Origin of the sequence: Agrobacterium sp. RAC06, from assembly GCF_001713475.1 — a bacterium.
GTDB lineage: Bacteria > Pseudomonadota > Alphaproteobacteria > Rhizobiales > Rhizobiaceae > Allorhizobium.
Genome location: NZ_CP016499.1, coordinates 2,940,172 through 2,997,842 on the forward strand (window position 1 = coordinate 2,940,172; position 57,671 = coordinate 2,997,842).

At 60.0% G+C, this 57,671-nt stretch carries 49 protein-coding genes (2 of these 49 only partly in view); 32 read left to right on the plus strand and 17 right to left on the minus strand.

Annotation, left to right across the window (positions count from 1 at the left end):
• Positions 1-120, minus strand: partial view of a pyruvate, water dikinase regulatory protein gene (locus tag BSY240_RS14180; RefSeq protein ID WP_069042732.1) — the start only. Its footprint begins 702 nt before the window's first position; 120 of the gene's 822 nt are visible here — the first part of the coding sequence; its start codon is at positions 118-120; its stop codon lies beyond the left edge, outside the window.
• Between the two features lie 405 nt (positions 121-525).
• Between BSY240_RS14180 and hemE the strand changes: the two genes are divergently transcribed.
• From hemE to BSY240_RS14220, 8 genes are all read left to right on the plus strand, one after another.
• The gene (gene hemE / locus BSY240_RS14185; protein WP_069042733.1) at positions 526-1,557 is read left to right on the plus strand and encodes a uroporphyrinogen decarboxylase; all 1,032 of its coding nucleotides are present in this window, start codon (positions 526-528) and stop codon (positions 1,555-1,557) included.
• Between the two features lie 2 nt (positions 1,558-1,559).
• Positions 1,560-2,096, plus strand: a complete 537-nt coding sequence (gene hemJ, locus BSY240_RS14190; protein ID WP_069042734.1) for a protoporphyrinogen oxidase HemJ — start codon at positions 1,560-1,562, stop codon at positions 2,094-2,096.
• Between the two features lie 192 nt (positions 2,097-2,288).
• Entirely contained in the window at positions 2,289-3,554 is a 1,266-nt protein-coding gene (gene rho / locus BSY240_RS14195; RefSeq protein WP_085942900.1) for a transcription termination factor Rho, read from the plus strand.
• A 51-nt stretch (positions 3,555-3,605) separates the two neighbouring features.
• Positions 3,606-4,931, plus strand: coding sequence for a tRNA uridine-5-carboxymethylaminomethyl(34) synthesis GTPase MnmE (gene mnmE / locus BSY240_RS14200; RefSeq protein WP_069043985.1), 1,326 nt, complete (start codon positions 3,606-3,608; stop codon positions 4,929-4,931).
• A gap of 28 nt (positions 4,932-4,959) precedes the next feature.
• Positions 4,960-6,831: a tRNA uridine-5-carboxymethylaminomethyl(34) synthesis enzyme MnmG gene (gene mnmG / locus BSY240_RS14205; RefSeq protein WP_069042735.1), complete on the plus strand. Its 1,872-nt coding sequence runs from the start codon at positions 4,960-4,962 to the stop codon at positions 6,829-6,831.
• Position 6,832: 1 nt separating this feature from the next.
• Positions 6,833-7,465: a 16S rRNA (guanine(527)-N(7))-methyltransferase RsmG gene (rsmG, locus tag BSY240_RS14210; RefSeq protein WP_069042736.1), complete on the plus strand. Its 633-nt coding sequence runs from the start codon at positions 6,833-6,835 to the stop codon at positions 7,463-7,465.
• 15 nt (positions 7,466-7,480) lie between these two features.
• Entirely contained in the window at positions 7,481-8,275 is a 795-nt protein-coding gene (locus BSY240_RS14215) for a ParA family protein (RefSeq protein ID WP_054150020.1), read from the plus strand.
• Between the two features lie 21 nt (positions 8,276-8,296).
• Positions 8,297-9,178: a ParB/RepB/Spo0J family partition protein gene (locus BSY240_RS14220; RefSeq protein WP_069042737.1), complete on the plus strand. Its 882-nt coding sequence runs from the start codon at positions 8,297-8,299 to the stop codon at positions 9,176-9,178.
• On the opposite strand, the gene holA is transcribed toward BSY240_RS14220, so the two are convergent.
• From holA to leuS, 3 genes are read right to left on the minus strand one after another with little or no spacing between them, the layout of a single operon-like run.
• On the minus strand, positions 9,179-10,225 hold the full coding sequence (gene holA, locus BSY240_RS14225; RefSeq protein WP_069042738.1) for a DNA polymerase III subunit delta: 1,047 nt from the start codon (positions 10,223-10,225) through the stop codon (positions 9,179-9,181).
• Positions 10,226-10,234: 9 nt separating this feature from the next.
• Positions 10,235-10,750: a hypothetical protein gene (locus BSY240_RS14230; RefSeq protein WP_069042739.1), complete on the minus strand. Its 516-nt coding sequence runs from the start codon at positions 10,748-10,750 to the stop codon at positions 10,235-10,237.
• Positions 10,740-13,361, minus strand: a complete 2,622-nt coding sequence (gene leuS, locus BSY240_RS14235; RefSeq protein WP_069043986.1) for a leucine--tRNA ligase — start codon at positions 13,359-13,361, stop codon at positions 10,740-10,742. The genes BSY240_RS14230 and leuS overlap by 11 nt, the downstream gene beginning before the upstream one ends.
• A 193-nt stretch (positions 13,362-13,554) precedes the next feature.
• Here leuS and BSY240_RS14240 point away from each other — a divergent pair, with 193 nt between their 5' ends.
• Both BSY240_RS14240 and BSY240_RS14245 read left to right on the plus strand, forming a co-directional pair.
• Positions 13,555-14,214 carry a YggS family pyridoxal phosphate-dependent enzyme gene (locus BSY240_RS14240; RefSeq protein WP_069042740.1) on the plus strand — a complete coding sequence of 220 codons (660 nt, stop codon included), beginning with the start codon at positions 13,555-13,557 and terminating at the stop codon, positions 14,212-14,214.
• Positions 14,215-14,325: 111 nt separating this feature from the next.
• A complete protein-coding gene (locus tag BSY240_RS14245) occupies positions 14,326-16,263 on the plus strand; it encodes a propionyl-CoA synthetase (protein ID WP_069042741.1) in 1,938 nt (645 codons plus the stop codon).
• 72 nt (positions 16,264-16,335) lie between these two features.
• On the opposite strand, the gene BSY240_RS14250 is transcribed toward BSY240_RS14245, so the two are convergent.
• Positions 16,336-17,037 carry a DUF1013 domain-containing protein gene (locus tag BSY240_RS14250; protein ID WP_069042742.1) on the minus strand — a complete coding sequence of 234 codons (702 nt, stop codon included), beginning with the start codon at positions 17,035-17,037 and terminating at the stop codon, positions 16,336-16,338.
• 233 nt (positions 17,038-17,270) lie between these two features.
• Between BSY240_RS14250 and acs the strand changes: the two genes are divergently transcribed.
• Positions 17,271-19,223: an acetate--CoA ligase gene (acs, locus tag BSY240_RS14255; RefSeq protein WP_069042743.1), complete on the plus strand. Its 1,953-nt coding sequence runs from the start codon at positions 17,271-17,273 to the stop codon at positions 19,221-19,223.
• 54 nt (positions 19,224-19,277) lie between these two features.
• Here acs and BSY240_RS14260 read toward each other — a convergent pair whose 3' ends face one another.
• Both BSY240_RS14260 and BSY240_RS14265 read right to left on the minus strand, forming a co-directional pair.
• Positions 19,278-19,694 (minus strand): thermonuclease family protein, encoded by a 417-nt coding sequence (locus BSY240_RS14260; RefSeq protein ID WP_236759258.1) that lies wholly within the window; start codon positions 19,692-19,694, stop codon positions 19,278-19,280.
• A gap of 88 nt (positions 19,695-19,782) precedes the next feature.
• Positions 19,783-19,989: a DUF1674 domain-containing protein gene (locus BSY240_RS14265; protein WP_054150029.1), complete on the minus strand. Its 207-nt coding sequence runs from the start codon at positions 19,987-19,989 to the stop codon at positions 19,783-19,785.
• Between the two features lie 125 nt (positions 19,990-20,114).
• Between BSY240_RS14265 and htpX the strand changes: the two genes are divergently transcribed.
• From htpX to purH, 4 genes are all read left to right on the plus strand, one after another.
• Positions 20,115-21,077, plus strand: a complete 963-nt coding sequence (gene htpX / locus BSY240_RS14270) for a zinc metalloprotease HtpX (RefSeq protein ID WP_069042745.1) — start codon at positions 20,115-20,117, stop codon at positions 21,075-21,077.
• Positions 21,068-22,456, plus strand: coding sequence for an RsmB/NOP family class I SAM-dependent RNA methyltransferase (locus BSY240_RS14275; protein WP_069042746.1), 1,389 nt, complete (start codon positions 21,068-21,070; stop codon positions 22,454-22,456). The genes htpX and BSY240_RS14275 overlap by 10 nt, the downstream gene beginning before the upstream one ends.
• A gap of 190 nt (positions 22,457-22,646) precedes the next feature.
• Complete coding sequence (locus tag BSY240_RS14280) at positions 22,647-24,323, plus strand: heparinase II/III family protein (RefSeq protein WP_069042747.1); 1,677 nt, start codon at positions 22,647-22,649, stop codon at positions 24,321-24,323.
• Between the two features lie 100 nt (positions 24,324-24,423).
• Positions 24,424-26,040, plus strand: coding sequence for a bifunctional phosphoribosylaminoimidazolecarboxamide formyltransferase/IMP cyclohydrolase (gene purH / locus BSY240_RS14285; RefSeq protein WP_069042748.1), 1,617 nt, complete (start codon positions 24,424-24,426; stop codon positions 26,038-26,040).
• A gap of 57 nt (positions 26,041-26,097) precedes the next feature.
• On the opposite strand, the gene BSY240_RS14290 is transcribed toward purH, so the two are convergent.
• A complete protein-coding gene (locus tag BSY240_RS14290; protein WP_236759380.1) occupies positions 26,098-27,429 on the minus strand; it encodes an MFS transporter in 1,332 nt (443 codons plus the stop codon).
• Positions 27,430-27,529: 100 nt separating this feature from the next.
• Positions 27,530-32,317, minus strand: coding sequence for an NAD-glutamate dehydrogenase (locus tag BSY240_RS14295; protein ID WP_069042750.1), 4,788 nt, complete (start codon positions 32,315-32,317; stop codon positions 27,530-27,532).
• A gap of 187 nt (positions 32,318-32,504) precedes the next feature.
• On the opposite strand from BSY240_RS14295, the gene pdxY reads away from it, so the two are divergent.
• Positions 32,505-33,389 carry a pyridoxal kinase PdxY gene (gene pdxY, locus BSY240_RS14300; protein WP_069042751.1) on the plus strand — a complete coding sequence of 295 codons (885 nt, stop codon included), beginning with the start codon at positions 32,505-32,507 and terminating at the stop codon, positions 33,387-33,389.
• Positions 33,390-33,454: 65 nt separating this feature from the next.
• Positions 33,455-34,108, plus strand: a complete 654-nt coding sequence (locus BSY240_RS14305) for a carbonic anhydrase (RefSeq protein ID WP_069042752.1) — start codon at positions 33,455-33,457, stop codon at positions 34,106-34,108.
• Between the two features lie 72 nt (positions 34,109-34,180).
• On the opposite strand, the gene BSY240_RS14310 is transcribed toward BSY240_RS14305, so the two are convergent.
• Positions 34,181-35,002, minus strand: a complete 822-nt coding sequence (locus BSY240_RS14310) for a lytic murein transglycosylase (RefSeq protein ID WP_054150038.1) — start codon at positions 35,000-35,002, stop codon at positions 34,181-34,183.
• Between the two features lie 177 nt (positions 35,003-35,179).
• Positions 35,180-36,211 (minus strand): aspartate-semialdehyde dehydrogenase, encoded by a 1,032-nt coding sequence (locus BSY240_RS14315; RefSeq protein WP_054150039.1) that lies wholly within the window; start codon positions 36,209-36,211, stop codon positions 35,180-35,182.
• A gap of 411 nt (positions 36,212-36,622) precedes the next feature.
• Between BSY240_RS14315 and BSY240_RS14320 the strand changes: the two genes are divergently transcribed.
• Positions 36,623-37,174: a GNAT family N-acetyltransferase gene (locus BSY240_RS14320; protein WP_054150040.1), complete on the plus strand. Its 552-nt coding sequence runs from the start codon at positions 36,623-36,625 to the stop codon at positions 37,172-37,174.
• Between the two features lie 3 nt (positions 37,175-37,177).
• On the opposite strand, the gene BSY240_RS14325 is transcribed toward BSY240_RS14320, so the two are convergent.
• Entirely contained in the window at positions 37,178-37,576 is a 399-nt protein-coding gene (locus BSY240_RS14325) for a DUF2794 domain-containing protein (RefSeq protein ID WP_054150041.1), read from the minus strand.
• A 94-nt stretch (positions 37,577-37,670) separates the two neighbouring features.
• The gene (locus tag BSY240_RS14330; RefSeq protein WP_054150042.1) at positions 37,671-38,609 is read right to left on the minus strand and encodes a LysR family transcriptional regulator; all 939 of its coding nucleotides are present in this window, start codon (positions 38,607-38,609) and stop codon (positions 37,671-37,673) included.
• A 171-nt stretch (positions 38,610-38,780) separates the two neighbouring features.
• On the opposite strand from BSY240_RS14330, the gene chvE reads away from it, so the two are divergent.
• The 9 genes from chvE to BSY240_RS14375 all read left to right on the plus strand — a co-directional run bounded on the left by chvE (position 38,781) and on the right by BSY240_RS14375 (position 49,545).
• Positions 38,781-39,851, plus strand: a complete 1,071-nt coding sequence (chvE, locus tag BSY240_RS14335) for a multiple monosaccharide ABC transporter substrate-binding protein (RefSeq protein ID WP_054150043.1) — start codon at positions 38,781-38,783, stop codon at positions 39,849-39,851.
• 121 nt (positions 39,852-39,972) lie between these two features.
• Entirely contained in the window at positions 39,973-41,508 is a 1,536-nt protein-coding gene (mmsA, locus tag BSY240_RS14340) for a multiple monosaccharide ABC transporter ATP-binding protein (protein WP_069042753.1), read from the plus strand.
• On the plus strand, positions 41,508-42,719 hold the full coding sequence (gene mmsB / locus BSY240_RS14345; protein WP_054150045.1) for a multiple monosaccharide ABC transporter permease: 1,212 nt from the start codon (positions 41,508-41,510) through the stop codon (positions 42,717-42,719). Before mmsA ends, mmsB begins: the two co-directional genes overlap by 1 nt.
• Positions 42,720-42,729: 10 nt before the next feature.
• Positions 42,730-43,695: an AraD1 family protein gene (gene araD1 / locus BSY240_RS14350; protein WP_069042754.1), complete on the plus strand. Its 966-nt coding sequence runs from the start codon at positions 42,730-42,732 to the stop codon at positions 43,693-43,695.
• 49 nt (positions 43,696-43,744) lie between these two features.
• Entirely contained in the window at positions 43,745-45,490 is a 1,746-nt protein-coding gene (araD, locus tag BSY240_RS14355; protein WP_069042755.1) for an L-arabinonate dehydratase, read from the plus strand.
• A gap of 11 nt (positions 45,491-45,501) precedes the next feature.
• Positions 45,502-46,431 carry a Gfo/Idh/MocA family protein gene (locus tag BSY240_RS14360; protein WP_069042756.1) on the plus strand — a complete coding sequence of 310 codons (930 nt, stop codon included), beginning with the start codon at positions 45,502-45,504 and terminating at the stop codon, positions 46,429-46,431.
• Positions 46,432-46,452: 21 nt separating this feature from the next.
• On the plus strand, positions 46,453-47,967 hold the full coding sequence (locus BSY240_RS14365) for an aldehyde dehydrogenase (NADP(+)) (protein ID WP_054150049.1): 1,515 nt from the start codon (positions 46,453-46,455) through the stop codon (positions 47,965-47,967).
• Between the two features lie 9 nt (positions 47,968-47,976).
• Positions 47,977-48,909, plus strand: coding sequence for a 2-dehydro-3-deoxygalactonokinase (locus BSY240_RS14370; protein ID WP_069042757.1), 933 nt, complete (start codon positions 47,977-47,979; stop codon positions 48,907-48,909).
• Positions 48,910-48,912: 3 nt separating this feature from the next.
• A complete protein-coding gene (locus tag BSY240_RS14375) occupies positions 48,913-49,545 on the plus strand; it encodes a 2-dehydro-3-deoxy-6-phosphogalactonate aldolase (RefSeq protein WP_069042758.1) in 633 nt (210 codons plus the stop codon).
• 271 nt (positions 49,546-49,816) lie between these two features.
• On the opposite strand, the gene BSY240_RS14380 is transcribed toward BSY240_RS14375, so the two are convergent.
• Together BSY240_RS14380 and acnA are read right to left on the minus strand one after the other, a co-directional pair.
• Positions 49,817-50,605: a DUF1223 domain-containing protein gene (locus BSY240_RS14380; protein WP_054150052.1), complete on the minus strand. Its 789-nt coding sequence runs from the start codon at positions 50,603-50,605 to the stop codon at positions 49,817-49,819.
• A gap of 162 nt (positions 50,606-50,767) precedes the next feature.
• On the minus strand, positions 50,768-53,461 hold the full coding sequence (gene acnA, locus BSY240_RS14385) for an aconitate hydratase AcnA (RefSeq protein ID WP_069042759.1): 2,694 nt from the start codon (positions 53,459-53,461) through the stop codon (positions 50,768-50,770).
• A 273-nt stretch (positions 53,462-53,734) separates the two neighbouring features.
• Between acnA and ccmA the strand changes: the two genes are divergently transcribed.
• The 5 genes from ccmA to BSY240_RS14410 are packed head-to-tail and all read left to right on the plus strand — an operon-like array spanning position 53,735 to position 56,622.
• A complete protein-coding gene (ccmA, locus tag BSY240_RS14390; protein ID WP_150127547.1) occupies positions 53,735-54,382 on the plus strand; it encodes a heme ABC exporter ATP-binding protein CcmA in 648 nt (215 codons plus the stop codon).
• Positions 54,379-55,038, plus strand: a complete 660-nt coding sequence (gene ccmB, locus BSY240_RS14395) for a heme exporter protein CcmB (protein WP_054150054.1) — start codon at positions 54,379-54,381, stop codon at positions 55,036-55,038. The genes ccmA and ccmB overlap by 4 nt, the downstream gene beginning before the upstream one ends.
• Positions 55,039-55,097: 59 nt before the next feature.
• Positions 55,098-55,865 (plus strand): heme ABC transporter permease, encoded by a 768-nt coding sequence (locus BSY240_RS14400; protein ID WP_054150055.1) that lies wholly within the window; start codon positions 55,098-55,100, stop codon positions 55,863-55,865.
• Complete coding sequence (ccmD, locus tag BSY240_RS14405; protein WP_054150056.1) at positions 55,862-56,035, plus strand: heme exporter protein CcmD; 174 nt, start codon at positions 55,862-55,864, stop codon at positions 56,033-56,035. The genes BSY240_RS14400 and ccmD overlap by 4 nt, the downstream gene beginning before the upstream one ends.
• Positions 56,032-56,622 carry a DsbE family thiol:disulfide interchange protein gene (locus tag BSY240_RS14410; RefSeq protein WP_069042760.1) on the plus strand — a complete coding sequence of 197 codons (591 nt, stop codon included), beginning with the start codon at positions 56,032-56,034 and terminating at the stop codon, positions 56,620-56,622. The genes ccmD and BSY240_RS14410 overlap by 4 nt, the downstream gene beginning before the upstream one ends.
• A gap of 10 nt (positions 56,623-56,632) precedes the next feature.
• Here the strand turns inward: BSY240_RS14410 and BSY240_RS14415 are convergent, their stop codons facing one another.
• Positions 56,633-57,223: a DUF2585 domain-containing protein gene (locus BSY240_RS14415; protein WP_083229630.1), complete on the minus strand. Its 591-nt coding sequence runs from the start codon at positions 57,221-57,223 to the stop codon at positions 56,633-56,635.
• Positions 57,220-57,671, minus strand: partial view of a septation protein A gene (locus tag BSY240_RS14420; RefSeq protein WP_069042761.1) — the 3' portion only. It continues 190 nt past the right edge of the window; 452 of the gene's 642 nt are visible here — the last part of the coding sequence; its start codon lies beyond the right edge, outside the window; its stop codon occupies positions 57,220-57,222. The genes BSY240_RS14415 and BSY240_RS14420 overlap by 4 nt, the downstream gene beginning before the upstream one ends.

The window sequence follows — 57,671 nt, forward strand, 5'->3', positions numbered from 1 at the left end:
ATGCTCGATGGCATTGGAACCGCGAAATTGCGCGGCGGCTGCTCGGCCTGCCGAGATCAGAGTCTCGCCCGTTGAGTCAGAAATCAGGTGGAGATGGAAGAAGTTTTTCCGGTTCTCCACGTTCTTCACCGCACCCTGTTGATAGTCTGGGATAAACAGAGGCCACGGCGAGCGGGGCGGACCAGGCGCGGGAAAAGTGTCGATTTATCCACAATTGGACCCCGAGAGGCTCTCGATTCCAGGGGGCTGTGAATTACGGTAATGACAGAAGATCGTTCTTAGCATTTCGACTCCTCCTCCTCCGTTAACCCGGATTCTGTCCGGATCGCAAATCCATGGAATCACGGGTTAATTTGCAGTTATCCCCATTATCCCAGAGCCGGAGCGAACTCGGTGGCCTCGACTATCGACTGAAATCCCGGATTGCGAACAAGCTGTGATCGTCGATTAATCCTTGATAGTCAGAGACTCTTAGAAATAGAAGAAGATTCAATATCTCTTTTCTTTTTTGAAAGGGCTTGAGCCTTGAGCACGCCGAACCGAAAAGTCCTCGACGTTCTGAATGGGAAAACGGTCACGCCACCGCCCATCTGGCTCATGAGACAAGCAGGCCGTTATCTCCCGGAGTATCGGGAAACACGGAAGAAGGCCGGGAGCTTTCTCGATCTCTGTTACTCCCCCGAGTATGCGACGGAGGTGACCCTTCAGCCGATCCGCCGATATGGCTTTGATGCAGCTATCCTGTTTTCGGATATTCTGGTCATCCCGGATGCGCTTCATCGCAACGTGACCTTCACGGAAGGCCATGGTCCGCAGATGGACCCCATCGACACGGACGGCATACTGGCGCTTTCGCAGGAAGGCGTCCTGGATCACCTCAAGCCGGTCATGGAGACGGTTTCACGGCTGCGTGGGGCGCTGCCCAGCGAAACGACCCTGCTTGGCTTCTGTGGGGCTCCCTGGACGGTGGCGACCTACATGATCGCAGGACATGGCACACCCGACCAGGCGCCTGCCCGTCTCTTCGCCTATCGTCATCCGGAGGTCTTTGCCCGTCTCCTCGATTTTCTCGCCGATGTCTCCGCCGACTACCTCGTCGCGCAGATCGATGCGGGTGCGGACGCCGTTCAGATCTTCGATTCCTGGGCAGGTGTTCTGGGCGAGGCAGAATTCGAGGCTTTCGCCGTGCGGCCCGTTCGCCGCATCATCGACTCGGTCAAGTCGCGTCGTCCTCAGGCGAAGGTGATCGCCTTTGCCAAGGGCGCCGGCATCTTGTTGAAGAATTATCGCCAGGACACCCGTGCTGACGCCATTGGTCTCGATTGGTCGGTTCCCTTGAGCTTTGCTGTGGAGCTGCAGAAGGATGGTCCTGTTCAAGGTAACCTCGATCCGATGCGTGTGGTGGCCGGCGGTGTAGCGCTCAAGGACGGGATCGATGCGATCCTCCAGGCACTCGGCCATGGACCGCTGATCTTCAATCTCGGCCACGGGATTACGCCGCAGGCTGATCCGGAGCATGTGACCGAGCTCGTCGCCCAGGTTCGGAGTTTCGGCTGACCATGGAAAAGCAGATCGACGACAAGCCCGGGATGCGCGCAGCGAGAAAGGCTGCGACAGCTCTCGTGTTTTTCGGGATCGTCGGTGCCGGTATCATGCTGGCCGGACCAGATCAGGCTTACCCCTGGATCAAAGCGCTGCATGTCATCGCGATCATCTCGTGGGTGGCAGGCATGCTCTACCTGCCGCGACTGTTCATCTATCATTCGGACTGTGATCCATCGTCACAGCAGGCAAAAACGTTTGCCGTCATGGAAACCAGGCTGATGAAGGTGATCATGACGCCGGCGATGGTCGTTTCCTGGATTCTGGGATTGTATCTGGCCTGGCAGGTTTTTGCGTTCCAGGGTGGTTGGCTGCATGCCAAGATCGCAGCCGTTGTCGCATTGTCCGGCGTTCACGGCTATTTCGCCAAGGCTGTCAAATCGTTCGGGCGTGGCGAGTACGTGGGAACGCCGCGTTACTGGCGCATGATGAACGAGGCGCCTACCCTGCTGATGATCCTGATTGTGGTCCTTGCGGTCGTGAAGCCCTTCTGATCGCGGCGCGATCACGCATTATTTTCGGTAGTGCCGGCTTTTCGCTTGCGGTCGAATCCGCGAGTCGCTATTTTCGCGCTACTTCCTCCCTTGGCTTGCGTACTATTCAGTCATTTGCGGCTCTCGCGATCGTACCGAATTCCACCAGCTCGCCGTTCCCCTTGAAAATTCTATCTGACGTGGTCCCTCTTCATGGCTGAAATGAAGCTACAAGAACTCAAAAGCAAATCGCCGACCGATCTCCTGACCTTTGCTGAATCGCTCGAAGTTGAAAACGCGAGCACGATGCGCAAGCAGGAGCTGATGTTTGCGATCCTGAAGATGCTCGCGAGCCAGGATGTTGAGATCATCGGCGAAGGCGTGGTGGAAGTACTGCAGGATGGCTTCGGTTTCCTGCGTTCGGCCAATGCGAACTATCTCCCAGGCCCTGACGATATCTACATTTCGCCCTCACAGATCCGCCGCTTCTCGTTGAAGACCGGCGATACCGTCGAAGGTCCAATCCGGGGACCGAAGGAAGGCGAGCGCTATTTCGCCTTGCTGAAGGTTAACACGATCAATTTCGAGGATCCCGAAAAGATCCGCCACAAGGTGCATTTCGACAACCTGACGCCGCTCTATCCGAACGAGCGCTTCAAGATGGAACTCGATGTTCCGACGTCGAAGGACCTGTCTGCACGCGTCATCGATCTCGTGGCGCCACTCGGCAAGGGCCAGCGTGGCCTGATCGTCGCACCACCGCGCACCGGTAAGACGGTCATTCTCCAGAATATCGCGCATTCGATCACGGCCAACCATCCGGAATGTTATCTGATCGTCCTTCTGATCGACGAACGTCCGGAAGAAGTGACCGACATGCAGCGTTCGGTCCGCGGTGAAGTCGTGTCTTCGACCTTCGACGAGCCCGCGGTTCGTCACGTTCAGGTGGCGGAAATGGTCATCGAGAAGGCCAAGCGTCTTGTCGAACATGGGCGAGACGTCGTCATTCTGCTCGATTCCATCACGCGCCTCGGCCGCGCCTACAACACCGTTGTGCCGTCGTCCGGCAAAGTCTTGACCGGTGGTGTCGATGCCAATGCATTGCAGCGCCCGAAGCGCTTCTTCGGTGCAGCGCGCAACATCGAAGAAGGCGGTTCGCTGACGATCATCGCAACGGCACTGATCGACACTGGTAGCCGTATGGACGAAGTCATCTTCGAAGAGTTCAAGGGCACTGGTAACTCGGAAATCGTTCTCGATCGCAAGGTCGCGGACAAGCGCATCTTCCCGGCCATGGACATCCTCAAGTCCGGTACGCGTAAGGAAGATCTGTTGGTCCCGCGCCAGGATCTCCAGAAGATTTTCGTTCTCCGCCGTATTCTTGCGCCGATGGGCACGACCGATGCCATCGAATTCCTCATCGACAAGCTCAAGCAGACGAAGAACAACGGCGACTTCTTCGACTCGATGAACACCTGATGTGGTGCCGGTTTCGGCCGGCAGCCTCAGGCTTCGCCTGTGAGTGATCTCGTGACCGCTCGTTCCGATACGATTTGTGCTCTTGCGTCCGGCGGTTTACCCGCCGGCGTTGCTGTTATCAGGGTCAGTGGTCCTAGCAGCTTCGAAGCCGTCAGTCAGATGGTTGGCTCACTGCCCGAACCGCGCCTGGCAGCCCTGCGGACATTGCGGACCACGAGCGGTGAGTTTCTTGATCGGGGTCTTGTTCTCGTTTTCCCAGCACCCAATTCCTTCACCGGTGAGGACTGTGTGGAATTGCATCTGCATGGTGGCCGCGCCGTTGTGAACGCGGCACTTCGATCATTAGCCGGATTCAACGGGATTAGATTGGCCGAAGCCGGAGAGTTCTCGAAACGCGCGTTTGAAAACGGCAAGATGGATCTTGTCGAGGTCGAAGGTCTCGCCGATCTCCTTAGCGCCGAGACCGAGATGCAGAGAAGGCTTGCGGGTGAACAGGCCAATGGTCATCTGTCCGCTGTCTACGACGAATGGCGTGAGAAACTTGTATTCGTACGCGCCATGCTCGAAGCAGAACTGGACTTCAGTGACGAGGGCGACATTCCAGGTTCGGTGTCCGATCGTATCTGGGCCGACGTCGGCGAGCTAAAGTTACAGGTGGACCGGGCAATCGGCAATCTTCGGGCCGGCGAGATCATCCGTGATGGTTTCAAGGTGGCCCTTGCCGGCCTGCCGAATGCCGGGAAATCAAGCCTGATGAATGCGTTGGCGCAGCGCGACGTGGCAATTGTGACACCTGTAGCCGGTACGACGCGCGATGTTGTTCGCTGTGAACTGGACATCGATGGATACAAGTTTGAACTCTCCGATACTGCTGGTCTCAGAGACACAGACGATCTGGTTGAGCAGGAGGGGATCCGTCGTGCCTTCCGGACGATCAATGATGCTGATCTTGTTCTGCATCTGATCGATCTGTCCGAGCAGCCGAAAGCGCAGCCGATAGATTTCGACCGCCCCACACTGTGTATCGGGACGAAAAGCGACCTTGCCAGCGATGTAGTGCCTAATTCTGCTTGCGCTTTCCACGTGTCGTCCGCTTCAGGAGAAGGGCTTGATGTCCTGAGAGATCGGCTGCTCGATGCAGTGCGTAGCCATACTCAGGTCGAGAGCCTTGCAATTCCCAGTCGTTTGAGGCATGCAGAGCGCCTTCGGTTGGCGTCGAGACATCTTGCGTCCGCGCTGGAGGGCATTTTGTTACCTCTCGAGATCCGTGCCGAAGAATTGCGATTGGCGTCCGTCGAATTGGCGCGAGTGACCGGTCGAATCGATACCGAAACGCTTTTGGGTAAAATCTTCTCCGAATTCTGTGTCGGCAAGTGATTCACGTGAAACAGGCTGTATCGCGATCATGTCTGAGAGACATTTCGATGTAATTGTTGTTGGTGGTGGTCATGCCGGTACCGAAGCAGCCGCAGCGGCTGCACGCATGGGTGCAAAAACCGCGCTCGTGACCCACAAGGCTGAAACAATCGGCGTCATGTCCTGCAATCCGGCGATTGGCGGCTTGGGAAAAGGGCATCTTGTCCGTGAGATTGATGCGCTTGACGGCATCATGGGTCGCGCGGCGGACGAGGGCGGCATTCAGTTTCGTATGTTGAACCGGAAGAAGGGCCCGGCTGTTTGGGGGCCGCGCACGCAGGCGGATCGAAAGCTCTATCGACGGGCTGTTCAGCGTTTGCTTGCGGACATTCCTAATCTCGACATCATCGAAGGTGGCGTGGTCGGATTTGTTCGTGACACTACCGAAATAAATGGTGTGATCCTTGGTGACGGGCTGCAACTTCGTGCTGCAGCAGTCGTCTTGACAACCGGTACCTTTCTCAACGGTGTGATCCACATCGGTGACAAAAAGATTGCTGCCGGCCGTGTTGGCGAGGCCCCTGCCCTGGGTGTCAGTGATGACTTGGCAGCGTTGGGCCTGAAGCTTGGTCGCCTCAAGACCGGGACCCCTGCGCGCCTCGATCGCAAAACGATCCGCTGGGACGAGCTTGAAGTTCAGGAAGCGGATGAGAATCCCATCCCATTCTCATTCATGACGGAAACGGTCACTACGCCACAGATCGCTTGCGGCATCACGCGAACGACGACTGAAACCCATCGGATCATCCGGGAGAACATCCACCGCTCGGCCATGTATTCCGGCCAAATCGAAGGTGTCGGTCCGCGGTATTGTCCTTCCATTGAGGACAAGATCAATCGCTTCGGCGATCGCGATGGTCATCAGATCTTTCTGGAGCCGGAAGGATTGGATGACGACACCATCTATCCAAACGGGATCTCGACCTCGCTTCCGGAGGATGTCCAGGAGCTATTCATACGGTCAATCCCTGGCCTGGAGAATGTCCGAATCCTCCAGCCGGGTTATGCGATCGAGTATGACTACGTCGATCCACAGCAGCTCGACCTATCGCTGGCTGTTAAAGGTGTGAAGGGTTTGTACCTCGCTGGTCAGATCAATGGCACCACTGGTTATGAAGAGGCTGGCGCGCAAGGGTTGCTGGCAGGGATCAATGCAGCCCGGCTTGCAGCCGGTCAAAGTGGTTTCTCCTTCAGCCGTACGGATTCTTATATCGGCGTAATGATCGATGACCTGACATCGCGCGGCGTTGCAGAGCCCTATCGTATGTTTACCTCGCGGGCCGAGTATCGGTTGTCGTTGAGGGCTGACAATGCCGACATGCGGCTTACGCCCTATGGCATTGAGCTTGGTTGCGTATCTTCTGAACGGGCCAGAAAATTTGAGACTTATCGCGCTCAACGGGAAGGGCTGTATGAACAGCTTGGAGCGCTTACCGCCTCGCCTAATGAGATGGCTATCGCCGGAGTGGCGATCAACCAGGATGGTCGTCGTCGTTCGGCTCGAGAGATCCTCTCCTATCCTGACATAAACTGGGATCAGGTTGTTCAAGTCTGGCCTGAACTAAATTCTACGGATGCGAAGATCGCAACCGCCGTCGAGATCGATTGCCTCTACCATGTCTATCTTGAAAGGCAGTCGGCGGATATCGAAGGCTTGCGGGCCGAGGAAGAGCGGGTGATCCCCGATGATTTCGACTATTCAGTGCTATCTGGTCTCTCTAATGAGCTGAAGGCTAAGTTGATTGCTAGAAGGCCCCGCAATATTGCCCAGGCAAGTCGGCTCGAAGGGATGACTCCTGCGGCTGTCGCTTTGCTTGTCGCGCACCTGCGCAAAACCCAAGTTAGTAAATTGGCATCCTGATATGCAAAGAACGAAAAGTGCTCCGTATGGAATCGATGTTTCACGTGAAACGCAGGAGCGCCTTGATCGCTTTGCCAACCTCTTTCTGAAATGGGCTGCTAGAATCAATCTCATAGCGCCTTCGACGCTGGAACAACTATGGACGCGGCACATTGCGGACTCGTTGCAACTCCGAAACATTGTGCCGACTCCGGGCCAGTGGATCGATCTCGGAAGCGGCGGGGGATTTCCGGGTATCATCACGTCGATCACCTTGGCGGAAAGCCAAGCTGGATGGGTGGATCTCGTCGAAAGCAACAATAAGAAGTGTGGCTTCCTGCGGACGGCAATTTTGGAGACAGGTGCTCGGGCGTCCGTCCACCCTCTCCGGATCGAGGATGCCTCTTCGAAGCTTCCCGCGCCCGACTTCATATCCGCGCGTGCACTTGCCGAACTTGATTTGCTGTTCGCTTATGCCCATCCCTGGGCACTTGCCAATCCAAATCTCAAGTTGATCTTCCATAAAGGTCGGGATTACCAGTCCGAGATCGATAAAGCGCGTGGTCGCTGGGACTTCGATCTGGTAAAACATCAAAGCGTTGTCGAGGCAGATTCCGTGATCTTGGAGATCACCTCTCTGACGCGCAGGGTTTAACGGTTCGGGTGCCAAATGAGTCTCGAGAAAAACCGCATCATTACCATCGCCAACCAAAAGGGTGGCGTGGGCAAGACCACGACAGCGATCAACCTGGCGACAGCCCTGGCGGCGATCGGAGAGCGTGTGCTCATCGTTGACCTGGACCCGCAGGGAAATGCCAGTACCGGCCTCGGTATCGACCGTCGTGACCGGCGCCTGTCTTCCTACGATGTGCTGATCGGGACCCATTCGGTCAGCGAAGCGGTCCTCGAAACGGCTGTGCCGAACCTCTCGATCGTCCCATCAACGATGGACCTGCTCGGTTTCGAAATGGAAATCTCGCAGCAGGCGGATCGGGTCTTTCGTCTGAGAAGAGCCCTCAATCAGGATGATGCGCGCGCTTACAGCTATGTGCTGCTCGACTGCCCGCCCTCGTTCAACCTTTTGACGATGAATGCCATGGCGGCGGCGCATTCGGTTCTGGTGCCTTTGCAGTGCGAGTTCTTTGCGCTCGAAGGTCTCAGCCAGCTGCTCGACACCATCAACCAAGTGCGTCAGACGGTGAATCCGACCCTCGATATCCAGGGTATCGTGCTGACGATGTTCGATTCCCGCAACAATCTCGCGCAGCAGGTCGTTAGCGATGTGCGCGAGCATCTCGGCGAGAAGGTTTACGCTACGCTTATTCCGCGGAATGTGCGGGTCTCCGAGGCGCCGTCTTATGGTAAGCCGGCTATCCTTTATGATCTCAAATGCGCCGGCAGCCAGGCCTATCTGCAGCTGGCTTCGGAAGTCATTCAGCGCGAACGGCAGCGTAAAGCCGCCTAATCTTCGTACAAGGGTGTGAGTATGAGCGAAGACGTATCGAAACGGCGCCTCGGGCGTGGACTTGCAGCGCTGATCGGCGAGATGGATCAGCCAGTTCCCGTCGGCGAGGCGCGCCCGACCGTTAGCGCGGACCGGACCGTTCCGATCGAGTTCGTGGCCCGTAGCCCCAAGAACCCTCGCCGGTATTTCGACGAGGCCGAACTTCAGGATCTGGCCGGATCCATTCGCCAGCACGGGATCGTTCAACCTGTCGTCGTACGGACCACGAGCAGCGATCGCTACGAAATCATTGCCGGCGAACGTCGCTGGCGCGCGGCACAACTCGCCGGTCTCGTTGAGATCCCCGTCATCGTTCGCGATGTCGATGACCGGACAGCACTTGAGCTGGCGATCGTCGAAAACGTTCAGCGCGCCGATCTCAATCCGCTGGAAGAAGCTCTTGGCTACGAGCAGCTCATCGCCGAACATGGCTATACCCAGAATGATCTGGGTGAGATCATCGGCAAGAGCCGCAGCCATGTTGCCAACAGCCTTCGACTGTTGAAACTCCCTGATCCGGTTCGGGACATGCTGGCGGATGGCAGCCTTTCGGCAGGTCATGCGCGCGCGCTTGTATCTACTCCGGATCCCGTCGTTCTTGCCAAGACGATCGCCCAGAAGGGTCTTTCCGTTCGCGATGCTGAGAAGCTGGCGCAGAACCATATCAAGGCACAGCAGTCCCCTGCCCCCGTGGATGTGCGTGAATCCAAGGATTCCGATACCATCGCCCTGGAGCGCAGCCTCTCAGATCGCCTCGGATTGTCAGTGTCGATCAACCACAAGGGCGGCGGCGGTCAGTTGAAGATCAATTACAAGACGCTCGATCAGCTCGAAGAGATCTGCCGCTTGCTAGAAGCACGCTGATCAGGCGCGGCGATTCCTTCGAGCTGACTGCAGCGTTGTCGCAAGAAGCGTCTGGATTGCCAGATTGTCTTCAAGCTGCGCGTTCTGGCGGCTTTGGAGGATCGCGGCGTTCAGTCTTGCGCTTTCCCGGGCCAGCTCAGAACTGTTCCAGTTCCGTAACGCTTTCTCGATTATCGGTTTGCGCTTGAAGTGAATTCCCCGCCCATGCGTCTGCATGACCTGCGAAGCCTGCTGCTGGCGCTCTTCCATCTCCAGGCGCATGGTTTCCAGCAGCTGCATCTGTTTCATCGTGCCCTGCAGGACGAGGAAGACAGCGGTCTTGGAGGCAATGACCTTCTGGACGGCATGGAGAAATCCATCGGGATCGCCTGACAAAACGGCATCGACCACCTCGTCAGTCGATACTGCACTCGCATCGCCAACGATCTCGAGCACATGGTTCTCGTCGATCAACTCGTCCTTCATGCAGTAGAGGACCAGCTTCTGTATTTCATTGCGGGACGCAATCCGATCGCCACCAATCGATTCCAGCAGAAATTCGCGTGCTGCCGGCGTAATGCGCAAATTGGCAGCCGCCAGTTCCGCGTCGATCAGGCTATTCAGCGCTCGTGCATCATCCTGGTAGCAGGCGATGCAGGCGATGCTGCGCTCTCCCTCGGCGACCTTGCGAAGTGCTGACCCCTTCTTGAGGTCACCGGCTTCGATCAGAAGATAGCTGCCCTCGGGTGGATGTGCCGCGAGATGCGCCAAACCGTCGACCAACTGTTTCTCGTTGGCGGCGCCTCGAACCCAAATCAGCTTCTCACCGCCGAAAAGCCCGAAGGCGTTGACCTCGTCGATGAGGCGACCCGGATCAGATTGGATGTCGGAGGCATCCAGACGGATCAGTGCAAAGCCGTCGTTGAGATCGACACCGGTTGTCTTGGCAACCTGGGAGGCGCGCTCTGCAACGAGTCCACGATCAGGCCCGTAAATAACGAACATCCGATAGTGCCTGGCCGATTTGGCCAGGAACCCTTCGAATTCATGCGATTTGACCTCAACCATGGTCGCAGATCAGCGACCGAGAGCCATGGCAAGATCGGCATAGATGATTTCAGCAAGCTCGCGGGCGGCCCGTGTCTCCGCGTCACGCACGGCACGGAGCTTTGCGAACTCCTGGCGCGGATAATCGAAGAGAGCCACACCCGAACGACGGCCTGTCTTCAGCACCGTGTCGTCCGATATCCGCTTCAGCGTATAAGTGCCTATGACGACGGCTCGACCCGAGTTTGCCGTATCGGAGGTTTCATCGAGAAGAATACCCTCGACACCACCGCTGACAGTCAGGTCGACCCGATATTCCGGGGTCTTCGTTTCGTCACCGCCGCTGGTCAAGAAGATCAATCGGTTGCGCGTCTCGAGGCCGATGCGGCTGGTCGCTTCGGAATAGGCGATCGCAGCCAATGCGCCGCGGGTTTCGCCATTGGTATCCTGATAGAGCGGACGAGCCTGGCAGCCCGCCATCAGCAGAGCCGCGCCGATCAGAACCGAGCGCCGAAGCAGCTTGGAAGGCTTGAATTCAGAGGACAATGTTCACGATCCTTAGCGGGACAACGATGATCTTCTTCGGGGCCTGGCCATTGAGAACGGCCTTGACGGCGTCGAGCGCCAGAACGGCTTCCTGGACGGCATTCTGGTCTGCGTCGCGCGCGATTGTCAATTCGGCACGCTTCTTACCATTGATCTGCACCGGCAGAACGATCTCGTTTTCGGCGACCAGCGCCTCGTCGAACTGAGGCCAGTCTGTCTTGGCGATCAGGCCGTCATTTCCGAGAACTGACCAGCATTCCTCGGCGAGATGCGGCGTCATTGGCGCGATCAGATGTACCAGGATCTCTGCTGCATTGCGGGCAGCTGCAACGTAAGCTGCATCTCCCTGCCCTGCCGCAACATTCGTCAGCGGTGCAGCCAGCGCATTGACCAGCTCGTAGATGCGCGCAATCGCCTTGTTGAAGGCCAGCTTGTCGAGGTCACCCTGGACAGCCTTCAAGGTCTTGTGCGCCGCCTGCGAGATTACCAGTCCGTCGCCGTCCTTAGCCGGATTCGAAGGTACGGACTTCAACCGCTCGGCAGCTTCCGACACGAGACGCCAGACGCGTTGAACGAAGCGGTGTGCGCCCTCGACGCCGGATTCCGACCAGATTACGTCACGATCCGGCGGCGAGTCTGAGAGAACGAAGAAGCGAGCGGTATCGGCACCGTAGGAGCCGATGATGTCATCGGGATCGACGACATTCTTCTTCGACTTCGACATCTTTTCGATCGAGCCGATCCTGGCTTCCTGACCATTGCTGAGCAGGAACGCGCGACGTGCACCATCCGTCTCTTCGATACGCAGATCTGCCGGGGCGACCCACTCGCGCTGCAGACCTTCGCCGATGCTGTAGGTTTCGTGCACGACCATGCCCTGGGTGAAGAGGCCCTTGAAGGGTTCCTTCAGATCGAGATGACCGGTTTCGCGCATGGCGCGCGTGAAGAAGCGCGAATAGAGCAGGTGCAGGATCGCGTGCTCAATGCCGCCGATATACTGGTCGACCGGCAGCCAGCGGTTGGCAACGGCGGGATCCGTCGGATTGTCCTCCCAGGGTGCCGTGAAACGCGCGAAATACCAGCTCGAATCGACGAAGGTATCCATGGTGTCCGTCTCGCGACGGGCGTCTTTGCCGCAGTGGGGGCAGGCAACGTGTCGCCAGGTCGCGTGACGGTCGAGAGGATTGCCCGGCTTGTCGAAGCTGACGTCGTCAGGCAGCTTCACCGGCAAGTCCTTCTTCGGGACGGGCACGACGCCGCAATCGTCGCAATGGATGACCGGGATCGGGCAGCCCCAATAGCGCTGGCGGGAGATGCCCCAGTCGCGCAGACGGAAGTTGACCTTGCGTTCGCCCTGCGGTGCACCGTTCAGCTGCTGCGACGACAGACGGTTCGCGACCTCCTCGAAGGCTTCCGTTGTCGAGAGCCCATCCAGGAAGCGCGAATTGATCATCACGCCGTCATCGGTGAACGCGGTGTCGCCGACTGTAAAGCTTGCGGCGTCACCATCCCTCGGCATAACAACCGGGACGAAGGGCAGGTCATATTTGCGGGCGAAATCGAGGTCGCGCTGGTCGCCGGAGGGGCAGCCGAAGATCGCGCCCGTGCCGTATTCCATCAGCACGAAGTTCGCGACATAGACCGGCAGCTCCCAGTTCGCATCGAGCGGGTGCTTCACGCGGATACCGGTGTCGATACCCTTCTTCTCGGCCGTCTCCAGTGCTGCGAGCGACGTGCCTGCATGGCGGCATTCCTGGCAGAAGGCGTCTACGGCTGCGTCGTGCGCGGCGGCTTCCTTGGCCAAGGGGTGATCAGCGGCGATTGCCAGGAAAGATGCGCCAAAGAGGGTATCGGGCCGGGTGGTGTAAACGGTCACTTCGCCGGCTTCGCTGCCGGAGGCGACTTCCCAGCGGATGGCCATGCCTTCCGAGCGGCCAATCCAGTTCTTCTGCATCAACCGGACCTTTTCCGGCCAGTTATCGAGTTCGTCGAGTGCGTCGAGCAGGTCCTGGCTGAAGTCGGTGATCTTGAAGAACCACTGGGTCAGTTCCCGCTGTTCGACCAGCGCGCCGGAGCGCCATCCACGGCCATCGATGACCTGCTCATTGGCGAGCACGGTCATGTCTTCCGGGTCCCAGTTGACCTTGGAGTTCTTTCGATAGACCAGGCCCTTTTCCAGGAAGTCCAGGAAGAGGTGCTGCTGGCGATGGTAGTAGTCGACGTCACAGGTCGCGAATTCGCGCGACCAGTCGAGCGACAGGCCCATGGACTTCAGCTGACCGCGCATGGTCGCGATGTTCTCATAGGTCCAGGCCTTGGGGTGGACCTTGTTCTTCATCGCGGCATTTTCCGCCGGCATGCCGAAGGCGTCCCAGCCCATCGGATGCAGCACATTGTAGCCCCGTGCGCGTTTGTAGCGTGCGACGACATCGCCCATCGCATAGTTGCGGACATGGCCCATATGGATGCGTCCCGACGGATAGGGGAACATCTCAAGCACGTAGTATTTCTCGCGCGGGTCGGCATTGTCGGTCTCGAAGACCTTGTCTTCGGACCATTTCGCCTGCCAACGGGGCTCGGCGTCGCGCGGATTGTAACGTTCGGTAGCCATGGATCGCATTTCCGGGAATAGCATCAAAAAGAGAGGGCCGACCTTCATCATGAAACCGGCCAAGCGTCAAGTTTTTGAGGCATTCGCAAGGCCTTTCCCGCCAAGCGCTTGCCATGGCCGCAGCCTGCCTTTAACCCCTTGCCGAAAGATCTGATGACACCAGATATCGGGCAGATGAAAACGAGGGTTGGGCATGTCGGTTGAAGAGCGGCTCCAGGACGTCCGGGGCAAAATCGCAAAGGCTGCGCAGGAGGCAGGTCGTGAGCCGGATTCGATTTCACTCGTCGCGGTTTCCAAGACCTTCGATGCCGAACATATCCGCCCGACGATTGTCGAGGGTCAGCGGGTGTTCGGGGAAAACCGCGTGCAGGAAGCCCAGGGGAAATGGCCTGATCTGAAGGCGGAAACCCCTGATCTCGAACTGCATCTGATCGGCCCGCTTCAGTCGAACAAGGCAGCCGATGCTGTCGCGCTGTTCGATGTCATCGAGACAGTCGATCGCGAGAAGATCGCCCGAGCGCTCGCAGAGGAGACAAAGCGGCAGGGCCGGTCGATACGGTTTTACATCCAGGTCAACACCGGTCTCGAGCCTCAGAAGGCGGGGATTGCGCCCGATGATGTTGGGTCTTTTGTCGCGCTTTGCCGCGATGAACTTGCGATGCAAGTCGAGGGCCTCATGTGCATCCCGCCGGTCGATGAGAATCCCGGGCCACATTTCGCTCTGCTTACCAAACTCGCCGAAGAAAACGGGCTTTCGAAGCTGTCGATGGGCATGTCCGGCGATTTCGAGACCGCCATCGGCTTTGGAGCAACGAGCGTCAGAGTCGGATCGGCAATTTTTGGCACACGTTAAGTTGCCTTAGACCTTCGGCATAGCGCTTTGGTCTCTCTTTCCTCCTTCCTTCGTCGATCCTAAAATGATGCCAAAGGCGAAAGCCTCAAGCGTTGTCATGGGAGGATCGACATGCGCGAGAGCTATCAGGACATCTACGATTCCTGGACAGCAGATCCGGAGGGCTTCTGGGCCACGGCTGCGGAACAGGTTCATTGGTTCAAGGCGCCGGACGCGGTCTTCGACGCCTCACAAGGCACCTATGGTCGCTGGTTTCCCGGTGGAGAGACCAATACCTGCTACAATTGCATCGACCGTCATGTGGAAGCCGGGCGTGGTGCTGATACGGCCGTCATCTATGACAGTCCAATGACCGGTCAAACGGCACGTTACAGTTATGACCAGGTGCTGACGGAAGTCTCTGCGATAGCGGCCGTCTTGCGCAATCACGGCGTCGCGAAGGGCGATAGGGTCATCATCTACATGCCGATGATCCCGGAAGCCGTCTTCTCGATGCTTGCCTGCGCGCGTATCGGCGCCGTGCATTCCGTGGTCTTCGGCGGCTTTGCGGCGCATGAGCTCGCGACCCGCATCGACGATTCCGGCGCCAAAGTGGTTATCGGCGCGAGCTGCGGTCTCGAGCCTGGACGTATCGTCCCCTACAAGCCGATGCTCGACCAGGCAATCGACATGGCTAAGGTGAAGCCCGATTACTGTCTGATTTTGCAGCGCGACCAGTATCATGCGCCCCTTCGCTACGAGCATGGCGATGTCGATCTGGCCCAGGCGATCGAACAGGAAAAGATCAACGGCTCGTCTGTCGAATGCGTGCCGGTGGCCGCGACCGACCCGCTTTACGTTCTCTATACATCGGGAACGACCGGTCAGCCCAAGGGCGTGGTGCGCGACAATGGCGGCCATATGGTCGCTCTCAACTGGACCATGAAGAACATCTACGGCGTCAAGCCTGGAGAAGTCTTCTGGGCCGCCTCCGACATCGGATGGGTCGTCGGCCATTCCTACATTGTCTATGGTCCGCTCTTGGCCGGCAATGCCACCGTGATCTTCGAGGGCAAGCCGGTGGGCACGCCGGATGCCGGCACCTTCTGGCGTGTGGTGAGCGACCATGATGTGAAGGCGCTGTTCACGGCGCCGACGGCCTTCCGTGCGATCCGTCGTGACGACCCCGAGGGCGAACATGTCGCGCGCTATGACATCTCCGGTCTTCGCGCACTCTTCCTGGCCGGTGAGCGGGCCGATCCGGAAACGCTGAAATGGGCAGAACGGATCCTGAAAATTCCTGTCATCGACCATTGGTGGCAGACGGAAACAGGTTGGGCGATCGCCGCAAACCCGGCGGGCCTGGGGCTGCTTCCCGTGAAACACGGATCACCAACCAAGGCCATGCCGGGTTACACGCTCGAAGTGCTCGACGACGCAGGACATCCGGTCGCTCCTGGCACGCTTGGAAACATCGTCGCGAAGCTTCCCCTTCCTCCGGGTTGTCTGGTTACCTTCTGGAATGCCGACGAACGTTTTCGCGCCTCTTGCCTCGAAGAGTTCCCCGGCTACTACAAGACGGCGGATGCCGGCGTCATTGACGAAGATGGCTATGTCTTCGTCATGGCGCGGACCGACGATATCATCAATTGCGCTGGTCACCGTCTCTCGACCGGTGCCATGGAAGAGGTCTGCGCCATGCATCCCGATGTGGCGGAATGCGCTGTTATCGGGATTGCCGACGAATTGAAGGGACAGATCCCCTGCGGCTTCCTGATCCTGAAGAAGAATGTGCATCGCGACCATGCTGTGATCGCCAAGGAAGTCGTTCAGTTGGTGCGCGACGAAATCGGACCAGTGGCAGCTTTCAAGATGGTACTGATGGTCGATCGTCTACCGAAGACGCGCTCGGGCAAGATCCTGCGTGGCACGATGCAGAAGATCGCCGACGGTCTGCCTTGGAAGATGCCCGCGACGATCGACGATCCTGCAATCCTCGACGAGATCACGGCCGTGTTGCAGGCCCATGGTCAGGTCCCGGCATCCGCCAAAGCGGTTGCAAGCGCCTGAACCATCAGGCGGGCAAGAAAAAACCCCGGCCGCCTTGGGCTGCCGGGGCGCATCGCTTGTACCGATCTCTGATCAGTACTGGTCGTCTTCGTCGTCATTCTTGCGGTCGGACTTGAGCGACTGCAGCTTGGCGAAGACGGCGTTGGCGTCGATTTCCTTCTCTTCTTCGCGCTCGTAGCTGAAGCCGAGGTTTTCGGTCTCGCTTGCAGACTGCAGAGTCGCGCCGAGTTCGGCAGCGGTCGGCAGCGGACGACCCTTCGATGCCTTTTCGACTTCGAGATCGAGGTCGATCTGGCTGCAGAGGCCAAGCGTGACCGGGTCCATCGGTGCGAGGTTGGCCGAGTTCCAGTGCGTGCGCTCCCGGATCTGCTCGATCGTCGACTTGGTGGTGCCGACGAGACGCGAGATCTGGGCGTCCTTCAGTTCCGGATGGTTGCGAACCAGCCAGAGGATGGCATTCGGACGATCCTGACGCTTCGAGACCGGCGTATAACGCGGGCCGCGGCGCTTCGAGTCGGGGACGCGGACCTTCGGCTCGGAAATCTTCAGCTTGTAGTTCACGTCCTTTTCAGCGCGGCCAATCTCGTCGCGCGAGAGCTGGCCGGTTGCGATCGGGTCGAGGCCCTTGATGCCCTGAGCTGCTTCGCCGTCTGCAATTGCCTTCACCTCGAGCGGGTGCAGCTTGCAGAACTGCGCGATCTGATCGAATGACAGCGCGGTATTGTCGACGAGCCATACAGCGGTCGCCTTCGGCATGAGCAGTGTCTGGGCCATGGATACAATCCTTCTGAGGGTCCGCGCCGGTTGTCGCGGGCCGTGGGTTTAAACCACTATTTCCGGGAATTCGGCGTCCTTATAGCGATTATGTAACGAAATTGCAATTCGCGAAGTCACGAATGACCTTTGTCTAATTGCTGGCCATGTTGCACCTGCTATGAATGGCGGCGATAGGCCGGGGAGGACGGTCCTGGTCGCCATTAGTGGCCCGTCAACATGAGGAGGAGTTCATGTCAGCCAAAACCTATCCGGTGCTGAAATCGGCAAAAACCCGCGCCCTGATCGATGATGACAAATACCAGAAATGGTATCAGGAGAGCATCGAGGACCCCGAGAAGTTCTGGGGCAAACACGGCAAGCGGATCGACTGGTTCAAGCCGTATACGAAGGTCAAGAATACGTCCTTCAAGGGCAAGGTTCCCGTCAAGTGGTTCGAAGACGGCCTCACCAACGTCTCCTATAACTGCATCGACCGCCACCTGAAGACGCATGGCGAACAGACCGCCATCATCTGGGAAGGCGACAACCCCTATATCGACAAGAAGATCACCTATAACGAGCTCTACGAGCATGTTTGCCGTATGGCGAACGTCTTGAAGAAGCACGGCGTCAAGAAGGGTGATCGCGTGACCATCTACATGCCGATGATTCCGGAAGCGGCCTATGCAATGCTGGCCTGCGCCCGCATCGGTGCCATCCATTCGGTCGTCTTCGGCGGCTTCTCGCCGGAAGCACTCGCAGGCCGTATCGTCGACTGCGAATCAACCTTCGTGATTACCTGCGATGAGGGCGTTCGCGGCGGCAAGCCGGTGCCGCTCAAGGAAAACACCGACATCGCGATCGACATCGCCGCCAAGCAGTATGTCATCGTCAACAAGGTTCTGGTCGTGCGCCGCACCGGTGGCAAGATCGGCTGGGCACCGGGCCGCGACATCTGGCATCATCAGGAAGTGCATACGGTCAAGGCAGACTGCCCGCCGGTGAAGATGAAGGCAGAAGATCCGCTGTTCATCCTCTACACCTCCGGTTCGACGGGCAAGCCGAAGGGTGTCATGCACACGACGGGCGGCTACCTTGTCTATGCCTCGATGACGCATGAATATGTCTTCGACTATCACGATGGGGACGTCTACTGGTGTACGGCCGATGTCGGCTGGGTCACCGGGCACTCCTACATCGTATACGGGCCGCTTTCGAACTGCGCGACGACGCTGATGTTCGAAGGCATTCCGACCTTCCCCGATCAGGGACGGTTCTGGGAAGTGATCGAGAAGCACAAGGTCAACATCTTCTACACCGCACCGACCGCGATCCGCTCGCTGATGGGTGCGGGTGACGATTTCGTCAAGCGTTCGGACCGTTCGTCGCTCCGTCTTCTGGGTTCCGTCGGCGAGCCGATCAATCCGGAAGCCTGGGAATGGTATTACAATGTCGTCGGCGAGCAGAAGTCGCCTGTTGTCGATACCTGGTGGCAGACCGAAACCGGCGGGATCATGATCACGCCGCTGCCGGGTGCGACCAATCTCAAGCCGGGTTCGGCAACCAAGCCATTCTTCGGGATCAAGCCTGAGCTTGTCGACAATGAAGGCAATGTTCTGGAGGGGGCGACCGACGGCAATCTCTGCATCACCGACAGCTGGCCTGGTCAGGCACGCTCCGTCTATGGCGACCACGACCGTTATGTGCAGACCTACTTCTCCACCTACAAGGGCAAGTACTTCACGGGTGACGGCTGCCGCCGGGACGAAGACGGGTATTACTGGATCACGGGCCGCGTCGATGACGTCCTGAACGTGTCCGGTCACCGCCTGGGAACGGCGGAAGTCGAATCGGCTCTGGTTTCGCACCACCTCGTTTCCGAAGCGGCCGTCGTCGGCTATCCACACGCAATCAAGGGCCAGGGCATCTATTGCTATGTCACCCTGATGTCGGGTCACGAGGGCAATGACGCGCTCAGAGCCGATCTGGTGAAGCATGTGCGGACGGAAATCGGTCCGATCGCGACGCCGGACAAGATCCAGTTTGCACCCGGTCTGCCGAAGACGCGCTCGGGCAAGATCATGCGCCGCATTCTGCGCAAGATCGCCGAGGACGATTTCGGCGCGCTTGGCGATACCTCGACGCTGGCCGATCCGGCTGTCGTGGACGACCTGATCGCGAACCGCCAGAACAAGATCGCCTGATCAAAACAGATCTCAATCAAAAGAGGGGCTTCCGCCGGGAGCCCCTTTTTCGTGTCAGTCATTTGGGCATGGCCGCTTGCTTTTCGTCCGCCCGTTATAGGGCTCGACCAGACCTGCCTGTAGGAGAAGCTCCGCCGCTCGAGTGCCATTCGACAATTTGAGATCGGCGACTACGCGGCCGAAATACTTGTCGCCGGAGATTGCGGTCAACTGCACCATCCGCTCGCCCGCGACCAGGCTCGTGAGCTCGCTCTTCGCCTCAAGGGCCGCCTCACGAAAGGCGGGGCATTTCGACCGCAGCTCGGGCGCATCGATGCCGCGCAGGCGCACATAGGTGCTAACCTTGTGATCTGGCCAAGGCATTGCTTCCACAAGGACCGTGTCGCCATCGATGATCTTCACGACCTCGGCCGTAACAGGCCCTTCGATCTGGCGGCTGGATGCGCTTACCGGCGCTTCGGACGCCAGCATCGGGAAAACTGTCAAAGGAACAAGTGCTGATCGGAACATTATAGGAATGTATTCCGATATCCGACGCAAATCAATGGGTAATTATTCCTTAAAAATCGATCGCGCGACCCTTGATCTCCCAATCTCCGAAGCGCGCAGGATCGGCACCACCGCGTCCGCCAATTTCGGGCGGCATCTGCTGAGCCTCCTCCTTCCGGCGTCGCTCCTCCGCTTCCGCGAGTGCCCGTTTCGCAGCCGGGCTCAGTTCACGCGGCATTTCTTCGACACTGACTTCGGCTTCACGATCTTCTGACATCACATCGTCCTTTGCTGAGACGGCATTTCATGCGCAAACATTGAAATTGGGGTCGGCGCTTTTTAAATCAACAGGCGAAAACGGCAACAGAATTGCCAAGAGCGCTGCTTTTAGAGGACCACGACATGAATACCATGCGGACTGCCATGCTGCTCGCCTTCATGACCGCCCTCTTCATGGGCGTCGGCTTCCTGATCGGTGGCAGGGGCGGCATGATGATTGCCTTCGTCATCGCCGCGGGCATGAACTTCTTTTCCTATTGGAATTCTGACAAGATGGTGCTTCGCGCCTATCGCGCCCAGGAGGTCGATGAGCGGACGGCTCCCGAATTCTACGTCATGGTGCGGGATCTGGCCCGCAATGCCGGTCTGCCCATGCCAAAGGTCTATGTCTTCGACAACCCGCAGCCGAATGCCTTTGCGACAGGGCGCAATCCGCAGAATGCAGCCGTTGCTGCTTCCACCGGACTGTTGCAGCGGCTCAGCCCGGAAGAGGTCGCAGGTGTCATGGCCCACGAGCTGGCCCATATCGAGAACCGCGACACGCTCACCATGACCATCACCGCCACACTGGCGGGTGCGATCTCGATGCTGTCGAACTTCGCCTTCCTGTTTTCCAGCGGGCGTGACGATCGCAACAATCCGCTCGGCTTGGTCGGTGTCCTCATCGCGATGATTGTTGCCCCGCTGGCTGCCATGCTGGTCCAGATGGCAATCAGCCGGACGCGCGAATATGCGGCCGACCGCCGCGGGGCGGAGATCTGCGGGCAGCCCCGCTGGCTCGCATCGGCTCTGCAGAAGATCGCCGGCGACGCGTCTCACATCGAGAATGTGGAGGCGGAGCGCAATCCGGCGACCGCCCATATGTTCATCATCAATCCCTTGAACGGCCAGCGGATGGACAACCTCTTTTCGACCCATCCCAACACGCGCAATCGTATCGAAGCGCTAATGGCCATGAGCGATATCCGGCCTGGGGGATCGACGCCGCCTGAGGCCCCTGTTAAGGCAACGCGCACTGCGCGTTCTGTTCCGACCACCGGTTGGGGACGCGGTAAAGCCGAACCACCCAAGGGACCATGGTCTTGAACGACACATCGACGGGCAAACCGAAAAGCAAGCACAATGGCAACAGGAAGCATGGAGATCATGCCTCTCGGCAGCCCTTGAAGCCGGGGCTCGAAGCCCGAATTGCCGCAAGCCGGATCCTGGCAGCGGTAATTGATCGGAAAACGTCGCTCGACGGCATGCTGGATTCAGAGCATGGCAATCCTGCATTTTTGCCGTTGAACGATGCCGATCGCGGCCTCGTGAAGGCCATCCTTCAGAGCGCACTGCGCCATCTGCCGCGGATCGAGGCGATAATTGCGGAACTGCTAGACACTCCGCTGCCGGACGGTGCCCGCTCCCTGCATCACCTTCTGATCGTGGCTGCGGCGCAGATGCTCTATCTCGATGTGCCCGATCATTCGGCTGTTGACCTTGCCGTGGAGCAGGCCAATGGCGATCCCAGAAGCCGTCGTTTCTCGAAGCTGGTGAATGCCATCCTGCGCCGCATCGGTCGTGAGAAGGCGGAGCTTCTCGCTGCCGTGGATGATCTTCCCTGCATGCCGGATTGGTTTATGGCGCGCCTGACGGCAGTCTATGGTGATCAGCGAGCACTTGCGATCGCTGCGTCCCAGCTGGAGTCCCCGACGATCGATTTGACCGTAAAGTCGGATGCAGCCGGCTGGGCTGCGCGGCTTGGCGGACAGGTTTTGCCGACCGGCAGTGTCCGTCTCGAGCGGTTTCGTGGCTCGGTGACCGCGCTCGAAGGTTTCGAGGATGGTGAGTGGTGGGTGCAGGATGCCGCCGCCGCGATTCCGGCAAAGTTGTTCGGTGATCTCACAGGAAAACGGGTTGCTGATCTTTGCGCCGCACCTGGCGGCAAGACGGCACAGCTGGTGCTCGCCGGCGGCGATGTTCTGGCCGTCGAGCAATCGAAGTCGCGCCTGAAGCGTCTGGAGTCCAATCTCCAGCGCCTGGGAGTTTCGGTCGAAATCCGGTGTGCGAACCTGCTCGACCTCGACGAGAACGAGACGTTCGATGCGATCCTGCTCGATACACCCTGTTCATCGACCGGCACGACGCGTCGCCACCCGGATGTTCTCTGGACGAAGAATGCGGCCGATATCGCCAAGCTCGCCGAGCTGCAGGAGAAGTTGCTGCGTCACGCCGTAACACTGTTGAAGCCGGGTGGCTGTCTGGTCTTTTCCAACTGCTCCATTGACCCTTCCGAAGGCGAAGAGATTGTTGCCCGGGTGTTGGCGGAGATCCCTGACCTGCGCCTGCAGCCGATCGATCCGGCCGACTGGCCCGGGCTGGAAGCAGCGATCACCGCTAAGGGTGAGTTCAGGACCACGCCCGACATGCTTCGAGAAAATGGCGGGCTTGATGGCTTCTACGCCGCGGTCATTGCTAAAACTTAACTAATATCTCAATAAACCTGTTGGGAAGTCTGCGTGAACGTGGACCGTTGCTCCGCATGAACGGGGCACGGCGATATGACTTGTCATTTCGTGCCCATCGCCAGGAGCCCGAAGGCGCTATCCCTTCGCATTGCTCGGGCTCGGACAACCGGAATGGCTGGATCATCATGATCTGGTGACAGGAACCATTATGCGAATCAATGATCGCGTCCGACTGATTTCGCTACACGTCGCCGAAACCTGGCGACGCATGCGGCAGGCGGCTGCCATCGTTATGCCTTCGGCGGTGCAGCGCGGTGCTTTCCGCGTGAACCGAGTCGTCGTGGCACCGACAGATCTCAGGGCGATCGACTCGTTTGTGGCGGATGAGATCGTCAACGGGCGCTTTCCACTCGCCGGGCGTGTTCTGGATACCGAGGGTCAATCTCCCTTCGAACTGGAGCTGCCGTCCGTCCAGTTTGCACGCCGCCTGCACGGTTTTGGCTGGCTGCGCCATATTCGCGCCGACAAGACGGCTGCCGCCTGCGACAACGCGCGATGGATCACGGACCAGTGGATCAGCCTGCATGGCGGCCGTAGCAAGGGTGTCGCCTGGGACAATGAGGTCGTGTCCCGGCGGATCATCAGCTGGCTTTCGCATTCACCGATCGTGCTGCACGAAGCCGATGCGGGCTTCTACCGTCGGTTCACGTCCTCACTTGGGCACCAGGTGCGCCACCTTCAGCGCCGTGCCGATTCGATGCCCGACGGTCTCCCGCGCCTCAAGGCGCGCATCGCCATCGCCATGGCGTCGATCGCAGCCGAGGCGCGTCCGGCGGCAGTCCGCCGCGCGGGACGGTTGCTTGACCGGGAGCTTGAGCGGCAGGTTCTGGCGGATGGAAGCCATGTCTCGCGCAATCCGCAGGCCTCTGTCGATCTGCTTTTCGACCTTCTGCCTCTGCGCCAAAGCTATATCAATCTCGGTCATGAGGTTCCCGCCAAGCTTATTCCGGTCATCGACCGCATGTACCCGGCCGTGCGTTTCTTCCGCCACAGCAGCGGCGATGTGGCTCTGTTCAACGGTGCAAGTTCCTCGCTGGCCACCGATCTCATGAGTGTTCTCAGATATGACGAGACGGCAGGGCAGCCCTTCAAGGCCTTGCCGCATGGGGGCTATCAGCGGCTTTCCGGTGGTGACACGACGATCCTGGTCGATACCGGCAAACCCCTCTCGGCACGGCTTTCGAGCACGGCCCACGCCGGTTGTCTCTCGTTCGAATTGTCCTCCGGACGGAACCGTTTCCTCATCAATAGCGGCTCACCGCGCTTTGCAGGGGAGCGGCTCCGTCAATTGGCGCGTGCTACGGCTGCCCATAGCACCGTGTGCATTGGTGACGTTTCCTCGGCGCGGATCGCGCAGTCGTCCCGCCTCGGCACGATCATGCTGTCGGGCCCCTCCAAAATCGAGGTCGAACGACAGACCGGTCCCGATGGCAGTGACCGGCTGTCGGCACGGCACGACGGCTATGTGAAGCGCTTCGGTGTCCTGCATGAGCGAGAGATCCGGATCAACGAGCAGGGCACCAAGATCGCCGGGCGGGACCGCCTGCTGTTGCCGGACGGCCTGCCGACTCCCAATCTGCCGGGTGCAGAGGTCATTGCGCGTTTCCATGTTCATCCGACAATCACCGTCGAGCGTTCCGACGATCGGAAGATCAGGCTGGTGGCTCCTGATGGCGAGAGCTGGTCCTTCTCCATCCCCGTCGGCGAAATCGCCATTGGTGAAGATGTCTTCTTCGCCGATGTTTCGGGCATCCGTCCGTCGCAGCAGCTGGAGATCGTCTTCGAGGGGCCGGAAATACGCTGGTTTCTCGCGCATCACGCCTGATGGCGGGCATCTTGCGGTTTCCTCACAGGTGAAGCTGTGCTAGGCGGCGGCATCGCGCCCGCTGCCGCATTTCCGGGCGCCCGCCAGCTCGGAGTGAACCATGGCCGTCGTTTCCAAAAAGATCCCCGCCCCTGACCTCGTGCGCGTGCGTACCGCACTTCTCTCGGTGTCCGACAAGACCGGTATCGTCGAATTCGCGCAGGCGCTGCACCAGCGCGGCGTACGTCTTCTGTCGACTGGCGGCACCCACAAGGCTCTTGCTGCGGCCGGCTTGCCGGTCATCGACGTCTCCGAGATCACGGGCTTCCCCGAGATCATGGATGGCCGCGTCAAGACGCTGCATCCGCTGGTCCATGGTGGTCTGCTGTCGATCCGGGATGATGCAGAGCATGTCGAGGCGATGAAGGCGCATGGCATCGAAGCCATCGATCTCTCGGTGATCAACCTCTATCCCTTCGAGCAGGTTCGCGCGGCCGGTGGCGACTATCCGACCACCGTTGAAAACATCGACATTGGTGGACCGGCCATGATCCGCGCTTCGGCGAAGAACCACGCCTATGTCACGGTCGTCACCGATGCTGCCGACTATGCTGAGGTGATTGCCGCGCTCTCCGAAAATGACGGCCAGACGACCTATGCGCTGCGCCAACGGCTTGCGGCCAAAGCTTATGCCCGCACCGCTGCCTATGACACTGCGATCTCCAACTGGTTTGCAGAAGCGCTCGAGATCGAGATGCCTGCCTACCGGACCGTTGGCGGCGTCTTGAAAGAAAAGATGCGCTACGGCGAGAACCCGCATCAGAGCGCGGGCTTCTATGTCACCGGCGACAACCGTCCCGGTGTTGCGACCGCGACGCTGCTGCAGGGCAAGCAGCTTTCATACAACAACATCAACGATACGGATGCGGCGTTCGAACTCGTCGCCGAATTCCCGCCGGAAAACGGCCCGGCCTGCGCGATCATCAAGCATGCCAATCCTTGCGGCGTCGCGACAGGTTCAAGCCTGGTCGAGGCCTACAAGCGAGCGCTCGCCTGCGACAGCACCTCGGCGTTCGGCGGCATCATCGCGCTCAACCAGCTCCTCGATGCCGAGACCGCGCAGGAAATCGTCAAGCTCTTCACCGAAGTCATTATTGCGCCTGAAGTCACCGACGAGGCCAAGGCGATCATCGCCGCCAAGCCGAACCTGCGCTTGCTGACCACGGGCGCCCTGCCCGATCCGCGCGCCCGCGGCGTCATGGCCAAGACGGTCTCCGGTGGTCTGCTTGTCCAGAGCCGCGACAATGTCATGGTCGAGGATCTCGACCTCAAGGTGGTGACCAAGCGCGCGCCGACCGCCACCGAGCTCGAGGATATGAAGTTCGCCTTCAAGATCGCCAAGCACGTGAAGTCGAATGCCGTCATCTACGCCAAGGACGGCCAGACCGCCGGCATCGGCGCCGGCCAGATGAGCCGCGTCGATTCCGCCCGCATTGCAGCGCTGAAGGCCGAAGACGCTGCCAAGGCGCTTGGCCTTGCGGCACCGCTGACCAAGGGTTCGGCCGTTGCATCCGAGGCATTCTATCCCTTCGCTGACGGTCTTCTGGCCGCGATCGCAGCAGGTGCCACGGCTGTCATCCAGCCCGGTGGTTCAATGCGGGACGAAGAAGTGATTGCAGCCGCCGACGAGCACGGCGTGGCGATGGTCTTTACCGGCGTCCGTCACTTCCGCCATTGAGGAAGCCCGATCGCTGATGAAAACAAATGGCCGGTGGGGCGATCCACCGGCCATTTTTTATAGGCTCGTCCCCTTGTCCGTTGCCGGGTAATTCGTCCTCAAGAGAAGGACGAGGCCGCCAATCAGAAAAACCAGCAGTGTGGCCATGCCGGCGCGTGGCGAGCCCGACCAGGCCGTTACCACCGAAAAGCAGAGCGTCGCGAGGAAGCTCGTCGCGCGACCTGACAAGGAGTAGATACCGAAATAACGGCCGGCTTCGTGCAGTTCGACGCTGCGGGCGAGATAGGAGCGCGACGAGGCCTGGACAGGGCCGAAGGACATGCCAATCAACAGGCCGTAGAGGACATAGGCCTTTTCGGCGGGGGTGGCGAACAGTCCGTCGGTACCTGTGATGGGCAGGCTCACCAGCCCGAAGAGGGTGAAGTCGACGCCGGTCGAGATGATCCCGAAGGTGGCAATGATCAGCAATCCCAAGCTCACCAGGACCACCACTTTGGAGCCGAGTGCCCTATCCACGCGACCGGCCACGAGGCAGCCGAAGATCGCGACGATGTTGAGGATGATCCCGTAGATGCCGATTTCCATCGTCGACCAGCCGAACATGGCGGCAGCGAAGACACCGCCCAGCACGAGAAGTCCGTTGACGCCGTCCTGGTAGATCATCCGGGCGATGAGGAAACGCAGGATATTGCTGCGGTGGCGTAATTCGCCAAGTGTCGAGCGGATCTCGCGAAGACCCGACCGGACGGCCGCGCCCAAAGCTTTGCCCTTCGCTGCATCCGGGGTGAAGAAGAACATCGGCAAGATGAAGATCAGATACCAGACCGCGGAAATCGGGCCGGTGATGCGAGCATCCTCGCCGGCTGCTGGGTCCAGCCCGAACAGCGGATCGAACCCGATCAGCGTCTTTCCGGTCGTCGGGTTGCCGGCAAGGAAGAGCACCACGAAGATCAGCACGATCATGCCGCCCATGTAGCCCATGCCCCAGGCAATGTTGGACACCCGCCCGACATCCTGCTGGCTGACGAGGCGCGGCATCATGGAATCGTTGAAGACGATGGAAAATTCCGCCGCGATGCTGGCGAGGATCATCAACAGCATCACTAGAGCGACGGGCGAGCCCGGAGCGGCTGTCCAGAGAAGGGCGAGGCAGGCGATCTTGATCAGCGCGAAGAAGGCGATCCATGGCTTCCTGGACCCGGACTCGTCGGCGATTGAACCGAGAATGGGTGCAAGGATGGCAATGATGACGCCGGAAATCGTCGCGGCATTGCTCCAGGCGGTCTGTGCGCTTACCGGATCATCGGTCATCCGCGAGACGAAATACGGACCGAAGATGAAGGTTGTGACTACGGTGAAGAAGGGCTGCGCTGCCCAGTCAAAAAACATCCAGCCACGGACACCCCTGTCGATGGGGCCGTGGCTGGTCTTCACGTCTTCACTTGTCGTCACAGGCATCCCCCAGAGGCTCTAAAGCCCCGGGACAGTGTCACCTCACGTGGTCCTGTGCAAGATCACCCAGAAGTCCGGCAGCGACCGCGAGCTTGGAAATGCTCGGTTCGCCGCTGTCGACGATCGATGCCAGTTCCTTGCCGATCCGCTCGACACGGTTCTTGTCCGTCGCGATCCATGCCTGAACCGGTTGTGGATCCTGGCCGTGGCTCGTCAGCGCCACACAGACGATCTGTCTGCGTGCCTGACCGATCCGGTCGAGGCTGCGCGTCAGGGCCAGACTGTCATAGTGGTCCGTCGTCTGGATCCGTCCGGCATTCTCGATGATGCGGCCGATACGGAAGGCCTCGGAGACAGCGAAGAAGCCGCGCATGGCTCCAGCGAAATCGGCGCCGGTTCGCTCGGCAATCTGCAGGATCTCGGGCAGCAGCTGCATGGTCTGCAGATTGACGACCTCAGCCGCCAGGGCTTGCGGTGCGCCGGCTTCGATGAGGGCGGCAATCTGGTCGTCGAAATGCTGGCGAAGGGCGGCCGGAACCGTCTTCTTGAACACGGGTGACGCCGAAGCCACCGCAGCCTTCAACTGCGTCACGGCATCGCCGATCGATCCCTTGACGAAGCCGGTATCGATCAGCAACCGGGTCATGGCCGCATAGATCTCCGAGATGATCGCGTAGAGCCTGTTCTGCGTCTGCCCCGGGATGCGGGCGTCCAGGGCGTCGATCTTGTCCCAGAGCGGCGTCAGACCGAGCGCCTCGCGGGTGACCAGTGCGGCCTTGACGACGGTGTCAGGAGAGCTCCCCGTCGCGTCGCAGACTGAAACGACAAAGCCGGGGCCGCCACGGTTGATGGCGTGGTTGGCAAGAACCGTCGCGATGATTTCACGGCGGAGGCGATGTCCAGCGATGTCGGTCGCAAAGGTATCGCGCATGGCGGCCGGGAAGTAGTTGAACAGCGTCGCCTCGCAATAACTGTCGTCCGGAAGATCCGACTCGATCAACTGATCGAAGAGCACGATCTTCGCATAGGAGAGAAGCACGCCGATTTCCGGTCGGGTCAGCGCCTTGCCCGAGACGTAGCGCTCTGCGACGCCTGCGGAATCCGGAAGTGTCTCGACCTTGCGGTTAAGGCGCCCCATGCCCTCGAGATAATCCATGAGCCGGCTCAGCTCTTCGCGGTTGCCGGCGCCCTTGGCTTCAGTAAGTGAGATCGACAGCGACTGGAGATAGTTGTTGCGCAACACGAGATCTGCAACTTCGTCCGTCATCTCGGCGAGCAGCACATTGCGCTTCTCCCGTGGCAGACGTCCCTCCAGCATGGCCGGGCTCAGCGCGATCTTGATGTTGACCTCGACGTCCGAGGAATTCACCCCGGCCGAGTTGTCGATCGCATCGGAGTTGCAGCGGCCACCATTCAAGGCGTAGGCGATACGGCCCTTCTGGGTCACACCCAGGTTGGCACCTTCGCCGATGACCTTGGCGCGGACATCCGCGGCGCTGACACGGATCGCATCATTGGCGCGATCACCGACCTCGGCGTCGGTCTCCGCCGCCGCCTTGATGTAGGTGCCGATGCCGCCGAACCAGAGGAGATCGACCGGCGCCTTCAAGATTGCCGTCATGATGTCCATCGGCGTGGCGGTGGTCGTTGCAAGGCCGATGGCCTCGGCCGCCTCCGGGGTGAGTTTCACGGATTTCTCGGCACGAGAGATGATCATCGCCCCGGCCGACAGGGTCGAGCGGTCATAGTCCTGCCAACTGGATCGCGGCAGGTTGAACATCCGCTTGCGTTCGGCAAACGAGATGGCCGGATCGGGATTGGGATCGATGAAGATGTCGCGGTGGTCAAAGGCCGCGATCAGCCTGATCTGTTCCGACAGCAGCATGCCGTTGCCGAAGACGTCGCCCGACATGTCGCCGACGCCAGCCACGGTGAACGGCGTCTTCTGGATGTCGGTATCGATTTCACGGAAGTGACGCTTGACCGTTTCCCAGGCGCCGCGGGCGGTAATGCCCATCTTCTTGTGGTCGTATCCAGCAGAACCGCCAGAGGCGAAGGCATCGTCGAGCCAGAAGCCGGCTTCCTGAGCGAGGCCGTTCGCCGTGTCGGAGAAGGTCGCCGTGCCCTTGTCGGCGGCCACGACGAAATAGGGATCATCGCCATCCGGCCGGAGGGTCTCCGCTGGCGGAACGATCTCACCGGCAACGATGTTGTCGGTGATCGACAGGAGGGTGCGGATGTAGGTCTTGTAGGCTTCCGTGCCGGCTGCGAACCAGGCTTCGCGGTTGGTCGCAGGGGGGAGCTGTTTGGGGAAGAAGCCGCCCTTCGCACCGACCGGCACGATCACGGCATTCTTGACTTGCTGCGCCTTGACGAGGCCAAGCACTTCCGTGCGGTAGTCCTGCGCGCGATCCGACCAGCGCAGACCGCCTCTGGCGACCTTGCCGAAGCGCAGATGGACGCCTTCGACCTCGACGCCGTAGATGAAGATTTCGCGGAACGGACGCGGTTCGGGTAGGCCTTCCAGCTTGTGCGGATCGAACTTGAAGGCAAGCATCGGGCGATCGCTCTGTTGATAGCCCTTCTGGTAGAAATTGGTTCTGAGTGTCGCCTCGATCGCATTGATGTAGCGACGCACGATGCGGTCTTCATCAAGGATCTTGACGTCGTTCAGCTTGCTTTCCAGCGCGTCAAGCAGTTCTGCGTGGCGGGTCTTGCGGCTTTTCTCAGCCAGCGAGACATCGAAGCGGTTCTTGAAGAGGGTCACCAGGTCCGCTGCGATGGCCGGGTGCTTCGTCAGCGTTTCCGCCATGTAGGTCAGGGGATAGACCGCGCCGGCCTGCCGGAGATAGGCGGCATAGGCCCTCAGTACCGATGCTTCGCGGGCAGTGACGCTTGCCGCTAGGATCAGGCGGTTGAATGCGTCGTTATCGACCGCACCCGTAAAGGCGGCAAGAAAGGCCTCTTCAACCTGCGTCGCATGCTGTTTGATGTCGAAGTTTATCCCGTCTGGAACCTGCAGTTCCATGTCGTGGAGAACGACAACGCTCTGGTCGTCGTCGGAGCGACCGATGCCGATGTCGAAGGTACGCTCGCTGATCACCCGGAAACCGAGGTTTTCAAGCAGAGGGACACGACGCGACAGGGGCAGATGATCACCCATGTGGAAAATCTTGAGATAGAGAAGCGGGCCGCGCTCGTCCGTCACCTGGTGGAATTCGAGCGACAGCGGGGCTCCAGCGATGCAGGCCTTGATGTGCTTGAGATCGCTGACTGCCTCTTCGGGGGTAAAGGCTTCCTCGAATGCCTGCCCCACTTCAAGCGTCGGCGCGCCTTTTCCGGCAAGGGCCGCGAACCGATCCGCCCAGCGAGCGGTAATCTGGCGAACCGCCTCTTCAAGCGTCGCCTGGGGGATCTGAGGCGTCGTCCCTTCGCGTCGGCCGATAATAATGTGCACGCGGGCCACGCCGCCTTCGGGGAAGGCCGGATAGAAGGCTGAAACATGCCCCTTGTAGACGGACTGGAAATAGAGGCCGATCTTCTCGCGGACCATGGAGTTGTAGTCTTCGCGGGGGACGTAAACGATCAGGGAGACGAAACGATCGAAATGGTCGATGCGCGGCAAGACGCGCACCCGCGGGCGTTCGGAGAGATCGTTGATCTGTTCGCAGAACTTTGCCAGCAGGTCCGGTGTGATCTGGAAGAGGTCGTCGCGGGGATAGTTTTCCAGCGTGTTCTGCAGCATGCGGCCGGAATGACTACGAGGGTCGAAGTCGAAATGGGACACGACCTTCTCGACCTTGGCGCGCAAGAGCGGGATCTGATTGACCGAGCGCGTATAGGCGGTGGCTGTAAACAGGCCGACGATGCGGAGCTCGCCTGCGACCTTGCCGTTCGGTCCGAAGCGCTTGATGCCGACATAGTCCATGTAGGCGCGGCGGTGGACGACGGATTTGACATTCGCCTTGGTGACGATGAGGTAGTCGGGACCTTGCAGGAAGGCGAGGATCTCGGGGGTCGTCGTGACCTGGTTCTGCCCCTGGCGAAGCACGCGAACATCAGGGTCCGAGAGAATGCCGAGGCCGCTGCCCTTGTCGCGCTCAACGGTCGCTTCGGCTCCATCGCCCGAATAGGTGTATTCCCGCATGCCGAGGAAGGTGAAATTGTTGTTGCGCAGCCACTCGACGAAGGCAACCGCCTCGTCGCGCTCGGCTTCGGTCCGCCCGGCAGACAGGTCCCGAAGCTCGGAAAGCGCTGTTTCCAGCAGATTGAGCATGGGCTTCCAGTCGGTCGCCGCCATCTTGACCTGCGCCAGCACGTTCTGGAGCCGCCCTATCAAATCGGCGGACTGCTCCGCTGAGAGCGGCGCCAGATGAAGTTGAATATAGCTGACCTTGATCGCGCCTTCCGGATCGGAGTCCGGGTTCGACAGCGAGATGTCACCGCGCGGTGTCACGGCAAGGATAGGATGGACCGCCATATAGATGTCGCGATAGTGGCTGGTCACCTCGCCCATCAGCGAATCGTAGAGGAAGGACTTGTTATGGTCGACGATGGAGAGAACGCTGACCGGAATGCCGTTCGGGCTCACGCCCTCGATGGTATCGATGCTGATATGGGGTGTCGTGCGATCCCAACCCGCAATGTCACTTGCGGCTCTCGAGGCCGATCGTGCCAGCATGGACGCTTCGTAGCGATCCAGGTCGTCGTTGCTTGCCCTTCCGAATATGACTTTGGGCGATACATGGGCACCGCCCTGTTCTCGCGCCATCTGCTCCGCATTTTCCAGCAATTCATCCCGCTTGCTGAACCCGGTCCTGCCCATGTACCCCTCCGTAAATCGCGCCTTTGCGCTTCATCTTCACGCAAATGGCTTGCAAAAGTATGTATGGAACAGGAATAGGAAAAAATCAGGCGAAAATATGCGGTCAAATTCGTAAGATTCAGGAAATTTTTGTACCAGATGGTGTCTTTCCAGTTCGATTGCTGGCTTAGAAAGCGAATCACATAAAATGCGCGAATTCAGCAAGGGTGCAGTTATCGTCATTTCGAGCCATGTGGTCCGAGGATCCGTGGGCAACAGAGCCGCCGTGTTCGCCCTGGAAGTCCTGGGTCGGCCAGTCTGGGCACTTCCGACAATCGTGCTTCCCTGGCATCCGGGACATGGTCCGGCGACGCGTCTGCGATTTCCCGATGACGACTTCGACAGCGTGATCGATGACCTGATCAGGGCGCCCTGGCTCGGAGAGGTTTCCGCGATATTATCCGGATACTTCGGCAGCGCCCGCCAGCCGGCAGCCGTGGCTCGTCTCGTTGAGGCTGCAAAAGAAAAGAATTCGGATCTGATCTATGTGTGCGATCCCGTGATTGGCGATCTCGGAGGACTTTACGTGCCGGTCGAAACCGCAACGGCCATCCGAGAGCGGCTCATTCCGCTTGCCGATCTTGCGACACCCAATCGCTATGAACTGCAGTGGATGGCAGGACGCGAGCTGCCAAGCAATCAGGCGATCATAGAAGCGGCGGGCGATCTCGGACCGAAACGCATGCTGGTCACCTCCGCGGTGCCAATGATGGCCAAGGGAACAGGAAACCTCCTGCTCAGCGGTCGCTCGGCCCTGCTCGCCGAGCACCGGCTCATCGACAATCCGCCAAACGGCCTGGGCGATCTCCTGGCCGCCGTCTTTCTGGCGCGTCTTCTCGAAGGCATGGACGAAGAAAAAGCGCTGCAACTGGCGACGTCCAGTGTCTTCGAAATTCTGATGCAAACAGCCAAGCGCGGCGGTGACGAGCTGACTCTGGAGAGTGACGCCTCCAGCCTTTCGACCCCCATGGCCATGGTACAGATGCGCCGCCTCTTGCATCCCGCCGTGCGGAGGCCCGGTAGCGGCTCCTGATTTCCCAGGCAATTCTCTGGCGGCACTTGGTTGCCAGTGCCGTTCACGCGCTGTAATCGGTAGCGATGAGCCAATTTCCCTCCGCACTTCTCAACGGCTATCGCAACTTCATGAGCGGCCGGTATCACGATCAGCGTGACCGCTATCGCGTCCTTGCCGAGCAGGGGCAAAAGCCCAATACGCTGGTGATTGCGTGCTGCGATTCCCGGGCTGCGCCCGAGGTGATCTTCGATTCCATTCCGGGCGAGCTCTTCGTTGTCCGCAATGTTGCCAATATGGTGCCGCCCTACGAGCCGGACGGGCAGTACCACTCAACCTCGGCTGCCCTCGAATTCGCCGTCCAGGCCTTGCGTGTGCAGGACATCATCGTCATGGGCCACGGGCGATGCGGCGGTATTCGTGCAGCCCTTGATCCGAACGCCGAGCCACTCTCGCCGGGAGATTTCATCGGCAAGTGGATGAACCTCGTCGCGCCCGCTGCCGAGCAGATCCAGGGCAACTCCACCATGACGCCAGCCGAGCGCCAGACGGCCCTCGAGCGCATCTCCATCCGAAATTCGATTGCCAATCTGCGGACTTTCCCTTGCGTGAAGATCCTTGAGGAGCGCGGCAAGCTGCGCATCCACGGTGCCTGGTTCGACATCAGCAATGGGGAATTGTGGGTCATGGACCCGAAGACCAGGGACTTCGAACGGCTCGGCGCCGAGACCGGCAATTGATCAGCCTGTTATCGACTTTCACCTTTACCTGAAATGCGAAACGGCGGCCCGTGGCCGCCGTTTGCTTGTCGATTATTCGGCGTCGATCCGCGCGCCGATATAGGCAATTGCCTGCTGGTAGACGCTTGCGGCATTCCAACCCTGGATGGCGGCGTAGTTCGGCTCACCCTGCTGATAGCCGGCGCCTGGCTGCCAGCCATGGCCGCGCAAAAAGTTTGCGGTCGATGCGAGAGCGTCGGCGCGCGAACGGACCATGTCGATATGGCCATCGCCGTCACCGTCGACACCGAAGCGAATGACGTTGCGCGGCAGAAACTGTGTCTGGCCGATTTCGCCGTGGGCTGCGCCCTTGGCGTTCACATCGAGGTTGCCGGCCTGAACGAGTTCCAGCGCTGCGTAGAACTGGTCGGTGAAGAATGCGCTGCGGCGGCAATCGAAGGCGAGCGTGGCGACGGCCGAGAGGGTGTGCTCCTTGCCGAGGAAGGAGCCGAATCCGGTCTCCATGCCCCAGATGGCGATCAGCGGACCTGCCGGGACGCCATAACGCTTCTCAAGCCGTGCAAAGAGAGCCGCGTTGTTCTTCTTCATCGTCTTGCCGCGGTTGATGATAGTCTGTCCGCCGCGCTTCTGCATGAACTGATCGAAGGAGAGCTTGAAGCTCTTCTGACCGCGGTCTGCACTGATGGTGCTGCGGCTATAGTTGACCGCGGAGAAAACCTTATCGAGCATGCGCGGGCTGAAGCCCTGGGCAGCAGCCTGCTGCTTGAAAGCGGCGCTCCAATCTTCAAAGCCAGCGGAGGTGTTGCTGCAAGCAGCGGCGGCGGCGTGTTGCGTGCCGGCGAACAGCGCGACGACGGAAACGAGAGCCGCCGACAAAGTGGATGTCAGTCGCATTGATGCCTCATAACGGACTGTGGAGGGCGATTCGGCCGCACCATGCCAGTGAAAGATGACTCTGTCATCCGTCCAAAGCTAATGTAGGGCCGTGAAGGTCTCAAATCGGATCACTTTCAGCTGAAAGCGCCGTTCGAGGCTTCCCGTGTTCAATCGGGAAGCCTCTGCAGTAATAGATCAAGCGGCTGCGCGGGGCTTGATCAAGCCGCGATTGACGAGCAGCTCGGCAATCTGGATGGCGTTGAGGGCTGCACCCTTGCGCAGGTTGTCGGAGACGACCCACATGTTGAGACCGTTCTCAACCGTCGCATCCTCGCGGATACGGGAAATAAATGTGGCATCTTCTCCGGCGCATTCGACGGGCGTGATGTAGCCGCCGTTTTCATGCTTGTCGATGACAAGGCAGCCCGGAGCCTCGCGCAGGATGTCGCGGGCCTGATCGGCTGTGATCTCGTTCTCGAACTCGATGTTGACGGATTCCGAATGACCAATGAAGACCGGAACGCGCACGGCAGTGCAGGTCACCTTGATCTTCGGATCGAGCATCTTCTTCGTCTCGGCCAGAACCTTCCACTCTTCCTTCGTGTAGCCGTCTTCCATGAAGCTATCGATATGCGGGATGACGTTGAAGGCGATGCGCTTGGTGAACTTCTTCGACTCGACCGGATCGGCGACGAACACGGCGCGGGTCTGCGTGAACAGTTCGTCCATGCCTTCCTTGCCGGCGCCGGAAACCGACTGGTAGGTCGAGACGACGACGCGCTTGATCTTGGCGACATCATGCAGCGGCTTCAGAGCTACAACGAGCTGGGCGGTCGAGCAGTTCGGATTGGCGATGATGTTGCGCTTCTTGAAATCGACGATGGCGTCCGGATTGACTTCCGGAACGATCAGCGGAACGTCCGAATCGTAACGCCAGGCCGAGGAGTTGTCGATGACGACGCAGCCCTGCGCGCCGATCTTCGGCGACCACTTCTGGGAGATGGTGCCACCGGCCGACATCAGGCAAATGTCCGTGTCGGAGAAATCGTAATTGTCGAGGTTGGAAACCTTCAGGACCTTGTCACCGAAGGAGACTTCCGTGCCCTGCGAGCGCGCCGAGGCAAGTGCCACGACTTCCGATGCCGGAAAGCCGCGCTCGGAGAGGATGTTCAGCATTTCGCGCCCGACATTGCCGGTTGCGCCTACGACTGCAATCTTGAAACCCATGTCTATGCTCTCTTTCTGTCTCTCCTCGGGTGGTGAGGGGGAAGCTCGCGACGGGTGCGCAACCTTCCTTGTCCCCGGCCGTGCCGGGGAGAGAGCGGTGGCCGAAGACGTCAGACGGTTTTCGTCGTCGTTTTGGCCTTGGTCGTGGATGCAAGAGAAAGGCATGCGCCACCGGCAGCAGACTGCTGCAGGGGGTGGAAGACCGCAAAGGGTTGCCCGAAAGCGTGCATGGACCGAATTCCTCTTCGCGGCGAGGGATTACAAGGTTTTCAGCGCGAGTCAAGCCGACACACCCGCCGCTTCGGCGAAAAGCGAAGGTGTTGGGATCGATCGCAGTGTCACCGTTACACTCCGGCGCTTGTCTCGCCTGTCAGCACGTGGATAAACAAGCAGGTTGACCGGAGTAGTTGCATGAATCTCGAAATTCGCGATCTGATCCCTGACGACCTTCCGCAGGTGACTGCAATCTACGCAGACGCCGTGGTCAACGGAACCGCAAGCTATGAGCTCGTTTCGCCCGATCTCGAAGAGATGTCGGGGAGATTTGCCGCCCTCAAGGCCAAGGGCTATCCCTATCTCGCGGCGGTCGATGAAAAGGGATCGCTTGCAGGCTATGCCTATGCATCGGCCTTCAGAACCCGTCCGGCCTATCGATGGCTCGTCGAAGATTCCATCTATATCGCCCCTTCGGCTCGCGGTCGCGGTGTCGGGAAGGCTCTGCTGAGAGAACTGCTGATACGGTGCGAGGCGCTGGGTTTTCGCCAGATGATCGCGGTCATCGGCGGTGCGAGCGAGGCGTCCATGGCGGTGCATCGCAGTTGTGGCTTCGAACCCGCCGGACGCCTGGTCGGAACCGGCTTCAAGCATGACCTGTGGCTCGACACCGTCTTCATGCAGAAGGTGCTGGGCGAGGGGAATTCGACCACGCCCGATCTGTCCAGCTATCCCGGCACGATGCCTTGATCGTCAGTCGAGGGCTTTCAATGCCTTGTCAAAAATCTTGAGGACCTGGCGAAGGTCGTGGCCGCGCTTCAGGATCCGGCCATCCGTTGCGATGACCGAAAATGCGCCCTGCTTGGCGGCAAGCTTCGGATTCTTTTCGATGCGGTAGAGCGGATATTCGCCTGACCTTTTGAAGACGGAAAAGACGGCGCGATCCTTGAGGTGATCTATCGCATAGTCGCGCCATTCACCCTCCCCGACCATGCGGCCATAGATCCAGAGGATCGCGTCCAGTTCGCGGCGATGGAACGTGACGGGAAGAGGGTCGAGGGATTGCCTGTATATGCCGAGATCGACTACGCCGGTGGCGCTTTTCTCGGCTCCCTCGTCTTCACGGCGCTGCCCTTCCGGCTGCTCTGTCATCAATGCTCCATGAGCTGCGATTCATGACGGCTGGGTGACAGTGTGCCTGACATGCCCGAAATTGCAAGCTTATCGGGGTCCCGCGACCATGGTCTCAGCGTCCCCTGCTCAGGAATCGACTGAGCAGCAGCTCACGCAGCCGTGCGGCGATCGGCGACAGACGTTTGCCGCTCAGGGTGATCAGATGATAGGGCGTCACTTCGATCGGCGTATCGAGTTTCAGCGTGGTCAGGTCGCCGACGGGCGTCTGTCGACAGAGAAGATCGGCGACTTCACGCGACATGGGAGCGATCGCGTTGGACGAGGCGAGCATCGCGATCATGACCAGAAGAGATGTGGTGTTGACAATGTTGCGCGGAATGGGGGCGCCTTCTTCGATGAAGACATTCTCCACCGCCTGGCGCAGGGGGGTGCCGGGCGCCTGCATGACCCAGGGGAAATGGGCCATGTCCGAGATGTTGAGCCGGTCCACGTTGACCAGCGGATGAATGCGGTGCACGACGATCTCCACCTCTTCCATGGTCGCGCCGTCGACATGGAACTGTCGCGCGTCGATGCCGGCCGGGATGCGCCCGAGAACGAAGTCGTACTGGCCGGACAGAAGATCGCGGATCATCTCGCCGCTCGGTGCAACGTCGACATGTATGTCGACGGTGGAGGCTTCAGCCTTCAACGCGCGGATGGCGGGCACAACGTAACCGACCGCTCCGCCGGTGACGGCGCCGATCCTGACCTTGCCTGTCAGCCCGCGCTGGATGGCTTCCACCTCGCGGGCGGCTTCGCGCATTTCCTCCAGTACGTTCTGTGCACGGCGAGCAAGCGCACTGCCGACAGCTGTCGGCTCCATGCCTTTGGGCGTGCGGACGAAGATCGGTGACCCGACATAGCGTTCGATTTCGCCCAACATGCGGGAAGCCGCAGGCTGCGTCAGCGCAAGCTCCTGAGCGGCCAAGCTTAATTGCCCGAGCTCCGCGATCGAGCGGATGAGGTTCAGATGCTTTGGTTGCAATCGGTGGACATGAATTTCGGCCATAAAGGACATATCAACCATGGTATGCAGAAAGTCAAAATAATCATTTGATCGGTATATTGGCCACGATAAGACTCGCCACGGAGCTGGGGGCTGCCGCGTCAGCCGCTCGTTCTTGTTTCAGCGAGTGCCAGGAGGAGCTTGGCCTCGCACGGTATGACCAGGGAGGTTACCATGAAGAAACTTGGCGCCCTGATTGCGTCGCTCGCAATCGGCATCGCATCATTCGCGCCCGCGTCCTTCGCACAGGACAAGGGCATGGTCGGCATTTCGATGCCGACGAAGACGTCGACCCGCTGGATCTCCGATGGCGAGACCATGGAAAAGCTGTTCCAGGACGCTGGCTACACGCCGGACCTGCAGTTCGCTGACGACGACATTCCGAACCAGCTGGCCCAGATCGAAAACATGGTCACCAAGGGTGCCAAGGTTCTCGTGATCGGCGCCATCGACGGCACCACGCTCTCCGACATCCTGCAGAAGGCCGCCGATGCCGGCGTCAAGGTCATCGCTTATGACCGCCTGATCCGTGACTCGGGCAATGTCGACTACTACGCCACCTTCGACAACTTCCAGGTCGGCGTTCTCCAGGCAACCAGCCTCGTTGATGGCCTCAAGGCCAAGTTCCCGGACACCAAGCCGTGGAACGTCGAACTCTTCGGCGGTTCGCCTGACGACAACAACGCCTTCTTCTTCTACGACGGCGCCATGTCGGTTCTGCAGCCGCTCATCGACAGCGGCGACATCGTGATCAAGTCCGGCCAGCAGGGCATGGACCAGGTCGGTACGCTGCGTTGGGACGGCACTGTTGCCCAGGCTCGTATGGAAAACCTGCTGTCCTCGACCTACACCGAAGACAAGCTGCATGGCGCTCTGTCTCCTTATGACGGCCTCTCGATCGGCATCCTGTCTGCTCTCAAGGGCGTAGGCTACGGTTCGGGCGACATGGCTATGCCGGTTGTCACCGGTCAGGACGCCGAGCTGCCCTCGATCAAGTCGATGCTTGCCGACGAGCAGTACTCGACCGTCTTCAAGGACACCCGCGAACTCGCCAAGGTTGCCGTCTCGATGGTCGAAGCCATCATGGAAGGCAAGGAGCCCGAGATCAACGACAACGAGACCTACAACAATGGTGTTAAGGTCGTTCCGTCCTACCTGCTGAAGCCTGTCGCTCTCGACAAGTCGAATGCCAAGGACGTTCTCGTCGGCGCCGGTTACTACACCGCCGATCAGATCGACAACTGATCCTTCGGATCGCATCCGGGTCCGCGATCCGTCGCGGACCCCTTTTCTATACGCATTGAGGGAGCTCGCGCCTCCGGCTCGATCCAGATAGGATCGCTGGCTTGGCGCAGGAATTCTGTACATGGACAACATCATTCTCGAGATGCGCGGCATCACAAAGACATTCCCCGGCGTGAAAGCGCTGGACAATGTCAGCTTCAAGGTGCGCGAGGGAGAGATCCACGCGCTGGTCGGCGAAAATGGCGCCGGCAAGTCCACGCTGATGAAGGTCCTGAGCGGCGTCTATCCTGCGGGCACCTATGACGGCGATATCTATTACGACGGCGAAGTGCGTCGCTTTGGCCGTATTTCCGACAGCGAGGAACTCGGCATCATCATCATTCACCAGGAACTGGCACTCGTGCCGCTCCTGTCGATCGCCGAAAACATCTTTCTCGGCAACGAGATCGCCGACAAGGGCGTGATCCACTGGCCCCAGACCTTCGCGCGGACGAAAGAGTTGCTGGCGAAGGTTGGCCTGAAGGATTCTCCTTCCACCCGCATAACCGACATCGGTGTCGGCAAGCAGCAGCTGGTCGAAATCGCCAAGGCGCTGTCGAAGAAGGTCAGGTTGCTCATCCTCGACGAGCCGACCGCTTCTCTCAATGAAACGGATTCGGACGCGCTGCTGACGCTTCTGATGGAATTCCGCAAGCAGGGGATGACCTCGATCATCATCTCCCACAAGCTCAACGAGATCCGCAAGGTCGCCGACAAGATCACCATCATTCGTGACGGTGGCACTGTCGAAACGCTCGACTGTCACACGCAGGAAATCACCGAAGACCGGATCATCAAGGGGATGGTCGGCCGTGACATGGAAGACCGTTATCCGAAGCGCGAACCGAAAATCGGGGACATGCTTCTCGAAGTGAAGAACTGGAACGTCTTCCACCAGAACCACCGTGATCGGCAGTTCCTGCACGATATTGCCTTCAACGTTCGGGCGGGTGAGGTCGTCGGTATCGCCGGGCTCATGGGCGCCGGCCGCACCGAGACGGCGATGAGCATCTTCGGCAAGTCCTGGGGTCACAAGATCACCGGTGACGTCTGGATGCATGGCAAGCCGGTCGACGTCTCGACGATCCCGAAGGCGATCGATGCGGGACTTGCCTACGTGACCGAAGACCGCAAGCATCTCGGTCTGGTCCTTCAGAACAACATCAAGGAAAACACCACGCTCGCCAATCTCGACGGCGTTTCCAGCGGCACCGTCATCGACGATCGCAAGGAAGCCAAGGTGGCGGCCGACTATCGTCAGAAGCTTCGGATCCGCTCACATTCGATCTATCAGGAAGCCGTCAACCTGTCCGGCGGCAACCAGCAGAAGGTCGTGCTGTCGAAGTGGTTGTTCACCAACCCCGAGATCCTGATCCTCGACGAGCCGACCCGCGGCATCGACGTTGGCGCAAAATTCGAAATCTACACCATCATCAACCAGCTTGCCGCCGAAGGTAAGGGCATTCTGATGATCTCATCGGAAATGCCGGAACTGCTCGGCACCTGCGACCGCATCTACGTCATGAACGAAGGTCGCATCGTCGCGGAACTGTCCAAGGAAGAAGCAAGCCAAGAGTCCATCATGCGTGCCATCATGCGCTCTGGGGAGAAACACTAATGGCCATCGACACAAGAACCGAAACCCCCAAGGTCTCCGTGGGCGACTATCTGCGCAACAATATCCGTGAATACGGACTGCTGCTCGCGCTCGTCGTCATCATGTTGCTGTTCCAGTTCCTGACCGACGGCGTTCTCTTCCGCCCGGTCAACATCACCAACCTGGTGCTGCAGAACTCGTTCATCGTCATCATGGCGCTCGGCATGTTGCTGATCATCGTGGCGGGGCATATCGATCTGTCGGTCGGCTCGATTGTCGCCTTCATCGGCGGCATATCGGCGATCATGCTGGTCAAATGGGGCTGGCATTTCTCCCTCGTCGTTCCGCTGTGTCTGATGCTCGGCGGCATCATGGGTGCCGCCCAGGGCTACTGGGTCGCCTATCAGAAGATCCCGTCCTTCATCGTGACGCTCGCCGGCATGCTGGTCTTCCGCGGTCTGACCTATGTGGTCCTGCAGGGACGCCCGATCGGTCCGTTCCCGAAGGAATTCACGCTGCTGTCGACCGGCTTCATCCCGGATTTCATGCCGCTGACGGATGTTGCGACGACGGGTATCGCCAACCATGTCGCGATCATCGTGGTCGTGCTGCTCGTTGCTCTCGCCATCTTTAACGGCATGAAGCACCGTCGCCTGAACGAAGAGCATGGCACGGAAAACGAACCCTTCGTCTTCTTCGCCGTGCAGATGGGCATCATCAGCGTTGTCGCGATCTTCCTCGGCTATCAGCTGGCGACCTATCGCGGTCTGCCGAACGTGCTCGTCGTCATGGGCATTCTGATTGCCCTCTATTCCTTCGTCACCACCCGCACGACCATTGGCCGTCGCATCTATGCGCTGGGCGGCAACGAGAAGGCCGCAAAGCTCTCCGGCATCAATACCGAACGCCTGGTGTTCCTGACCTTCGTCAATATGGGCGTTCTCGCAGCGCTCGCCGGCATGATCATTGCGGCGCGCCTCAATTCGGCGACGCCGAAAGCCGGTGTCGGCTTCGAACTCGACGTCATCGCGGCCTGCTTCATCGGCGGTGCTTCTGCATCCGGCGGCGTGGGCAAGATTACCGGTGCTGTCATCGGCGCCCTGATCATGGGTGTCATGAACAACGGCATGTCGATCATGGGTATCGGCATTGACTACCAGCAGCTCATCAAGGGCCTCGTGCTTTTGGCTGCTGTCTTCTTCGACGTTTACAACAAGAACAAAGCAGTCTGAGGATAGGCTTATGTTTCTCTCGCAATTGAAGGCTGGCGGCATCATTTGCCGCCAGGGTGAGGCTGCGCGCCTTGTCCCTGGATTTAACTCCACATACGAACTGGCCAAGGCGGCGATAGCCGCCGGGACCTCCGTTGCCGCCCTGATCGAAAAGCAGGGCCAAGGCGACACCGTCGACCTCGTCGCGCTTGCGGCCGAAGGCAAGCTCGATTGCCCGGTCCGTCATCCGGATCCGGCCCACATGTACCTGACCGGTACGGGTCTCACCCATACGGGTTCGGCATCTGCGCGAGACAACATGCATGCGGACACCGCCGGCATGAGCGACTCGATGAAGATGTTCCGCATGGGTCTGGAAGGCGGCAAGCCGAAGCCCGGCGAAACCGGCGTACAGCCCGAGTGGTTCTACAAGGGCAACGGTTTCAACGCTGTCGCACCCGGCGACGACCTCGTGTCGCCATCGTTCGCTCTCGATGGTGGTGAAGAACCCGAGATGGCCGGTTATTACATCATCGGCGACGATGGCACCGCGCATCGCCTGGGCTTCTCCGTTGCCAACGAATTTTCCGACCACGTGACCGAGAAGATCAACTATCTCTTCCTCGCCCACTCCAAGCTGCGTCCGGCCTCCTTTGGTCCGGAACTGCGCGTCGGCGCCCTACCTGACCACGTCGAAGGTACCTCGCGCATCGTGCGCGGTGGCCAGACCGTATGGGAGAAGCCGTTCCTCTCGGGTGAGGCAAACATGTCGCACACGATCGCGAACCTTGAATACCACCATTTCAAGTATGCGCTCTTCTGCCAGCCCGGCGACCTCCACATTCACATGTACGGCACGGCGACACTGTCCGTGGCGGATGGTTTTGTGACGCAGGAAGGCGACGTATTCGAAATCGAGTCGCCGCAATTCGGTCTTCCGCTGCGCAATCGCCTGGCAAAGGCTGCTGTAGAGACCGTCAAGGTGAAGATGCTCTGAGCGGATCGGCCCTCCGACCCGCCCATTCAACAGAGACAGGACGATAGCCATGAGCAAGTTCAAACCGGCGGCCTGGCCGCGCCAACTGAGATCGCAGCACTGGTATGGCGGCACGTCGCGTGACACCATCTACCACCGTGGCTGGATGAAGAACCAGGGTCACCCGCACGACCTGTTCGACGGTCGTCCCGTCATCGGTATTCTGAACACCTGGTCCGACCTCACCCCCTGCAATGGCCATCTGCGCGAATTGGCCGAAAAGGTGAAGGCCGGCGTTTGGGAAGCCGGCGGCTTCCCGGTCGAGATCCCGGTTTTCTCGGCGTCGGAAAATACCTTCCGCCCGACGGCCATGATGTATCGCAACCTTGCGGCGCTCGCCGTCGAGGAAGCCATGCGCGCGCAGCCGATCGATGGTGCGGTCCTGCTAGTCGGCTGTGACAAGACCACGCCGTCGCTGGTGATGGCTGCCGCTTCCACCGACCTTCCGTCGATCGTCGTGACTGGCGGTCCGATGCTGAACGGCTATTTCCGTGGTGAGCGCGTCGGATCCGGCACCCACCTCTGGAAGTTCTCCGAAGCCGTGAAGGCCGGCGAGATGACCCAGGAAGAATTCGTCGAAGCGGAAGCCTCGATGTCCCGTTCCAGTGGTACCTGCAACACCATGGGCACCGCCTCGACCATGGCCTCCATGGTTGAAGCGCTCGGCATGGCTCTGTCCGGCAATGCCGCGATCCCGGCCGTCGACAGCCGCCGCAAGGTGATGGCGCAGCTTTCGGGTCGTCGCATCGTGCAGATGGTCAAGGATGATCTGAAGCCTTCCGACATCATGACCAAGGAAGCCTTCGAAAACGCGATCCGCGTCAATGGCGCGATCGGTGGATCGACCAATGCCGTCATCCACATGCTCGCCATGGCGGGCCGTGTCGGCATCGATCTCACCCTCGACGACTGGGATCGCCTGGGCCGTGATGTACCGATGATCGTGAACCTCATGCCGTCGGGCAAATATCTGATGGAAGAGTTCTTCTATGCCGGTGGCCTGCCTGTCGTCATCAAGATGCTCGGTGAAGCCGGCAAGCTTCACAAGGACGCACTGACTGTCTCTGGCGAAAACATCTGGGACGAGGTCAAGGATGTCCGCAACTGGAACGAGGACGTCATCCTGCCGGTCGACAAGGCGCTGACCCAGCAGGGCGGTATCGTCGTCCTGCGTGGAAATCTCGCACCCAAGGGCTGCGTGCTGAAGCCGTCGGCTGCCTCTCCGCATCTGATGAAGCATCGCGGCCGTGCCGTGGTCTTCGAAGACATCGATGACTACAAGGCGAAAATCAACGACGAGGCGCTCGATATCGACGAAACCTGCGTCATGGTCCTCAAATACTGCGGTCCGCGTGGTTATCCGGGCATGGCCGAGGTCGGCAACATGGGCCTGCCGCCGAAAGTCCTGCGCAAGGGGATCACCGACATGGTCCGCATCTCCGATGCGCGCATGTCCGGTACCGCCTACGGCACTGTCCTGTTGCACACCTCGCCGGAAGCGGCGCGTGGTGGTCCGCTCGCGATCGTCAAGAACGGTGACTTCATCGAAGTCGATGTCGAAGCCCGTCGGGTGCATCTCGACATCTCGGACGAGGAAATGCAGCGGCGTCTGGCCGAATGGCGTCCGCCGGTCGAGCCGCCGGCCAGTGGTTATGCCAAGCTCTTCCACGATCACGTCGAGGGTGCCGACACCGGAGCAGACTTCGACTTCCTGAAGGGTTGCCGCGGTTCGCCGGTCGGCAAGGACGCACACTGAGGGATATCAAGATGGCAGAACGTATCCCGCTGGCGCTGGTCGGCATCGGCAAGATTGCCCGCGACCAACATATTCCGTCGATCGCAGGCGGTGATGACTTTGTCGTTGCCGTCGGCGTCAGCCGGCATGGCAAAGTCGACGGTGCGGAAAACTTCACCGATTTCGATGAGTTTCTCGCAGCGCGCCCGGACATCAAGGTCGTATCGCTCTGCACGCCGCCTGAAGTCCGCTTCGACATGGCAAAGGCTGCGATTGCTGCCGGTCGCCATGTGCTGATGGAAAAGCCGCCTGCAACCACACTCGGCGAAGCGGAGGCCCTTTCGGAGCTTGCCGCCAAGGCCGGCGTCACCTTGTTTGCCACCTGGCATTCGCGCTTTGCGCTCGGTGTCGAGCCTGCGAAGCAGTGGCTCGCAGACAAGGTCATCCAGTCGATCTCGATCGTCTGGAAGGAAGACGTGCGTCGCTGGCATCCCGGCCAGGCCTGGATCTGGGAACCGGGCGGCTTCGGCGTCTTCGATCCCGGTATCAACGCGCTTTCCATTCTGACCGAGATCGTCCCCGGGCATATCATGGTCGAGAAGTCGGTTCTTGAGTTCCCTGAAAACAAGAAGCAGCCGATCGCCGCTTCCATCGCCATGCGGACCGTCGAAGGCGCGCCGGTTACGGCCGAATTCGACTGGCGACAGGAAGGCCCGCAGACGTGGGACATCACAGTCCAGACGAATGCCGGCGAGTTGCGCCTTTCAAAGGGCGGCTCGGAACTCTATATCGGGGGTAAGGAACAGGCGTCCGGCCCGGACCGCGAATATGCTGGAATCTACGAACGCTTCGCCCACCTCATCCGCTCCCGCCAGAGCGACACCGACTATCAGCCGCTGCGCATCGTGGCGGATTCGTTCCTTTGCGGGGAACGAAAAGTCGTCGCTCACTTCGAAGACTGACATCAAAAGGAGGCCCATCCCATGGCCTATACACCGACTGGAAAACACCTGATCGCCGGCAACTGGGTTGCCAGCACGGATACTTTCACCTCGTCGCCTGCCACGGGCTCCTCCCACACCTTTTCGAAGGGCACGCCTGCCCTGGTCGATCAGGCGGTCAAGGCCGCCGAAGAGGCCTTCGAAACCTATGCCTATTCGACGCGCGAAGAACGGGCCGCCTTCCTCGATGCCATCGCTGAGGAGATCGATGCACGCGGCGACGCGATCACCGAGATTGGCTCCCAGGAAACCGGCCTGCCGGAAGCCCGTCTGATCGGCGAGCGCGGCCGCACCACCGGCCAGCTTCGCCTGTTTGCCGCCCATATCCGCAAGGGTGATTATCTCGACCGCCGTCACGATGAAGCCCTGCCGGATCGCAAGCCGCTTCCGCGTTCGGACCTCAGGATGGTGCAGCGCCCGATCGGCCCTGTCGCCGTCTTCGGTGCCTCAAACTTTCCGCTCGCCTTCTCGACGGCTGGTGGTGATACGGCTGCAGCCCTTGCTGCCGGCTGCCCCGTCGTCGTCAAGGCGCATGATGCCCATCCGGGCACCGGCGAAATCGTGGCTTCCGCGATCGATGCCGCGATCAAGCGTTGCGGCGTGCATCCGGGCGTCTTCTCGCTGGTGCATGGTGGCAGCCGTGACGTCGGCCAGGCACTGGTCCAGCATCCGCTGATCAAGGCTGTCGGGTTCACCGGTTCGCTCGGTGGTGGTCGCGCGCTCTTCGATCTCTGCGCCCAGCGCCCTGAACCGATCCCGTTCTTCGGCGAGCTCGGCTCGGTCAACCCGATGTTCATGCTGCCCAAGGCTGTTGCCACCCGTGGCGAAGCCATCGCCAAGGGCTGGGTCGGTTCGCTCACCATGGGTGCCGGCCAGTTCTGCACCAATCCGGGCATCGTTGTGCTGCTCAAGGGCGCCGACGCCGACAAGTTCGTCGAGACGGCAACCGAAGCCCTTTCGGGTGTCGGACCGCAGACCATGCTGACCGACGGCATCGCCAAGGCCTATCGTGACGGTGCCACTCGCATCGCTGGCACCGAGGGCGTGCGCTCAGTACTCACCTCGACCTGCGACCTGCGCAATGCCACCCCTTACCTGTTCCAGACCACCGCAAAGGACTGGCTCGACAATCACGTCCTGGGCGAGGAAGTCTTCGGACCGCTCGGTCTGATCGTCATCGCGGAAAGCGAAGACGAAATGGTCGCCATGGCACGCAGCCTTTCCGGCCAGTTGACGGCATCTCTGCATGTTGACGCCGGTGACGAAGCGCTTGGCAAGCGGTTGATGCCGATCCTGGAGCGCAAGGCTGGCCGCGTGCTCGCCAACGGCTTCCCGACTGGTGTCGAAGTGGCCGACTCGATGGTCCACGGCGGCCCCTACCCGGCGTCCACGAACTTCGGCGCGACCTCGGTCGGTACGCTGTCGATCCGTCGCTTCCTGCGGCCGGTCTGCTTCCAGGACATCCCGGCGGCGCTTCTGCCGACCGATCTCGCCTGAGGACATCCCGTGACTGCATCAGCCTTTGCCGCGCTCGTCGATTGGGGCACCAGCAACCTGCGTATCTGGCTCGTTGACAGCCAGGGCGCGGTCCTTAGTGAAAGGCAGTCACCCGAGGGAATGGGCAGCCTGGATAAGGCTGCCTATCCTGCCGTGCTGGAAGGGCATCTTTCCGCACTCGGCGCACCATCGGATCTGCCGGTGGTGGTGGCCGGCATGGCCGGTGCCCGCACCGGCTGGCGGGAAGCACCCTATGTGGAAACGCCAGCACCCCTGGTCGGCCTGTTCCAGCATGCGGTCCAGCCGGAGGGCGTCAATCGCCCGGTCTATATCCTGCCTGGCGTCTGCCAGCGCGAGGGCGGTGCCTTTGACGTCATGCGCGGCGAGGAAACGCAGTTGGCCGGTGCCCTGGAGCAGGGCCTCGACAATGCCCTCTTCTGCCTGCCTGGAACCCATTCCAAATGGGCCTTGGTCGAGAACGGTCAGGTCAGGCGCTTCTCGACCGTCATGACCGGTGAGCTGTTCAATCTGATTAGCCGGCAATCGATCCTGCGGCTTTCCGTTCCGGAAGACGGTGATGCGGAAGCCGATCCCGACATTTTCGACGCTGCCGTCGATCAGGCGCTGCAGCCCGGGTTTGCGCTGACCTCCGTGCTGTTTTCCATCCGTGCCGAAAGCCTGCTTGCTGGCCAAGGCGTAAAGGTCAATCCGGCAGCTCGTCTTTCTGGCCTTCTCATCGGTGCCGAGATCGCTGCCATTCGCGATGACCTTCTGCGCCACGGAAAGGCCTATCTGATCGGTACGGGCAAGTTGACGCGTCTTTATGCGCGCGCCATCACCAAGGCCGGCGGTGAGCCTGTACTGCTTGATGGCGGCCTGCTGGTACGCCGTGGCCTGCTCGCCTCGGCGCTTTCGCTTTTCGATCATGAATTCAAGGACTGAACGATGACTGCCTCCGTTGCCTGGCCCGCCCTTCGCCGCAACCTCGTTGCCATCCTGCGCGGCATCAAGCCGACCGAGATCGAGGCAACCGTCGATGTTCTCATCGAGGCTGGCTTCGAAGCGATCGAAGTGCCGCTGAATTCCCCTGATCCCTTTGTCTCGATCGAAAAGGCGCGCAAGCGCGCTCCCGCAAACGTGCTGATCGGCGCCGGCACCGTGCTCGAGGTTGCCCAGGTCGATCGTCTTCATGACGTCGGCGGAAATCTGCTCGTCACCCCGAATGTCGAACCCGACGTTATCAGGCGTGCCGTCGCCCATGGCATGGTCGCAATGCCGGGCGTCTTCACGCCGACCGAAGCGCTCCTTGCCGCCAAGTCTGGTGCAGCTGCACTAAAGTTCTTTCCGGCAAATGTGCTGGGACCAGGCGGTATTTCGGCGATCAAGGCCATCCTGCCACCGAATCTGCCGATCGGCGCGGTCGGCGGTGTTTCCGATTCCAACTTTGCCGATTACTGGAAGGTCGGCGTTCGTGCCTTCGGTCTTGGCTCCAGCCTGTACAAGCCGGGCGACGATGCCAAGCTTATTGGCGAGCGTGCCGTCAGAAGCGTGGAGGCCTACGACGCCCTGCAGGGCTAAGTGGGAACGACCTTATCTGCATTAAGAGCCCGTCCGCCTGCCGGACGGGCTTTTTTCGTTTCAACGTATAAATATCGCGTGTGACCGATATCACGCGTCAAATCAGATAAACGTGCAGCTGCCCAAATTTGAACATACCTGCGCCGCTTTTTGCGATATAGTATAACTAACTTGGTTGGCGCGGTGCGCCAAAAGGTCCGGTCTGGCGCATTGACCCCTTACCCCCAGCCCCCCAATGCTTCCGGGCCGGACCACACCAGGTTGTTTTCCCTCACAGCGTATTCGGCTTGACCATCATCATCGTCGCACCGACGATATGGGAGGGGTTTCCTTTTTCATCTGCCGTTTGCAGCAGGATCGCACAGCCGTCGCTCTTGTCGTCGCCCATGCGTCTGGCGGGCAGCGTGATGTCCAGGGGCTTCCCGTCCCACATGCCGACAGTCTGCACATCGGTCACGCTGTGCCAGTAGTCCAGGTTCTGTCCGGTGTTTTCACCCTTCAGGACCTCGACGGTCTGATGCTGGCGGAAGTAAACGACGACAACATTGGCCTTGCCGCGTCCGGCACCCACCGAAATCGTCAGCTGGTCGTCGTGCCGCGAGGCGCGGATGGGCACAAGCAGGCCCTTGCCGGCAGACTGGAGCTTCTGGAGGCGGCGGTCGATATCCGTTGCGTCGGTACCCTTCAGGTGCTCCCGACCGTTGAGAACCGCTTGGGGCGTGTAAACGCCGCTTCGGCCAAAGGCCTTCGCATAGGCATATTGCCGCTCGGTGTTCTCGGGCGTGGCAAGCGTATCGGCCCAACCGAGATAATTCCAGTAATCGACGTGATAGGAGAGTGCCACCACCTCGCCCTGGCGGACCAGTTTCTCGAAGGCGCGATCGGCAGGTGGGCATGAACGGCAGCCCTGCGAGGTGAAGAGCTCGACGACACCCTTAGGTTCGACAAATTCCTCGGCCGTGCCTTGCCCCGGAAAGAGGAACAGGCTTGCGGCGGCGAGGGCCACCATTGCCCATGCCGTGACCCATGCCGTTGTCTTGTCAGAATTCTTGTGCCGCATGCTATCGAGATGCCTTCACTTGAGTGCAGCACTGATAGCGCCAAGAGCGCCATGCGGGAAGTCACGATGGGGTGAAACTTTCGGCACCGGCCGAGCGTGCTGGTGCAAAAGAGAAGGCCGCCGGTTTCCCGGCGGCCTCTCTTGGTTTTGTGCTTTAACCGATCAGGCGGCGAGATCGCGCAGAACAGTCTGCAGGATGCCACCATTGTTCATGTAGGTCACTTCGTCGAGCGTATCGATGCGGCAGAGCAGCGGTACGTCCTTCACGGTGCCGTCGGAGTAGGTGATCTTGGCGATCTTCTTCTCGCGCGGCTTGATGTCGCCTTCCAGGCCTTCGATCGTCACGATCTCGTCGCCCTTGAGGTTCAGCGAAGCCCAGGTGGTGCCTTCTTCGAAGGTGAAGGGCACGACGCCCATGCCCACGAGGTTCGAGCGGTGGATGCGCTCGAAGGACTGGGCGATCACGGCCTTGACGCCGAGAAGGTTGGTGCCCTTGGCTGCCCAGTCGCGCGACGAACCGTTGCCGTATTCGACGCCGGCGAAGATGACGAGCGGAACGCCCTCTTCCTTGTACATCATGGCTGCATCATAGATCGACAGCTCTTCCTTGGACGGATAGTGGACGGTGTAGCCACCTTCCTTGCCGTTCGGGCCGAGCATGTGGTTGCGGATGCGGATGTTGGCGAAGGTGCCGCGCATCATGACTTCATGATTGCCGCGGCGTGTGCCGTACTGGTTGAAGTCCGCCACGCCGACGCCGTTGTCGGTCAGGTAGGCACCTGCCGGAGACGCTGCCTTGATCGAACCGGCCGGAGAGATGTGGTCGGTGGTGATCTTGTCGCCGAAGAGACCAAGGACGCGGGCGCCGTTGATGTTCTTCAGGCCCGAGCCAGTCTTGCCCATGCCGACGAAGTAAGGCGGGTTCTGGACATAGGTCGACTTGTCATCCCAGGCATAGGTCTGACCGGCGGGGACCTGAACGGCCTGCCAGTTTTCGTCGCCCTTGAAGACGTCGGCATACTTCGATTCGTAAAGTTCGCGCGTGACGTATTTCAGGATGAACTCCTGGATCTCGTGCGAGGTTGGCCAGATGTCCTTGAGGAAGACCGGGTTGCCGTTCTGGTCTTCACCGAGCGGCTCCGTGGTCAGGTCCTTCTGGACCGTGCCGGCAAGCGCGTAGGCAACGACCAGCGGCGGAGATGCCAGGTAGTTGGCCTGGACGTCAGGCGAGATGCGGCCTTCGAAGTTACGGTTACCCGAAAGTACGCCTGCGGTGATCAGGCCCTTGTCGTTGATCGTCTTCGAGATTGGCGCCGGCAGCGGGCCGGAGTTGCCGATGCAAGTGGTGCAGCCGAATCCGACGAGATTGAAGCCGAGGGCATCGAGTGAAGTCTGAAGGCCCGACTTGGCGAGATATTCGCCAACGACCTGAGATCCCGGCGCAAGCGAGGTTTTCACCCACGGCTTGGACTTCAGGCCCTTGGCAACGGCGTTGCGGGCGAGAAGGCCAGCTGCAATCAGCACGCTCGGGTTCGAGGTGTTGGTGCAGGAGGTGATTGCGGCAATCGCCACGTCGCCATGGCCCAGGTCGAAGTCCGTGCCTTCAACCGCGTAGCGGTTCGAGAGCTGGCCGGGCTTCTTGTAATCGCCTTCGAGAGCCGCTGCGAAGTTCGGAGCAATGGTTTCGAGCGGCAGGCGGCCTTCCGGACGCTTCGGGCCGGCCATGGATGGGACAACGTCGCCGAGGTCGAGTTCGAGCGTGTCGGTGAAGACGAGGTCCGAGCCGTCGCTGTCACGCCACATGCCCTGAACCTTCGAATAGGCTTCGACGAGGGCGATGCGGTCCTTGGTGCGGCCGGACATGGTCAGGTAGTTGATGGTTTCGCCATCAACCGGGAAGAAACCGCAGGTCGCGCCGTATTCCGGACCCATGTTGCCGATCGTTGCACGGTCGGCGAGCGACATCGAATCAAGGCCGGGGCCGTAGAATTCGACGAACTTGGAGACGACGCCCTTCTTGCGCAGCATCTGCACGACGGTCAGAACGAGGTCGGTCGCGGTCACGCCTTCCTTGACCTTGCCGGTCAGCTTGAAGCCGATGACTTCAGGCAGCAGCATGGAGACCGGCTGGCCGAGCATGGCGGCTTCGGCTTCGATACCGCCAACACCCCAGCCGAGAACGCCGAGACCGTTGATCATCGTCGTGTGGCTGTCCGTGCCGACGCAGGTGTCCGGGTAGGCGGTGGTTTCGCCGTCCTCATCCTTGGTCCAGACGGTCTGGCCGAGGTATTCCAGATTGACCTGGTGACAGATGCCGGTGCCGGGCGGCACGACGCGGAAATTCTTGAACGCCTGCTGGCCCCACTTCAGGAAGCGGTAGCGCTCGCCGTTGCGCTCGTATTCGAGCTCGACGTTGCGGGCAAAGGCCGTCGGCGTGCCGAATTCGTCGACGATGACAGAGTGGTCGATGACGAGGTCGACCGGAACCAGCGGGTTGATCTTTTCCGGATCACCACCGAGATTGACCATGGCGTCGCGCATGGCGGCGAGGTCGACAACGGCGGGAACGCCGGTGAAGTCCTGCATCAGCACGCGGGCCGGACGATAGGCGATTTCTGCCTCGGTCAGGCCCTTGTTAGCAAGCCATTCGGCAACGGCCTGAATGTCCTTCTTGGTGACCGAACGGCCATCTTCGTTACGGAGAAGGTTCTCGAGAAGCACCTTCATCGAGTAAGGGAGCTTCGATACACCGGCAAGACCGTTCGCTTCGGCCTTCGGGATGCTGTAGTAGACATAGTCTTTGCCGTCGACGGTCAGGACCGACCGGCAATTGAAGCTGTCGAGAGATTTAGCCACGGATAGAAACCCCGCATATTCTGATAGCCAACACAATCGTGCGGACGCCTATGCACTTCATGCACATCAGGATGCGGGTACGACCATTTCCGCTGTCCGCACGTGAAAATCGCTCCACGCGATATTCAAGTTCGGCACAAGGATGAACTTCACGCCGGCCGCTGGCGTGGTTGCAGGTCTTATAGATAATTTCTAAGAAAGGCGCCAGACCGACGAAGGACGAAAACGGAATTTTTTATGAGGCAGGCCTCATCCTGCCAGAAGGCGACCATGATCAGGTTCGAAGCCGAAAATCTCTCAGCGCGCCGTGGCGAGGATCTGATTTTCGTTAATGTTTCCTTTAAGTTGGCTCCAGGAGAAGCGATGGTTCTGACGGGCCGAAACGGCTCCGGAAAATCGACGCTTCTGCGCGTCATTGCCGGACTTCTTCGTCCGGAGACAGGCCGGGCGGTCTGTGTCTCCGACGCGGACGTAGAGGCCCGGCCCGCCGGAGAATTCAGCCATTACCTCGGCCATCGAAACGGCATGAAGCGCGAACTGACGGTCGCCGAGAACCTCGCCTTCTGGAAATCCTTCCTCGGCGATATCGGTGGAGGAGTGGGGCTCAGCGTGGAGGAGGCGGCTGCGGCCGTCGATCTTTCCGGCATCACGCATCTTCCGTACGGCTATCTTTCTGCCGGACAGCAGCGGCGCTTCGCCATGGCGCGGCTTCTTGTCGCGCATCGCCCGGTCTGGATCCTCGACGAGCCGACGGCCGCACTCGACCGCAAGGCGGACGCGATGTTCGAAGAGCTCGTGCGCCATCACCGGCAGTCCGGCGGTATCGCACTTGCCGCAACCCATCAGCCGCTCGGGATGGAAGGAGCCCAGACCTTGGAGATGCTCGGCTTCGATGGCGTCGAATTGGAGTATTCCGCATGATGGCGCTTTTTCTCCGGGATCTGAAACTCTCCGTCCGTGCCGGCGGCGGCGCGATGATCGGTGTCCTGTTCTTCACCACGGTCGTTGCCGTCATCCCCTTCGGTGTGGGGCCGGATCTCAATCTGCTCTCGCGGATCGGACCTGCCATCGTCTGGATCGGGGCCCTGCTCTCTGCCCTGCTCGGCCTCGATCGGTTGTTCCAGGCCGAACGCGACGACGGGTCGCTCGACATTCTGCTGATGCAGGAAACACCGCTCGTGCTCACAGTGCTTGTCAAATGCCTGGCGCATTGGGTTGCTACCGGTCTGCCGCTCGTGATCGCCTCGCCCCTTCTCGGCCTTTTCATGAACATGGATGAGGTCGCCATCGGCGCCGTGATGCTGACACTGCTGGTCGGATCGCCGGCGATCACATTCATCGGTGCGGCCGGTGCCGCGGTCGCCGTCGCCCTGCCCCGCGGTGGTCTGCTGGTGTCCATTCTCGTGCTGCCGCTTGCCGTCCCCGTGCTGATCTTCGGTGTCAGTGCCTCCTATGCGGCGGTCGAGGATCCTGCCCCTTTCCTGCCGCCCTTCATGTTCCTTTCGGCCATCACGCTTCTCTTTGCCGTGATCGGACCCGTGGGTGCGGCCGCCGCCTTGCGCAGTTCAGGCGATTGAGACAATTCGGCTTGACTAGGATCAATTGCAGGGCCGGCTGAGACAGGCTAGAACAAGGCATGACCGACAATAGCATCGCCCTGACCAAGATTATCGATCTCGCCAACCCGACGCGATTCCTCGCTTTTGTCGAGCGGGCCCTGCCGTGGTTCGTCGGCATTACCGCGCTCCTCTTTGTCGTGGGGCTATACCTTGGTTTCACGTCAGAGACGGACTACCAGCAGGGTGATACCGTGCGCATCATGTATGTGCATGTGCCTGCCGCTTGGCTCTCGATGATGTGTTATTCCGTGATGGCACTCTCGGCGATCGGCACGCTGGTCTGGCGTCATCCGCTGGCGGATGTCAGCCACAAGGCTGCTGCCCCGCTCGGGGCGGCCTTCACGCTGATTGCTCTCGTCACTGGTTCGCTGTGGGGCAAGCCCATGTGGGGCACCTGGTGGGTCTGGGATGCGCGCCTCACCTCGGTCTTCGTGCTGTTCCTGATGTATCTGGGCCTGATTGCGCTTAATCGATCCATGGACGACCCGTCCAAGGCTGCGCGTGTCAGCGCCGTCCTGATCCTGGTCGGCTTCGTCAACATCCCGATCATCAAGTTCTCGGTCGACTGGTGGAACACGCTGCACCAGCCGGCCAGCGTCATGCGCCTCGACGGTCCTACCATCCATCCTGAGTTTCTCTGGCCGCTCCTCGTCATGGCTTTGGCCTTCACCCTCCTCTTCTTCACGCTGCATCTGATGGCGATGCGCAACGAGATATGGCGCCGCCGTGTCGGCGCACAGCGCCGCATGGCAGCCCGTCAGGCTGGCCGGGAGCATCAGGCATGACGCACGCCTTCTACGTCATTGGATCTTATGTACTGACAGCTGCCATCTGTCTCAGCTTGGCCGTCTGGATCTATCTCGACGGTCGGGCCCGACAGGCGGAACTGAAAGCACTTGAAGGACAGGGCATTCGCCGCCGTTCGGCCTCTGCCGGACAGGACACGTCGGCATGACGGAGCGCAGCGAAACCGAAGTAGCCGGTTCCAAGGGGCGTGGGCGGTACTTCATTGCCGCCTTGCCGCTCGTCCTGTTTGCCGGTCTGGCTGCCGTCTTCATGACCCAGCTTCAATCCGGTCGCGACGTATCGGAGATCCCGTCGGCGCTGATTGGGACCAAGGCACCGGTACTCGATCTTGCCGCTCTCGAGGGCTCCGAGCTCCCAGCACTGACCACGGCCGCCATTTCCGGCAAGCTGACGCTGGTTAACGTGTTTGCCTCCTGGTGCGTGCCCTGCCGCCAGGAACACCCGATGCTGCTCGAACTCTCCAAGGACCCACGCGTCAATGTCGTCGGGATCAATTACAAGGACCGCAACGACAACGCGCTGCGGTTTCTTGGCGAACTCGGCAATCCCTACGATGCGATCGGGGTTGATCCAAATGGCAAGGCTGCCATCGATTGGGGCGTCTATGGCATTCCGGAAAGCTATCTCGTGGGACCCGATGGCATGATCCTCTACAAGAAGGTCGGTCCCTTCGATCCGGAGAGCTTCAAGACCCAGCTGATGCCTGCGATCGAAAAGGCCCTGGCCGGCAGCTGAGCCTCCTCGATCAGAGAGCTCCCTGCCATGTCTTCACCGCCTCGATCGGCCAAACCAGCATGACGACGTTGAGCGTCAGGTTGTCTCTGATGACGATGGCCGTAAGGATTTCGAACGCGATCGTGAGCACCACCGTCAGCCAGATCGGCGCGCGCACCGCAAAGAAGAAACCGGCGATCATCGCGACCATATCCATCCCCGAGTTCAGGATGCTGTCGCCGCTATAGCCGACCGCCATGGTGGCCGTCCGATAGCGGTCGATGACAAGAGGCGAGTTTTCCAGGATTTCCCAGCCGGCTTCGATCAACGCTGCGAGCGCGAGCTTTGCCGCGAGCGGCTTTTTGCGCAGCACGAGCCAGCCGAGGCCATAAAAGAGGAAGCCGTGAATGATGTGAGACGGAGTGTACCAGTCAAACAGATGCTGGGAGTTTCCAGGCGTGTTCACGCCCGCTTCGAAAAGCTTCACATAGCCGCATTCGCAGATCCAGAGCCGCCCCATCAGATACTGGGAGACAACCTGAACGAGGATGATGACGAAGGTCACCGCCAGCCAGAAATGCGTCGTCGAGTTCTCGCCCGCCTGGCTGGTCGTGTCGGTCATTCCGCTTCCTTCTCTTCCAGCGAGTGCTTCATGATCAGCGGCATCTGGGCGAGCGTAAAGAGGATGGTTATCGGCATGGTGCCCCAGACCTTGAAGCTGACCCAGACATCATCCGAAAAATTGCGCCAGACGACCTCGTTCAGCACGGCGAGGAAGAGGAAGAAGATGCCCCAGCGGAGCGTCAGCTTCCGCCAGCCTTCAGCGTCCAGCTGGAAGGCAGCGTTGAAGACGTAACCCAGAAGCGAGGTGCCGAAGGCCAAGCCCCCGAGCAGAACGACGCCGAAGAGCGTGTTGACGATCGTCGGCTTCATCTTGATGAAGGTGTCGTCCTGGAGCCAGATCGACAGGCCGCCGAAGACCAGAACGACAATGCCCGAGACAAAGGGCATGACCGGCAGGTGCTTGAAGACGATCTTCGAAATGATCAGCGAGAGGATGGTTGCGGCCA

What these genes read in the sequence shown, in the direction of transcription:
- BSY240_RS14305 (WP_069042752.1), top strand. Translation starts at nt 33,455, where the DNA reads ATGAGCCAATTTCCCTCCGCACTTCTCAACGGCTATCGCAACTTCATG.
- ccmB (WP_054150054.1), top strand. Translation starts at nt 54,379, where the DNA reads ATGATGGCGCTTTTTCTCCGGGATCTGAAACTCTCCGTCCGTGCCGGC.
- rho (WP_085942900.1), top strand. Translation starts at nt 2,289, where the DNA reads ATGGCTGAAATGAAGCTACAAGAACTCAAAAGCAAATCGCCGACCGAT.
- BSY240_RS14220 (WP_069042737.1), top strand. Translation starts at nt 8,297, where the DNA reads ATGAGCGAAGACGTATCGAAACGGCGCCTCGGGCGTGGACTTGCAGCG.
- BSY240_RS14240 (WP_069042740.1), top strand. Translation starts at nt 13,555, where the DNA reads ATGTCGGTTGAAGAGCGGCTCCAGGACGTCCGGGGCAAAATCGCAAAG.
- BSY240_RS14360 (WP_069042756.1), top strand. Translation starts at nt 45,502, where the DNA reads ATGGCAGAACGTATCCCGCTGGCGCTGGTCGGCATCGGCAAGATTGCC.
- leuS (WP_069043986.1), bottom strand. Translation starts at nt 13,361, where the DNA reads ATGGCTACCGAACGTTACAATCCGCGCGACGCCGAGCCCCGTTGGCAG.
- BSY240_RS14245 (WP_069042741.1), top strand. Translation starts at nt 14,326, where the DNA reads ATGCGCGAGAGCTATCAGGACATCTACGATTCCTGGACAGCAGATCCG.
- purH (WP_069042748.1), top strand. Translation starts at nt 24,424, where the DNA reads ATGGCCGTCGTTTCCAAAAAGATCCCCGCCCCTGACCTCGTGCGCGTG.
- BSY240_RS14215 (WP_054150020.1), top strand. Translation starts at nt 7,481, where the DNA reads ATGAGTCTCGAGAAAAACCGCATCATTACCATCGCCAACCAAAAGGGT.
- BSY240_RS14365 (WP_054150049.1), top strand. Translation starts at nt 46,453, where the DNA reads ATGGCCTATACACCGACTGGAAAACACCTGATCGCCGGCAACTGGGTT.
- rsmG (WP_069042736.1), top strand. Translation starts at nt 6,833, where the DNA reads ATGCAAAGAACGAAAAGTGCTCCGTATGGAATCGATGTTTCACGTGAA.
- BSY240_RS14400 (WP_054150055.1), top strand. Translation starts at nt 55,098, where the DNA reads ATGACCGACAATAGCATCGCCCTGACCAAGATTATCGATCTCGCCAAC.
- chvE (WP_054150043.1), top strand. Translation starts at nt 38,781, where the DNA reads ATGAAGAAACTTGGCGCCCTGATTGCGTCGCTCGCAATCGGCATCGCA.
- mnmG (WP_069042735.1), top strand. Translation starts at nt 4,960, where the DNA reads ATGTCTGAGAGACATTTCGATGTAATTGTTGTTGGTGGTGGTCATGCC.
- BSY240_RS14375 (WP_069042758.1), top strand. Translation starts at nt 48,913, where the DNA reads ATGACTGCCTCCGTTGCCTGGCCCGCCCTTCGCCGCAACCTCGTTGCC.
- BSY240_RS14295 (WP_069042750.1), bottom strand. Translation starts at nt 32,317, where the DNA reads ATGGGCAGGACCGGGTTCAGCAAGCGGGATGAATTGCTGGAAAATGCG.
- htpX (WP_069042745.1), top strand. Translation starts at nt 20,115, where the DNA reads ATGAATACCATGCGGACTGCCATGCTGCTCGCCTTCATGACCGCCCTC.
- holA (WP_069042738.1), bottom strand. Translation starts at nt 10,225, where the DNA reads ATGGTTGAGGTCAAATCGCATGAATTCGAAGGGTTCCTGGCCAAATCG.
- ccmD (WP_054150056.1), top strand. Translation starts at nt 55,862, where the DNA reads ATGACGCACGCCTTCTACGTCATTGGATCTTATGTACTGACAGCTGCC.
- araD (WP_069042755.1), top strand. Translation starts at nt 43,745, where the DNA reads ATGAGCAAGTTCAAACCGGCGGCCTGGCCGCGCCAACTGAGATCGCAG.
- pdxY (WP_069042751.1), top strand. Translation starts at nt 32,505, where the DNA reads ATGCGCGAATTCAGCAAGGGTGCAGTTATCGTCATTTCGAGCCATGTG.
- BSY240_RS14315 (WP_054150039.1), bottom strand. Translation starts at nt 36,211, where the DNA reads ATGGGTTTCAAGATTGCAGTCGTAGGCGCAACCGGCAATGTCGGGCGC.
- BSY240_RS14325 (WP_054150041.1), bottom strand. Translation starts at nt 37,576, where the DNA reads ATGACAGAGCAGCCGGAAGGGCAGCGCCGTGAAGACGAGGGAGCCGAG.
- BSY240_RS14320 (WP_054150040.1), top strand. Translation starts at nt 36,623, where the DNA reads ATGAATCTCGAAATTCGCGATCTGATCCCTGACGACCTTCCGCAGGTG.
- BSY240_RS14380 (WP_054150052.1), bottom strand. Translation starts at nt 50,605, where the DNA reads ATGCGGCACAAGAATTCTGACAAGACAACGGCATGGGTCACGGCATGG.
- BSY240_RS14290 (WP_236759380.1), bottom strand. Translation starts at nt 27,429, where the DNA reads ATGTTTTTTGACTGGGCAGCGCAGCCCTTCTTCACCGTAGTCACAACC.
- hemJ (WP_069042734.1), top strand. Translation starts at nt 1,560, where the DNA reads ATGGAAAAGCAGATCGACGACAAGCCCGGGATGCGCGCAGCGAGAAAG.
- BSY240_RS14280 (WP_069042747.1), top strand. Translation starts at nt 22,647, where the DNA reads ATGCGAATCAATGATCGCGTCCGACTGATTTCGCTACACGTCGCCGAA.
- acs (WP_069042743.1), top strand. Translation starts at nt 17,271, where the DNA reads ATGTCAGCCAAAACCTATCCGGTGCTGAAATCGGCAAAAACCCGCGCC.
- BSY240_RS14330 (WP_054150042.1), bottom strand. Translation starts at nt 38,609, where the DNA reads ATGGCCGAAATTCATGTCCACCGATTGCAACCAAAGCATCTGAACCTC.
- mmsA (WP_069042753.1), top strand. Translation starts at nt 39,973, where the DNA reads ATGGACAACATCATTCTCGAGATGCGCGGCATCACAAAGACATTCCCC.
- BSY240_RS14410 (WP_069042760.1), top strand. Translation starts at nt 56,032, where the DNA reads ATGACGGAGCGCAGCGAAACCGAAGTAGCCGGTTCCAAGGGGCGTGGG.
- BSY240_RS14415 (WP_083229630.1), bottom strand. Translation starts at nt 57,223, where the DNA reads ATGACCGACACGACCAGCCAGGCGGGCGAGAACTCGACGACGCATTTC.
- BSY240_RS14310 (WP_054150038.1), bottom strand. Translation starts at nt 35,002, where the DNA reads ATGCGACTGACATCCACTTTGTCGGCGGCTCTCGTTTCCGTCGTCGCG.
- BSY240_RS14265 (WP_054150029.1), bottom strand. Translation starts at nt 19,989, where the DNA reads ATGTCAGAAGATCGTGAAGCCGAAGTCAGTGTCGAAGAAATGCCGCGT.
- araD1 (WP_069042754.1), top strand. Translation starts at nt 42,730, where the DNA reads ATGTTTCTCTCGCAATTGAAGGCTGGCGGCATCATTTGCCGCCAGGGT.
- BSY240_RS14260 (WP_236759258.1), bottom strand. Translation starts at nt 19,694, where the DNA reads ATGCTGGCGTCCGAAGCGCCGGTAAGCGCATCCAGCCGCCAGATCGAA.
- BSY240_RS14250 (WP_069042742.1), bottom strand. Translation starts at nt 17,037, where the DNA reads ATGGCCCAGACACTGCTCATGCCGAAGGCGACCGCTGTATGGCTCGTC.
- mmsB (WP_054150045.1), top strand. Translation starts at nt 41,508, where the DNA reads ATGGCCATCGACACAAGAACCGAAACCCCCAAGGTCTCCGTGGGCGAC.
- BSY240_RS14275 (WP_069042746.1), top strand. Translation starts at nt 21,068, where the DNA reads ATGGTCTTGAACGACACATCGACGGGCAAACCGAAAAGCAAGCACAAT.